Source organism: Alcanivorax nanhaiticus (assembly GCF_000756665.1).
Taxonomy (GTDB): Bacteria; Pseudomonadota; Gammaproteobacteria; order Pseudomonadales; family Alcanivoracaceae; genus Alcanivorax; species Alcanivorax nanhaiticus.
In genome coordinates this window covers 1-52,719 of the sequence record NZ_ARXV01000018.1, presented here as the reverse complement: position 1 = coordinate 52,719, position 52,719 = coordinate 1, and the positions used below count along the sequence as shown (strand labels likewise).

Annotated in this window: 70 protein-coding genes (1 of these 70 only partly in view); 12 read left to right on the top strand and 58 right to left on the bottom strand. The window is 53.1% G+C overall.

Annotated elements, in window-relative coordinates; translation table 11 throughout:
* The 9 genes from Y5S_RS17025 to Y5S_RS16985 form a co-directional block, all read right to left on the bottom strand.
* A protein-coding gene (locus Y5S_RS17025; RefSeq protein ID WP_035234736.1) for a phage head-tail adapter protein crosses the window boundary here: on the bottom strand, window positions 1-259 show its beginning. Its footprint begins 359 nt before the window's first position; only the first 259 of its 618 coding nucleotides appear in the window; it begins with the start codon at window positions 257-259; its stop codon lies off the left edge, out of view.
* A complete protein-coding gene (gene csrA, locus Y5S_RS17020; protein WP_035234734.1) occupies window positions 240-428 on the bottom strand; it encodes a carbon storage regulator CsrA in 189 nt (62 codons plus the stop codon). The genes Y5S_RS17025 and csrA overlap by 20 nt, the downstream gene beginning before the upstream one ends.
* Before the next feature lie 33 nt (window positions 429-461).
* Complete coding sequence (locus tag Y5S_RS17015; RefSeq protein WP_035234733.1) at window positions 462-986, bottom strand: hypothetical protein; 525 nt, start codon at window positions 984-986, stop codon at window positions 462-464.
* 16 nt (window positions 987-1,002) lie between these two features.
* On the bottom strand, window positions 1,003-1,197 hold the full coding sequence (locus tag Y5S_RS17010; RefSeq protein WP_035234813.1) for a hypothetical protein: 195 nt from the start codon (window positions 1,195-1,197) through the stop codon (window positions 1,003-1,005).
* Window positions 1,198-1,209: 12 nt separating this feature from the next.
* Entirely contained in the window at window positions 1,210-2,454 is a 1,245-nt protein-coding gene (locus Y5S_RS17005; protein ID WP_035234731.1) for a site-specific DNA-methyltransferase, read from the bottom strand.
* Window positions 2,447-2,761 carry a hypothetical protein gene (locus tag Y5S_RS17000; RefSeq protein WP_156107838.1) on the bottom strand — a complete coding sequence of 105 codons (315 nt, stop codon included), beginning with the start codon at window positions 2,759-2,761 and terminating at the stop codon, window positions 2,447-2,449. The genes Y5S_RS17005 and Y5S_RS17000 overlap by 8 nt, the downstream gene beginning before the upstream one ends.
* Window positions 2,762-2,842: 81 nt before the next feature.
* On the bottom strand, window positions 2,843-3,052 hold the full coding sequence (locus Y5S_RS16995) for a hypothetical protein (RefSeq protein ID WP_035234727.1): 210 nt from the start codon (window positions 3,050-3,052) through the stop codon (window positions 2,843-2,845).
* Window positions 3,049-3,957: a ParB/RepB/Spo0J family partition protein gene (locus Y5S_RS16990; RefSeq protein ID WP_035234726.1), complete on the bottom strand. Its 909-nt coding sequence runs from the start codon at window positions 3,955-3,957 to the stop codon at window positions 3,049-3,051. The genes Y5S_RS16995 and Y5S_RS16990 overlap by 4 nt, the downstream gene beginning before the upstream one ends.
* A 224-nt stretch (window positions 3,958-4,181) precedes the next feature.
* Complete coding sequence (locus Y5S_RS16985) at window positions 4,182-4,697, bottom strand: ParB/RepB/Spo0J family partition protein (protein WP_035234724.1); 516 nt, start codon at window positions 4,695-4,697, stop codon at window positions 4,182-4,184.
* 465 nt (window positions 4,698-5,162) lie between these two features.
* Here Y5S_RS16985 and Y5S_RS19890 point away from each other — a divergent pair, with 465 nt between their 5' ends.
* Window positions 5,163-5,318 (top strand): hypothetical protein, encoded by a 156-nt coding sequence (locus tag Y5S_RS19890; protein ID WP_197055170.1) that lies wholly within the window; start codon window positions 5,163-5,165, stop codon window positions 5,316-5,318.
* A 58-nt stretch (window positions 5,319-5,376) separates the two neighbouring features.
* The gene (locus Y5S_RS16980; protein WP_052041679.1) at window positions 5,377-6,054 is read left to right on the top strand and encodes a TRM11 family methyltransferase; all 678 of its coding nucleotides are present in this window, start codon (window positions 5,377-5,379) and stop codon (window positions 6,052-6,054) included.
* 64 nt (window positions 6,055-6,118) lie between these two features.
* On the opposite strand, the gene Y5S_RS16975 is transcribed toward Y5S_RS16980, so the two are convergent.
* From Y5S_RS16975 to Y5S_RS16835, 28 genes are all read right to left on the bottom strand, one after another.
* Complete coding sequence (locus tag Y5S_RS16975; RefSeq protein ID WP_035234810.1) at window positions 6,119-6,391, bottom strand: helix-turn-helix domain-containing protein; 273 nt, start codon at window positions 6,389-6,391, stop codon at window positions 6,119-6,121.
* A gap of 53 nt (window positions 6,392-6,444) precedes the next feature.
* Window positions 6,445-7,593 carry a ParB/RepB/Spo0J family partition protein gene (locus Y5S_RS16970; RefSeq protein WP_231552732.1) on the bottom strand — a complete coding sequence of 383 codons (1,149 nt, stop codon included), beginning with the start codon at window positions 7,591-7,593 and terminating at the stop codon, window positions 6,445-6,447.
* 30 nt (window positions 7,594-7,623) lie between these two features.
* On the bottom strand, window positions 7,624-8,409 hold the full coding sequence (locus Y5S_RS16965) for a ParA family protein (protein ID WP_035234721.1): 786 nt from the start codon (window positions 8,407-8,409) through the stop codon (window positions 7,624-7,626).
* 163 nt (window positions 8,410-8,572) lie between these two features.
* Window positions 8,573-9,052, bottom strand: a complete 480-nt coding sequence (locus tag Y5S_RS16960) for a hypothetical protein (protein WP_035234720.1) — start codon at window positions 9,050-9,052, stop codon at window positions 8,573-8,575.
* Window positions 9,053-9,061: 9 nt separating this feature from the next.
* Window positions 9,062-10,006, bottom strand: a complete 945-nt coding sequence (locus Y5S_RS16955; RefSeq protein WP_035234718.1) for an endonuclease — start codon at window positions 10,004-10,006, stop codon at window positions 9,062-9,064.
* 84 nt (window positions 10,007-10,090) lie between these two features.
* Window positions 10,091-11,026, bottom strand: a complete 936-nt coding sequence (locus tag Y5S_RS16950) for a hypothetical protein (RefSeq protein ID WP_052041678.1) — start codon at window positions 11,024-11,026, stop codon at window positions 10,091-10,093.
* A gap of 230 nt (window positions 11,027-11,256) precedes the next feature.
* Window positions 11,257-11,592 carry a hypothetical protein gene (locus Y5S_RS16940; protein WP_035234714.1) on the bottom strand — a complete coding sequence of 112 codons (336 nt, stop codon included), beginning with the start codon at window positions 11,590-11,592 and terminating at the stop codon, window positions 11,257-11,259.
* 193 nt (window positions 11,593-11,785) lie between these two features.
* Window positions 11,786-12,088 (bottom strand): helix-turn-helix domain-containing protein, encoded by a 303-nt coding sequence (locus Y5S_RS16935; protein WP_035234712.1) that lies wholly within the window; start codon window positions 12,086-12,088, stop codon window positions 11,786-11,788.
* A gap of 5 nt (window positions 12,089-12,093) precedes the next feature.
* A complete protein-coding gene (locus Y5S_RS16930) occupies window positions 12,094-12,444 on the bottom strand; it encodes a type II toxin-antitoxin system RelE/ParE family toxin (protein WP_035234710.1) in 351 nt (116 codons plus the stop codon).
* 131 nt (window positions 12,445-12,575) lie between these two features.
* Window positions 12,576-13,106 (bottom strand): hypothetical protein, encoded by a 531-nt coding sequence (locus Y5S_RS16925; RefSeq protein WP_035234709.1) that lies wholly within the window; start codon window positions 13,104-13,106, stop codon window positions 12,576-12,578.
* A 1-nt stretch (window position 13,107) separates the two neighbouring features.
* The gene (locus Y5S_RS16920; protein ID WP_052041677.1) at window positions 13,108-13,347 is read right to left on the bottom strand and encodes a hypothetical protein; all 240 of its coding nucleotides are present in this window, start codon (window positions 13,345-13,347) and stop codon (window positions 13,108-13,110) included.
* A 21-nt stretch (window positions 13,348-13,368) separates the two neighbouring features.
* Window positions 13,369-13,644, bottom strand: coding sequence for a hypothetical protein (locus Y5S_RS16915; RefSeq protein WP_035234805.1), 276 nt, complete (start codon window positions 13,642-13,644; stop codon window positions 13,369-13,371).
* 35 nt (window positions 13,645-13,679) lie between these two features.
* Window positions 13,680-14,009, bottom strand: a complete 330-nt coding sequence (locus tag Y5S_RS16910) for a hypothetical protein (RefSeq protein ID WP_035234708.1) — start codon at window positions 14,007-14,009, stop codon at window positions 13,680-13,682.
* Between the two features lie 136 nt (window positions 14,010-14,145).
* The gene (locus Y5S_RS16905) at window positions 14,146-14,424 is read right to left on the bottom strand and encodes an HU family DNA-binding protein (protein ID WP_035234706.1); all 279 of its coding nucleotides are present in this window, start codon (window positions 14,422-14,424) and stop codon (window positions 14,146-14,148) included.
* Between the two features lie 31 nt (window positions 14,425-14,455).
* Window positions 14,456-15,133: a hypothetical protein gene (locus tag Y5S_RS16900; RefSeq protein WP_035234705.1), complete on the bottom strand. Its 678-nt coding sequence runs from the start codon at window positions 15,131-15,133 to the stop codon at window positions 14,456-14,458.
* A 25-nt stretch (window positions 15,134-15,158) separates the two neighbouring features.
* Entirely contained in the window at window positions 15,159-15,806 is a 648-nt protein-coding gene (locus tag Y5S_RS16895; RefSeq protein WP_052041676.1) for a hypothetical protein, read from the bottom strand.
* Between the two features lie 9 nt (window positions 15,807-15,815).
* Window positions 15,816-16,577: a hypothetical protein gene (locus tag Y5S_RS16890; protein ID WP_035234704.1), complete on the bottom strand. Its 762-nt coding sequence runs from the start codon at window positions 16,575-16,577 to the stop codon at window positions 15,816-15,818.
* Between the two features lie 4 nt (window positions 16,578-16,581).
* Complete coding sequence (locus Y5S_RS16885; protein WP_035234702.1) at window positions 16,582-17,118, bottom strand: hypothetical protein; 537 nt, start codon at window positions 17,116-17,118, stop codon at window positions 16,582-16,584.
* A gap of 11 nt (window positions 17,119-17,129) precedes the next feature.
* Window positions 17,130-17,624, bottom strand: coding sequence for a DUF1643 domain-containing protein (locus tag Y5S_RS16880; RefSeq protein ID WP_035234701.1), 495 nt, complete (start codon window positions 17,622-17,624; stop codon window positions 17,130-17,132).
* Window positions 17,621-18,022, bottom strand: coding sequence for a hypothetical protein (locus Y5S_RS16875; protein ID WP_035234700.1), 402 nt, complete (start codon window positions 18,020-18,022; stop codon window positions 17,621-17,623). The genes Y5S_RS16880 and Y5S_RS16875 overlap by 4 nt, the downstream gene beginning before the upstream one ends.
* Complete coding sequence (locus Y5S_RS16870) at window positions 18,019-18,888, bottom strand: DsbA family protein (protein ID WP_052041675.1); 870 nt, start codon at window positions 18,886-18,888, stop codon at window positions 18,019-18,021. The genes Y5S_RS16875 and Y5S_RS16870 overlap by 4 nt, the downstream gene beginning before the upstream one ends.
* Before the next feature lie 16 nt (window positions 18,889-18,904).
* On the bottom strand, window positions 18,905-19,864 hold the full coding sequence (sppA, locus tag Y5S_RS16865; RefSeq protein ID WP_035234698.1) for a signal peptide peptidase SppA: 960 nt from the start codon (window positions 19,862-19,864) through the stop codon (window positions 18,905-18,907).
* Window positions 19,857-20,549, bottom strand: a complete 693-nt coding sequence (locus Y5S_RS16860; protein ID WP_052041674.1) for a hypothetical protein — start codon at window positions 20,547-20,549, stop codon at window positions 19,857-19,859. The genes sppA and Y5S_RS16860 overlap by 8 nt, the downstream gene beginning before the upstream one ends.
* A 1-nt stretch (window position 20,550) precedes the next feature.
* Window positions 20,551-20,847 (bottom strand): hypothetical protein, encoded by a 297-nt coding sequence (locus tag Y5S_RS16855; protein WP_052041673.1) that lies wholly within the window; start codon window positions 20,845-20,847, stop codon window positions 20,551-20,553.
* Window positions 20,848-20,858: 11 nt separating this feature from the next.
* Window positions 20,859-21,332 carry a hypothetical protein gene (locus tag Y5S_RS19775; RefSeq protein WP_052041672.1) on the bottom strand — a complete coding sequence of 158 codons (474 nt, stop codon included), beginning with the start codon at window positions 21,330-21,332 and terminating at the stop codon, window positions 20,859-20,861.
* Window positions 21,333-21,449: 117 nt separating this feature from the next.
* Window positions 21,450-21,998 (bottom strand): PD-(D/E)XK nuclease family protein, encoded by a 549-nt coding sequence (locus tag Y5S_RS16845; RefSeq protein WP_035234696.1) that lies wholly within the window; start codon window positions 21,996-21,998, stop codon window positions 21,450-21,452.
* A gap of 24 nt (window positions 21,999-22,022) precedes the next feature.
* Complete coding sequence (locus Y5S_RS16840; RefSeq protein ID WP_035234695.1) at window positions 22,023-22,541, bottom strand: hypothetical protein; 519 nt, start codon at window positions 22,539-22,541, stop codon at window positions 22,023-22,025.
* On the bottom strand, window positions 22,528-22,980 hold the full coding sequence (locus Y5S_RS16835) for a hypothetical protein (RefSeq protein WP_035234793.1): 453 nt from the start codon (window positions 22,978-22,980) through the stop codon (window positions 22,528-22,530). Before Y5S_RS16835 ends, Y5S_RS16840 begins: the two co-directional genes overlap by 14 nt.
* Window positions 22,981-23,753: 773 nt before the next feature.
* Between Y5S_RS16835 and Y5S_RS16825 the strand changes: the two genes are divergently transcribed.
* The 3 genes from Y5S_RS16825 (at window position 23,754) to Y5S_RS16815 (ending at window position 26,376) form a co-directional block, all read left to right on the top strand.
* Window positions 23,754-24,707, top strand: a complete 954-nt coding sequence (locus Y5S_RS16825; protein ID WP_156107836.1) for an adenine nucleotide alpha hydrolase family protein — start codon at window positions 23,754-23,756, stop codon at window positions 24,705-24,707.
* A 254-nt stretch (window positions 24,708-24,961) separates the two neighbouring features.
* Window positions 24,962-25,729, top strand: a complete 768-nt coding sequence (locus tag Y5S_RS20185) for a 3'-5' exonuclease (protein ID WP_035234693.1) — start codon at window positions 24,962-24,964, stop codon at window positions 25,727-25,729.
* Between the two features lie 278 nt (window positions 25,730-26,007).
* Window positions 26,008-26,376 (top strand): hypothetical protein, encoded by a 369-nt coding sequence (locus tag Y5S_RS16815; RefSeq protein WP_035234691.1) that lies wholly within the window; start codon window positions 26,008-26,010, stop codon window positions 26,374-26,376.
* Between the two features lie 1,050 nt (window positions 26,377-27,426).
* Here the strand turns inward: Y5S_RS16815 and Y5S_RS16810 are convergent.
* The 3 genes from Y5S_RS16810 to mobI are packed head-to-tail and all read right to left on the bottom strand — an operon-like array spanning window position 27,427 to window position 29,364.
* On the bottom strand, window positions 27,427-28,497 hold the full coding sequence (locus Y5S_RS16810) for a hypothetical protein (RefSeq protein WP_035234689.1): 1,071 nt from the start codon (window positions 28,495-28,497) through the stop codon (window positions 27,427-27,429).
* Window positions 28,498-28,507: 10 nt separating this feature from the next.
* A complete protein-coding gene (locus tag Y5S_RS16805; protein WP_035234688.1) occupies window positions 28,508-28,810 on the bottom strand; it encodes a hypothetical protein in 303 nt (100 codons plus the stop codon).
* Window positions 28,807-29,364: a conjugative transfer protein MobI(A/C) gene (gene mobI / locus Y5S_RS16800; RefSeq protein ID WP_065130343.1), complete on the bottom strand. Its 558-nt coding sequence runs from the start codon at window positions 29,362-29,364 to the stop codon at window positions 28,807-28,809. Before mobI ends, Y5S_RS16805 begins: the two co-directional genes overlap by 4 nt.
* Before the next feature lie 499 nt (window positions 29,365-29,863).
* Here mobI and Y5S_RS20210 point away from each other — a divergent pair, with 499 nt between their 5' ends.
* A complete protein-coding gene (locus Y5S_RS20210; RefSeq protein WP_035234687.1) occupies window positions 29,864-30,844 on the top strand; it encodes a ParM/StbA family protein in 981 nt (326 codons plus the stop codon).
* A gap of 352 nt (window positions 30,845-31,196) precedes the next feature.
* Window positions 31,197-31,664, top strand: a complete 468-nt coding sequence (locus Y5S_RS16785; protein ID WP_052041669.1) for an H-NS histone family protein — start codon at window positions 31,197-31,199, stop codon at window positions 31,662-31,664.
* A gap of 65 nt (window positions 31,665-31,729) precedes the next feature.
* Here Y5S_RS16785 and Y5S_RS16780 read toward each other — a convergent pair whose 3' ends face one another.
* The 4 genes from Y5S_RS16780 to Y5S_RS16765 are packed head-to-tail and all read right to left on the bottom strand — an operon-like array spanning window position 31,730 to window position 33,864.
* Window positions 31,730-32,410, bottom strand: coding sequence for a FlhC family transcriptional regulator (locus Y5S_RS16780; protein WP_065130341.1), 681 nt, complete (start codon window positions 32,408-32,410; stop codon window positions 31,730-31,732).
* A complete protein-coding gene (locus tag Y5S_RS16775) occupies window positions 32,407-33,027 on the bottom strand; it encodes a hypothetical protein (RefSeq protein WP_052041668.1) in 621 nt (206 codons plus the stop codon). Before Y5S_RS16775 ends, Y5S_RS16780 begins: the two co-directional genes overlap by 4 nt.
* Window positions 32,999-33,580 (bottom strand): transglycosylase SLT domain-containing protein, encoded by a 582-nt coding sequence (locus Y5S_RS16770; RefSeq protein WP_035234685.1) that lies wholly within the window; start codon window positions 33,578-33,580, stop codon window positions 32,999-33,001. The genes Y5S_RS16775 and Y5S_RS16770 overlap by 29 nt, the downstream gene beginning before the upstream one ends.
* Window positions 33,577-33,864, bottom strand: a complete 288-nt coding sequence (locus tag Y5S_RS16765; RefSeq protein WP_035234684.1) for a helix-turn-helix domain-containing protein — start codon at window positions 33,862-33,864, stop codon at window positions 33,577-33,579. Before Y5S_RS16765 ends, Y5S_RS16770 begins: the two co-directional genes overlap by 4 nt.
* 695 nt (window positions 33,865-34,559) lie before the next feature.
* Between Y5S_RS16765 and Y5S_RS16755 the strand changes: the two genes are divergently transcribed.
* Entirely contained in the window at window positions 34,560-35,102 is a 543-nt protein-coding gene (locus Y5S_RS16755) for a hypothetical protein (RefSeq protein WP_035234682.1), read from the top strand.
* A 31-nt stretch (window positions 35,103-35,133) separates the two neighbouring features.
* On the opposite strand, the gene Y5S_RS16750 is transcribed toward Y5S_RS16755, so the two are convergent.
* The 11 genes from Y5S_RS16750 to Y5S_RS16700 form a co-directional block, all read right to left on the bottom strand.
* On the bottom strand, window positions 35,134-38,847 hold the full coding sequence (locus Y5S_RS16750) for a conjugal transfer protein TraG N-terminal domain-containing protein (protein WP_035234681.1): 3,714 nt from the start codon (window positions 38,845-38,847) through the stop codon (window positions 35,134-35,136).
* Window positions 38,848-38,851: 4 nt separating this feature from the next.
* The gene (locus Y5S_RS16745; RefSeq protein ID WP_035234680.1) at window positions 38,852-40,285 is read right to left on the bottom strand and encodes a conjugal transfer protein TraH; all 1,434 of its coding nucleotides are present in this window, start codon (window positions 40,283-40,285) and stop codon (window positions 38,852-38,854) included.
* A 1-nt stretch (window position 40,286) separates the two neighbouring features.
* Window positions 40,287-41,312, bottom strand: a complete 1,026-nt coding sequence (traF, locus tag Y5S_RS16740; protein ID WP_035234679.1) for a conjugal transfer protein TraF — start codon at window positions 41,310-41,312, stop codon at window positions 40,287-40,289.
* A gap of 117 nt (window positions 41,313-41,429) precedes the next feature.
* Window positions 41,430-42,932, bottom strand: coding sequence for a UvrD-helicase domain-containing protein (locus Y5S_RS16735; RefSeq protein WP_035234677.1), 1,503 nt, complete (start codon window positions 42,930-42,932; stop codon window positions 41,430-41,432).
* A complete protein-coding gene (locus tag Y5S_RS19770; RefSeq protein ID WP_156107834.1) occupies window positions 42,920-43,090 on the bottom strand; it encodes a hypothetical protein in 171 nt (56 codons plus the stop codon). Before Y5S_RS19770 ends, Y5S_RS16735 begins: the two co-directional genes overlap by 13 nt.
* Window positions 43,091-43,227: 137 nt before the next feature.
* Entirely contained in the window at window positions 43,228-44,223 is a 996-nt protein-coding gene (locus tag Y5S_RS16725; protein WP_035234673.1) for a DNA-binding protein, read from the bottom strand.
* A 252-nt stretch (window positions 44,224-44,475) separates the two neighbouring features.
* Window positions 44,476-45,345 (bottom strand): DNA replication terminus site-binding protein, encoded by an 870-nt coding sequence (locus tag Y5S_RS16720; RefSeq protein ID WP_035234672.1) that lies wholly within the window; start codon window positions 45,343-45,345, stop codon window positions 44,476-44,478.
* Between the two features lie 359 nt (window positions 45,346-45,704).
* Entirely contained in the window at window positions 45,705-45,968 is a 264-nt protein-coding gene (locus Y5S_RS16715) for a hypothetical protein (protein WP_035234670.1), read from the bottom strand.
* A gap of 28 nt (window positions 45,969-45,996) precedes the next feature.
* The gene (locus Y5S_RS16710) at window positions 45,997-46,488 is read right to left on the bottom strand and encodes a hypothetical protein (RefSeq protein ID WP_035234668.1); all 492 of its coding nucleotides are present in this window, start codon (window positions 46,486-46,488) and stop codon (window positions 45,997-45,999) included.
* Window positions 46,489-46,506: 18 nt separating this feature from the next.
* Entirely contained in the window at window positions 46,507-47,505 is a 999-nt protein-coding gene (locus Y5S_RS16705) for a tyrosine-type recombinase/integrase (RefSeq protein ID WP_035234666.1), read from the bottom strand.
* Window positions 47,506-47,510: 5 nt separating this feature from the next.
* Window positions 47,511-48,041, bottom strand: a complete 531-nt coding sequence (locus Y5S_RS16700) for a hypothetical protein (protein ID WP_035234665.1) — start codon at window positions 48,039-48,041, stop codon at window positions 47,511-47,513.
* Between the two features lie 32 nt (window positions 48,042-48,073).
* Here Y5S_RS16700 and Y5S_RS19765 point away from each other — a divergent pair, with 32 nt between their 5' ends.
* The 4 genes from Y5S_RS19765 (at window position 48,074) to Y5S_RS16685 (ending at window position 50,945) form a co-directional block, all read left to right on the top strand.
* Window positions 48,074-48,244, top strand: coding sequence for a hypothetical protein (locus Y5S_RS19765; RefSeq protein ID WP_156107832.1), 171 nt, complete (start codon window positions 48,074-48,076; stop codon window positions 48,242-48,244).
* A gap of 292 nt (window positions 48,245-48,536) precedes the next feature.
* The gene (locus tag Y5S_RS16695) at window positions 48,537-49,742 is read left to right on the top strand and encodes a hypothetical protein (protein WP_035234664.1); all 1,206 of its coding nucleotides are present in this window, start codon (window positions 48,537-48,539) and stop codon (window positions 49,740-49,742) included.
* A 12-nt stretch (window positions 49,743-49,754) separates the two neighbouring features.
* The gene (locus tag Y5S_RS16690) at window positions 49,755-50,165 is read left to right on the top strand and encodes a hypothetical protein (RefSeq protein WP_035234663.1); all 411 of its coding nucleotides are present in this window, start codon (window positions 49,755-49,757) and stop codon (window positions 50,163-50,165) included.
* A gap of 81 nt (window positions 50,166-50,246) precedes the next feature.
* Window positions 50,247-50,945: an LPP20 family lipoprotein gene (locus Y5S_RS16685; protein ID WP_035234662.1), complete on the top strand. Its 699-nt coding sequence runs from the start codon at window positions 50,247-50,249 to the stop codon at window positions 50,943-50,945.
* A gap of 103 nt (window positions 50,946-51,048) precedes the next feature.
* On the opposite strand, the gene Y5S_RS16680 is transcribed toward Y5S_RS16685, so the two are convergent.
* The 3 genes from Y5S_RS16680 to Y5S_RS16670 form a co-directional block, all read right to left on the bottom strand.
* Entirely contained in the window at window positions 51,049-51,510 is a 462-nt protein-coding gene (locus Y5S_RS16680; RefSeq protein WP_035234661.1) for a hypothetical protein, read from the bottom strand.
* A gap of 19 nt (window positions 51,511-51,529) precedes the next feature.
* Window positions 51,530-52,102 (bottom strand): hypothetical protein, encoded by a 573-nt coding sequence (locus Y5S_RS16675; protein ID WP_035234660.1) that lies wholly within the window; start codon window positions 52,100-52,102, stop codon window positions 51,530-51,532.
* 324 nt (window positions 52,103-52,426) lie between these two features.
* Window positions 52,427-52,719 (bottom strand): MafI family immunity protein (locus Y5S_RS16670; RefSeq protein WP_231552731.1); only part of this gene is annotated, 293 nt, incomplete at its 5' end.

Sequence of the window (52,719 nt, the reverse complement as noted above, 5' to 3'; positions counted from 1 at the left end):
TGGATATGTCCGAAATGATGGTTACCGGCTTATTCCGCAGCTCTCGCGGCAGGCGTCCATCCAATCCATGGACGAGGCGACGTGCATACTCATACTCGTAGGGCTTTAGACCCTTCCCGTCCCGGAACATCTCGGTATCCACCAGCAGGTGTCCTTCGAGTCTTGCCCTCGTTCTCGCTCGTTCTGACATGACAGACTTGCCTTTTCCGGAAGTCCCCACGACGAGCGAATGGTATTGCTCATTGTTGTTGGTGAACATTGCTTCTCTCTGCGTTTATTCGCTGGTAAATCTCCTCGCGATGAACCTCTACGTTTTTCGGGGCATCGACGCCGATCCGTACCTGGTTGCCGTTAACCCCGAGAACGGTAACTTTTACATCGTCACCAACCATCAGTGTTTCGCCTATACGGCGTGTCAAAATCAACATGCTATTACTCCTCTTGCTCAATAAAGCGTTTTTTTATTTTGTTTTCCGGGCCTTAGTAATTCGAGTTTTCAACGCCGTTATAACCCGCCTCACTTCGCCCAGTTCTTCTTCACATTCTTGCCGTTCATCAACTGGCAGCTTTTCCTTCAGCTTGTTCTCATACCACTTCACTGACTCCAATTCTGTTGCCAGTGCATACTTCAGAGCGGCCAGCTTTGTTGTGTAGAGCCCCGGTGGCAGGTCTTCGCCTACCTTGAACTGGTCTCTGAATTCTTGAGAAATGGATTTGAGCCAACCTACATCGCCATGCTTGGAAGACCGCTTTCCCCAGGTAATACCTTGTACCCTCTCGGTCACGTTCACGTAGACAGCATCTTCCTGGAGAGATCGAGGCAAGGTCATTCCAAAGCGCGACTTAGCTCCCCGCTTGCGCTGGATAGAGCGAACTATCCATTCGTCCACGTCCACTTTGATCCGCCCGTCATATTCGTAGCCATGGGCTCTGTAGAGGACAGCGCCGACCTTCACTATGGATGCAGGGTATTTCTGTCGCTTCATGACGTTCTCACCCTGCCTAGTGGAGCGTTTGCTCTTCTACGACGACCGCGCCATCCACCAGCTTAATTCTCACAGGGCCAGTGGTGCCGTTTACGTCCGCAGCCACCCCGTTATTGAGAGCTGCATAGAGGCGTCGAGCGCCATCTACGACCTTGATTCCCTTGCTCTCAAGCTGCTGGAGCATCTCTTCATAAGATATTTTCTCGGGCAAAACAGTCATCCTTCAGTTCTTTGCGCTACTGCCGACCATAGCCAGCGCAGGGTTCAACCAGAATCCGGGAAACGAAGTGAACAGCTCCGCCTGCGTCCGGATGTACTCCAGCACCAAATCACAAGCCACCCACCGCCGATTGTTTCTTTCAGCCGCCAGCCCGCTCTTGTTAGAACCGCTGAACGGATCCACTACCAGGTCACCTTCCTCGGTCAAAAAACGGATGGCGAACTCAGGAATGTCCGTAGGGAACATTGCTGGATGTGGAGGCAACCCAAGTTCTTTGGCTACCCGGCGCACTTCAATGGTATCGGCACAACGATGGCCGCGATGAATTACATTTTTCGGGATGCGGCCCTCTGTCACCGCTGAGAAAGCATTACCACGCAACCGGTACGCACCGTCCCCGTAACTGGCGACCCGGCTGTCTCCGCCCTGCCTCATGAGCTGTTGGTGTTTTTCGGTATGAGGCTGAAGGACTCGGCGGTTGTCGGAACGAACTCGCTCAGGATCATTGGTAAACCAGAACACCGGTTCCCATCCAGAACAAAGCTGCTGACGATTCACGCAGGCCCAATGCGTAGGGCTCGGCGGCTTGGAGAGGTTCACCCACGGCCAGCGATCCATCAGGGACAAGCCAAGGCGGTCATGCAGGGCTATCACCATGCGCTCGACATAAAGTGAACGCGACGGGCGCTTGGGCTCAAAAATGTCGTTGCTGATGTTGAGCACGACCGAACCTCCGGGCACCAGGTTCTTGACGATTGGCTCCAATGCCTCGGTGATGAAGTCCACCCACTGCGATTCGGCCACGTTGCCATATCCGCGCTGAATCCTCAGAGGGTATGGTGGAGACGTGACGCAGAGGTGTACCGGCTCGTTCAGATCGGCGAACAGCGTCTTGTTGCTGGACCAAACCGCCAGGCCCAGATTGGTTGAGTAGGCCAGGAGCCGTACCCCACCAAGGGCCTCATGCAACCCCTTCTTGTTCTCTTGTGATAGCTGCCAGACGCCCCGCTCCCCTTCGACACGCTCCAGCAGATTCAATGTTTTCAGTGTTTGCTGATACCAGCGGATTTTCCGCTTGAGCTTACTGCGTTTGACGCGAGCTTTGCCTATCTCGCTTTGTTCGCTCAGTGCAGATTGAGGAATCCCGGCTATTTCAGCCACGGACTCATAAAGTTCTTCATTGGACAGTGGCTTTTGTGCCCGTGAGTAGGCTTCCTGGACATGGAAGAGTTCGAGCTGGCTACTCATCGCGCTCACCGCCGCTGAATAAGGCGTTGAAGGCGGCCACGGACTGTGCGTCGTTTACTTCAACTTCGGAGTAGAACGGCCACCAGGTCAGTCCGCCCCCACTCAGCCACGAGCAACGGAACTCCAGGACATCACCCTGAAGCCTCTTGAATTCGACATGCTGCGGTTCGTCATGTAGGCAGATTGACGGCAACTCCACTCCCAGACGGTCCCTAACTATGGAGTCAGACATAGAGCCATAGCTCATGGCACTGTCATCGTTCACCCACAACATGCGGTTGGCTCCACCCGCCAGGCTTATCACCATGAATGCCAGCAGCAGGAGACTTCCAAAAAATCGAGATACTTGACGAACCATCTTTATCCTTATCGTTTTCACTTTGCACGGTTAGTGCAGTTTCTTGTCATCAGTGCGAAACGCACGGACATGAACCTCGCCCGTGCTATCAGAAAATTGGATCTCCGAAGCGTTTGAGGCTTCAGCAATACTGAGTAACACCCGGCAGAGCAGTTTCCCCGTTTCCTCAGAGCCGTGATTATTCATGAACGCGGCTATCTGATTGGCGATTTTGTGTTTATCCGTCGCGGATCTACTCACAAGCTCAACTCCTGCTGGTTTTCGCTGGCTTGCCCCTCGGGCTCGCCCTCCAGCTCTGCCAGCTTCTCCCGGAGCGCCTGAAGCTCTTCTACGTCATCGCGGGTCAAAGTGAGGGTGAAGGTGTCCCCGTCCTCCTTGATGGTGTCCAGACGCTTGGTGAGGGAGCTGACGCTCTTGTGCATAGCCTCAACGACCTTTTTACCCATTTTGGGCGAACTCTTTTTCTCGACCTTCTTGCGAGTCAGCTTCTTGGGTTTTTCCTCTCCCTCTCCAGCTTTGGCCTCCTTGAGCACCTGAACCGCTGCTTCGCCGTGCTCACGGAACAGTTCCGACGCATAGGTGGCAGCGACCTCGTTGGCCTGGATCATTTGCTTCAGTTCAAGCGGTAGCTCCAGCAGGGCTTTAGCCTGGCGAACATGTTCAGCAGTGCGGCTAACCCGTTCGGCAATTTCCTGATCGCTCCACCCCCAGTTAGCAAGCCGACCGTAAATAACGGCTTTCTCCAGCGGAGTGAGCGGAAGACCATCGTTACTGGTGGCTATCAGTAAGGTCTGCTCTGCCTCGTCGCCCTTGTGTTCCAGAACCTGGATCTTGCGAATATCAGCGCCCTCTGAAATCGCCAGAAGGATGGCGCGGCGACGGCGGTGCCCTTCACGGACAAAGACATTTCCATCGCGAACCTTCACGATGATTGGCGGAACGTAGTCACCCCGCTTGTAGGCGTCCGCCAGCGAGCGAATACCGGCCTTGATGTCCGGGCGCTCGTAGTAGTCTTCGCAGAACGCACCACGGGTGTTGAAGCCTTCCTCTTCCAGCAACAGTTGCGGCGCTACAGAAAACAGATCGCTCTTCGATACATCGGCTGATTCTCGGTTCAGCGACTTCAGTGAGTTTACTTGTGCCATTTTGGCTCGCTCCTCTATGTCCTGGTCAACTTTATAGAATCATATCATGATACTGTAAACTACAAGGCACAAAAAACCCGGTTTTATTCAAGCTGCGTTGGTAAGCTATAGAAGGCAGCTCCCCTTCTGGCTTCACCCTACAGCAACCAGACAAAAACCACGCCTGCCGTTCTGCCCATTTCGGGCATTTACACACCGCTACCAAAAACTTTCACATGTGAAAGTTACTCGTCCCCGATTTTCACGTTCATTCTCTCCATCACGGAATCGAACGCATCCAGCCCGAGGTAGGTAATGACGATCTTTCCTTTGGATGTGTTTGTCTTGTCGGGACGAACTTGTACGGGGTGACCAATGGTGTCTGAAATGTGAGTCGCCAATTGCTCGTAGTAGGAAGCGTCGGGCGTGGGCTCCCGGCCAGCAATGTAGTCTCGAACCCGCTGTTCCAGCTTTCTCACGCTCCACTTCCGGTGCAGCGAATCCCTCAAGATGTCTTCCTGTGCTTTCTGAGGAAGTCTCACAAGGGCGCGGGCATGACCCTCTGACAGATTGTTCCGTTTGATGAGCTTCCTTGCCTCGGGGCAAAGTTTTTTGCTCAACCGGTTGAGGTGTGAAAGCTCATAACGGGTAAGCCCCAGAGCTTCCTTAATCTCAGCGCTGCTTTCGCCCAGGTCTCGGCGCAGCTCCACCTCCTCGATGCGCTTGATAACCGGCAGCGTCTTGAATTCTTGCTGGTCCATGCGGCCCCCTTAGTTGTCACGTCGCAACATTAGAGCATAGCTTCCTGATGCAGCGACCTCATTCTGCCGATGCGCCACTGCTCATCTCTTCCTTCGCAAATTCAGCCAAATTAGCTTGGCGCTGCCTGAGTTCTTCTACATGGCTCGGGCAATTAGAGCAGACACCCAACCCCATTGCCTCATCGACCTCCAACCAGTGACAGGGCTCATTACCGCTGGCGCAAGCGCGAGAGTCTGTGCAGCCGCACCCAATACATTCGTTTTCCATCGTTGTACCACCTTAATCGGTCTCATTTTCTCCGGATCATAATATGACCCGCTGTTATCAACAAGACTTTTCGGAATCTTTTTTTGATCTCTTGATATTACTTTATGATGCTGTAATATCAAAAAAGAAGGCCGCAACGAAGGTGGAAGAGCGGTGCGGCCCTCTGCACATACCACATTACATAGAGGAGGAATGGTATGCGTGTTCAGCATGTTACCAGAAAAAGAATTGCCATTGTCGAGTTCATCCGCTGGCCGCTGAAGAAGCGCCAGCAGTTCGTAGCCCAGGAGATGCCTAACAGCCCCGATTTCATCAAGGCTTCGCTGCTCCGAGAAAGCTACCACGCCCACTAACCACCCGGAGCCCCGCTGAAGCGGGGTTCTTTGTTTCTACAGTACGGAATTCAAGCACATGAACGACAATGCAAGACAACTCACCCGGCAAGCGCTATCGCTGATCGAGACCGCCCGTTACCGAATGGGGGTATCGCGCTTCATCGCCGTCTTTATCGACCACTGGGCCTACCAACAAACGGGGCTCTATTCACCCACGGAGGCATTCCCTGACGACCTTGGAGCCGTCGCCAGCAAGCTGTCACACCTATTGTCATCCGCGATGAAAGCAGACCCCACCAGCGATATTTTGGGGTATATCCTGAGCGAGTCTGGGTTCTATAAGCAGGGGACTCAGTTCTACCCCACCCCTCCGGAAGTTGCCAGGCTAATGGCGCAAATCAACTTGGCAGACACACCCCGTCCGGATGCAGAATTCTATGAGCCTTGCTGCGGGACTGGGATTAACACTATTCACTGGCTGGAAAGGGTTCTGGAGACCCGAGGCGCTGCCGGGATCGAGTCAGCCCACCTGTACCTGGAAGACGTGGACCGCCTCATGGTCAAGGGCTGTATGCTTCAGCTTTTCCATTACTTCGACTCTCGCGGCGTCTCTCCGGCTTCCATGAACATCGTGGCTTTGAACACTATCACCCGGAAACCAATGGGGGTTGCATACTACGCCACCGCCAAACCAGCGGAGCAAAGGCGTCCTTCTGGAAAAAGTTCTCTTGATACAATTGCGGTGGCGTCTTAGGGGGGAGGTTGCAAGGGACAAGGACTGTCCCTCCGCTGAAATAAAAAGCCCCAAAGGACGGGGCTTAAAGCATCATGTAGTGTTTAATGAATTCGTCTCGGTCAATGATCCCCCAGTCGGTCAGCATGTAATAGCCGGTAGCCCCCCTTTCTCCCCCTGTTTCACGAACAAACAAAATTTTCATACCGAACTCGGTACGAATGGCTGCCAACTGGCGCTTGATGGTTGACTCAGGGATTTTCGTTGCTCGATGCAGGTCATGGAGGCTCGGCTTCTCCGTTCTCGACAACACATTGATGAGGTCGAACTTTCGCTTCATATCTTTGGAAATTCTCATGTTCACCTTCTATTCCCGGCCCCTTCACAGGGGCCGGAGGATGAATCCCGTTATCAGGCTTCCATGCTGACGAGTTCGATTTCAGAAGCCAGCACCCGGACTTCCTTCTCTTTCTTCCCGTCTGCAATTTTAACCCACACCTCCTTCGGATCCTTGCAAACCCGGTCGAGCAGGAGGATACCACGCTTTACGTCGCTATCCGTTGCCACATTCACGACGACGATAAGCTCTTTGGGCTCGGTAAACTTCCAATCCTTGTCTTCAGGGATTGGTGACATGGCGTCCTGGTTCTTCGGCTCAGCCTTCTGTTTCGGCTCGGTCTTGTCGCCACCTTTTTCGGGTGAGGAATCCTCCTCCATTTCCTCGTCACCGCCAGCAGCGTCGTCTTCACTGCCAGAGTCACTCTCGCCGGATTCGGGACTGGAATCCTCTTCAGGTGGCGCATAACCACCAGACTCGTCCCCCCCCATCAGGCCAGCGCCATCACCGTCAGATGAACCAGTTTCAGTTCCACTTTCCGCTGGTGGCGAGGTCTTCACTCCAGACTCCATTTCCTCCTTGATACGCTTGGCGTCATTGAGAAGGTCACGGCTCTGTTTACGAGTGATCCCCTCCTCCAATGCGACAGCGCATACTGCGCGGCACCGATCATCATTGAGGTCATAGAGCAAACGCAGGTTGTTCAGGGTTTCTGTGTCGCTGCATACATCTTCGTCGTACAGCTCCTGAACACACTCAGGCAGCTTCAGCAAAGAAAGATGCGTCGATACAAAGATTGCGTTCTTGCCCAGGCGTTTTGCGATGTCCTTTTGCTTCCAGCCTTCATCAACAAACTTCTTGAGAGCGTTTGCTATCTCCAGCGGGGCCAGGTCGTCGCGCTGGATGTTCTCGATCAGCTCCCCGGCAGTCTCGTCCAGGTCTGACTGTTCTTTCTCATTCACAATGATGTCGATGGTTTCAATCCCAGCAACACGCAGAGCCCGCCAGCGGCGCTCCCCTTTCTGAATGACGTACTTCCCGTTTTCATTCTTCGGGTAAACGATGATCGGGCTTTGCTGCCCTTCCACCTTCATTGTCTCCGCCAGTTCTTCGATGTTCTTGAACTTCTTGCGGACCTGCTCTTTCGATTCGACATCATCCAGTGTAACTGTGATGACCTCTTTGCCCTTTCTGCCGGTGGCAGCTTTTGCCAGGTCGGACAACCCCTGCAAATTTCCAATTTTAGCCATGTGTTACCCCACTTTAGCTAACAGTTCTTTCAATACCGCCTCAACCTCTTTGGCTGCTACGTGGCCGTAGCGAAGTTGCCATACCGGGATCCCTTCAGTGATGGCGGAATCCAGAGGTGGGCGGTGCATAATCTTGTGCTTGAACAGCAGCTCCGGAACCGAACCTTCCAGCTCCTTCAGTGAGCGGTCGTGATTCACTGAGCGGTCCATGTCGTTGATGATGATGCCCAGGATGTTCAAATGGTTGTTGTAGCCTTCCCGGATACCCAGAATCGTATTGAGGAGACCTTCCACGCCATCTACGGCGAAACCGGAGAGTTTTACTGGACAGACGACATGGGTGGACATCGCTAATGCGGCCACCAGCTTACGTCCAAGGCTTGGCGGGCAGTCGATCAACACATAATCGTACTGCTCAAACAGCTCAGCAAGGTTCCTTGCAGGGTTCATCGCCTGATCCAGAGGGACCGCTTCCATCTCGAACAGCGCCGGGTCATTTTTCGGCGTGTGTATCAGGTCCATACCAGCCGGGCACTTGATGACTTCGATACTCTCCAATGAATCTTGGAAAAGCTCCGCTGTCTTGGTGCCCGACAAAATGGGCTCAAAGGAGCCATCGTCATCAACCACTCTGGGAGCCAATCGACTGGAGGTGTTCCCCTGCCCATCCATATCCACAACAAGAACTTTTTTCTTTCTCTTGAGGGAAAGATAAAAGGCTGTCTGGATACAAAGAGTGCTCTTGCCTACGCCCCCTTTTTGGTTGGCGTAGCTAATCACTTTTGCCATACATACCTCGTTAATAATTGCAGGGGCGGTCCCCTCCGAGTTTCACATGTGAAAGATTCTACAACCCATTTTATGATACTACAATATCTTTTTATAGTTCTGTTATGACAATCCTGCCACAAAAAAAGCGGCTCAGTAGCCGCTTTGTTCTGTCGTAACGTACTTAGGTGTAGGTCGGTTTCCCGGCTGCCAGCCTCCGGGCAATCGAAAACAGGGCTGCTCGGGCGGCGTCGCCGTCTTCATCATGCGCGAACGGTCCCCAATTGTCGTCCAAATTCTTTGGACCCGGCCACATGTTCCCCTTCGGCATGAGCACCGGGGAGATGCTGCGGCCTATGGCATACAGCAGCCCCCACCCCTGCGGCAATTCCCCTGGTTGTATCATCCCCTCCGGGCAGACATAGAACCGGTAGTGCCCCAACCCGCCTTGCGCTCGCTCAGGCTTTTTAGCGTCGGCAAAGAAGTCTGCCCTACTGACTTTTATCTCAGCCATTGCAGAGCACGACTGCCGACAGGCATATACGTCTGGTTGCTCCCTGTTGCCGTAACTCGCCAGTTCAGTCGCGACAACTGCGAAACCTTGGCGTTTGAACCACCTGGCTGTCATCGAGACCAGCTTGTCATGTTCAGCGCTTGCGGCCATGTCGCCCCCTTACCGGCAATTACCAGCTTTGCGATAACCAGCGGATTGGGCCTCCGATTCGGAGGAGAACTCAATCACATTGCGGGGACTCACCCGGTCGTAGCTGGGGCAACCTTCCGGTAAGTGGTAAATCTTGCTGTTGCGGTTGCCTCGGATCCCACCCCCATGGACTTCAGGAGCATCGAACGAAGCCAGAGTCGCCTCTCCAAAAGACTTGAGCCCTTCAGCAGTATTCTTGTGGCCGAGTGTCCACTGTTGTTCGCCTGTGACGAACGGGTTGTTGTGGCCGACCATCCTTGCGATTCTCGCGTCCCGCTCACGCTCCCAGGTCGTCACGGGGTATTGACGATGCCAAGCCATCATAAGCTGCTGTTGCTGACGGCTCATGCGTAAGTCGTAACGGTCGTGGATGTAGAAGTAGATTCGAGCGATTTGCCCTTTGACAGCATCCCGTGGCTCTACAACACGCTGCTTGAAGTCCACTTCAAGATCACACCGGCCATACGGGGTTGGTTTGTCTGCCAGCACACCATACTCAAAGTTTGAACGGTCAGCATTCGCCTCCCCTACACTCACCACCAGGTTGTGCGGATCCGCTTCCATCACTTGGAAGACGGGATCGGTCGAACGGCAATTTCGCCGACCACCATCCTGCCAGCATTGACGCTGGTGACCCATCACCCAGGCAGGGACAACATGCTCCCACTCTGTTCGCTCAGCACGATTCTCCTGAGCCCGGACTTCATATCCGCAGGACGACGCATCTACCCGGCCACCGGATTCGCCAACCCAGCGCCAGTCACACCCGCAGTAGAATGTCCCTTCTCCACCCCGCGTTTGATCCAGATAGACATGCTCTTTCAGCATGGCCTTGGATTCTCGAAAATTATCAATGTCTGCCAACACTGGTGACGAAGCCACCAGCGCCAGCAGCAGGCACAGTATTTTCTTCATGTTTCCTCCGCTGTTAAAAGCACCTGCTGCTATTCTCCCCTGCTTGTGTCTCAGGGGAGGCACGTCTAGCTGCCCAATTCGGGCTCATAGTTCGATCTTGTGATTTTCTATTACGCGCTGGACTGTTTCATTCGTAGGGAGCTGGAGTCCTCGCTCCTGAAGAGCAAGCAGTGCAGTCTGGAAGACCTCTCGCTTGGCAGAAACAAGAGCATCTTTATCACGGCGGTATTCCTCCGCTGATGCCCTTTCAGCGCTCCTCAGTGGCTCAAGCATTCGCTTCACTTTCCGCTCAGCGTCATCCAGCGCCGAGCTGGCCGAGGAGAGACTCATCAGGGAGAGAACGCTGCCCACGTCGAACCAGCCGGTAACGTCAAATAGATCGAGCCCCAGGTCGATCACCTCAAGCGTCATATCGTGGTTGAGTGCTTCAATCCGTTCCTGGTGCTGCTGCGCTGCTCGCGCAAACTCCTTTACCGCTCTGCGGGCATCATCCATTTCGCTGCTGGCATCCATATTTGACATCGAGGACATGAGGGAAATACCCTTGTTGTCCGTGGCGAGGTCGAACACTTCCATGGTTTGTGCTGAGGACACGGCAGAGTCAGCTTCCCCGATCTCTCGCAGGGCCTTCTCCCCGAGCTGGACAAGTTGCTTGTTGCCCTGGTGGATTTCTTTGACGGCCTGGAATATCCGGGCCAGGTCATGAATTTCGGCTCGCCTTTGACTCCCCGCAATGGACAGGTCAAGTAACTCACGCAGACAACCAACCTGGTTGGTCTTGTGCTCACGCTCTGCCCGTGCAATCGCATTGCGGGCGCGTTTGACCGCTGCCTTTTGTTCATCCACCAGCCGGTTGTAACCCCACATGGACTTCAGTTTGTCCCACCAACCCAGTTGGTTCCGGGCGGTTACCAGCCGATTCAATTCTTCCAGCGCCGCATCTACCTGAGCTTGATGCTCTGCCTGTTTCGCTTGGAGTGTCTGTGCAGACGCCGCATAGTTCTGAATGCTTGTCTCCATATCACCCCCTTACCAGATTCAGCACTGTGCAAGCCGTTTGCTTAACCCCGTTCACTTCCGCCTTGAGACTGGCTGCCAGGCTTGCGCTTTGTGCCGCATAACTTGTTTGTCTGGCGCGAGTGATGCCGTCCTTCCGTCTGGTGAGAAATTGCTGGTGGCACCGGTCTAACCGACGCGACGTTTTGATGGCTTCGTTTATCTCGTCTCGGAGCGCCACCAGTTCTTTGGTCTCAAGCATCGCCACCTCCCACATGAACGGGGTCGGCCTCGCCGTGATAGTTCACGTAAGCCATCCACATCAGGTCATTGATGGCATCCCAGAAACGCCGGGAAATAACCATCGGCCCCGCCCCGCCCTCAAGAAACCCGTGCTTACGCCAGTTGCTGACGATTTCTCGCTCCTCGCTATTGATCCGATTCAGATCCAGTCGTTGGTCGTTCATCATGACGTGCTGGATGTATGGCATCAGCCTCAGTTCGCGCTGGGTGATGGCATACCCAAGCAGCTCCTCGGACTTAGCCTTGATTTCGGGGGTCAACTTGCCCCGGCCACTTTGTTGAACCATGTACTTTCTCCTCCCGTTTATAGAATCGTTTTATGATACGACAATAAACGTGAAAGGGCCAGCAGCTTTCACATGTGAAAGCCCACCAAGCCAGTACCGTGTTGGATTATTCCGGGAGGGGTAAACAAAAATGCCACGGCTGGTCAGCCATGGCATCTGAAGGATTTAAGTTGTCACGTTGCAACAACTATGGCTACAACACAAAGCCGTGATGCTTTCCATCGGGCAGCTCGATGTCGAGCCGTACCTTCCCTCCCCCTGCCTCGATGTATCGCTTCAGGCTGGAGAGCTTCAGGTCTTTGCCAGCCTTCTCCATGCCAGCAACGGTTGGCTGCTTGACGCCGAGGGCTTCAGCCATATCTGTTTGCGTCTTTTCCATCAGGGAGCGGATTTCCCCCAGGTGGATGTTCAGCAGAATTGCTTCTGCCTTGGCCCTGGCGTTTGCCACTACTTCGGGCTTTTCGGTCTCCAGGATCTGATCTAATGTCCTAGCCATGTCACTCACCTCTCATGGAGTGTGTCCAGATGAGCCGAAAACTCTCTATCGGCCACCGGGATCATCTCCTCATAAAAACGCTTTTCCTTTCCGGTTTTCTCACCGGCACAGAGCAGAATGGCTGCCCTGTTTGGGTCAAAGGCAAAAAAGGCCCGTATTGGATTTCCTTTGCTTTGCACCCTGAGTTCTTTCATGTTCTTGTGTGCCGACCCCTTCACCGTATCAGCGTAGGGGCGTGACAGCAGCGGCCCCTTCTGTCGTAACACAATCATAGCCGCAATCACGTTTTCCCGGTCGGTGTCGTCCAGCGCATCGAGCCATTCATCAAACGTGTCAGTAGTTCTTATCTCCCACATGGTTCTTACCTTTCGTTATAGGCTGTATCCTATATAGGTCGCAGGCTATTGTCAAGACGGGTCAGACTGATACGCGGCAAACAGCGGTTAAGCTGGTGCCCCGGTGTTTAAGATACACGCCCCTCATGTTGTCACGTTGCAACACTTTTGCTTTCTATGTGCTGTCCACAGTGGGGGCACAGAGCCTCTCGCTTACCGACGATGAACACCTTCCAAAGAGTTGACCTGATAACCCGTTGGAACGGCATTCTTACGGTTGCCAGAGCCATGGCAAAGCAGGCACCAATCCCGACCGCTGGGTTATCGACTGCGCGAACGTATTCAGCCCCTATAACGTCTACAGCACCCTCAGCAGCCTTCAGCTCCTCAATGATACCCAGATACCACTCGCGATACTCAGCGGCCAGCCACGGTGCGATAGCGAAGATCACCGCTGTTGTGAGTACAGCAATGGCTGCTTCCCGCCGCCGACTCCCCTTCACCTCGTATATCACCGCAACCAGTAGGGACGTGGCGAAAACAAACTTCATTGGAAGGGGGTTCGATAAAGAAGACAGGTAACTGTCCAGACTGGACCAGTAGAACAACAGAAGCCCAAGCAGGCAGGCCGCCAACAATCCATCGCGAACCGGCTGCCCCGCAAAGTTGTCACGTCGCAACATCTCAGGCTTTGCCCTGGTTGGCTTCCCATACTTCTTGGACGCTATCCCACGTCTCCTGGTAGTTGGGCCAGTCGGATTCCACAACAACGCATTCCAGAGGGGGTTTTCCCTGCTGCTCTCGATGGTGCTCAACCTTGTCCATCAGGGCCGATAGCTGGCGCTTGTCATCATCACTCAGGGCGGCCTCAACATCACGCACCTTTGCTACCAGATAGCGGCGCTCTCGCTTAAATTCACTCATAGGTCTCTCCATTGCAAAAATTCAGTTAACCCGCACAGCGAAGACCTCTACCGGGTCCGGGCCAAAATGCGGGTGCGTTATCGTTTGGCGCTCGTACCCTCTCCAGGGGCGGATAAGGGTTCGTGAGCGGTCTCCAGCCTTTGGGTAGCCGAGCTTGATATGAACTTCATCAAACTCCTTCCCCTCGATTCGTTTCCTCCAGTGGTCCGTGACCAGCCGGTATTCAAAGGGCTTCGTACCGGCCTTAATCTGATGGAAGTACACCGCCTTTACTGGCAAGTGAAGAATTCTCGACATGTTCAACCTCTGAGCATGGCTGGTGGACGAAAAGCTCACAGGAACTCACCGAACGGATCGTCACCAGAAAAGATTTCATTGATGCCGCCACGGCCATTAGGAGAGTCATCAAAGACGCTGGTGGACCTGAAAGCGGTTTTGCGAGGCGCTGCGCCAGCACCGGCATAGCTCGCGGTCCATCCGTGAGGCTCTGCGATTGCAGAGGGAGTCACCACTGAGCGAACCATCTGCGCCACCATTGAACCGCCCCAGCACAGGAGGCTGATAACCCACGTCACTGGCACTTCGCTTGCACCGATAAAGAACAGTTCAAGTAGACCAGCGGTCAGAGCGATTACTGCGTAAATTGGGCGGATAGTTTTCATGGCGATTTCCTCAACTCATTTCTTACTCTCAGAATATCACAGCATCAGAAAATGCAACCGAGAGAGAAAAAAGCTAAGGGAATTGCCATGGGTTCAGGCCGGGTTGCCCCGGCCTTTTCTTTCACATGTGAAAGATCTACTTGCCGTTTACGGCATCCTTCAGCCCCTTACCCGCCTTGAAGCTGGGTTGTTTGGCTGCGGCGATCTTAATGGTTTCACCTGTTTGCGGGTTGCGGCCTGAGCGCTCGGCACGTTCCTTCACCTGGAAGACGCCGAAACCTGTCAGCGCTACACTCCCACCGCCAGCCAATTCCTTGGTTACGGCATCGGTCATGGACTTGATGGCACGGTCGGCTTGCGCCAGGCTAAGGTCCGCTTGTTCCGCGACCTTCTCTACGAGTTCTTTTTTGTTCATAGGATTGCTCCAATTCGTTGGGTGTTGTGGATTATTCGGCGTCAGCCGGGGTTTCACGGCGTTTGCGCAGGCTCTCCCAAGCCGCCTCGCCGCTCAAGTTTTCTTTCGCCACCTCATTGGCGAGCTTCAGCTCCCGGAGGTTGTACCGAACCCGCCTCTCGTCATCAGTACACATCGCCACGGCTGCTGAAGGGTACTTGGAGAGTTTGAAGACCGCTTTCAGCACGTCCTCATGGCCCCAGTCCATCCCACTGGTCAGCTTGTCGGTCTTGCCATCTTCCCAGCGAAGATAGGTTCGGATGTGAAGCCCTTTCAGATAGAGCGGGACCAGTAGCGTCGAGACAATCTCATCCGCCCGGATGTCCTTGTATGCGCACCAGTGGGGGACCACGGACACGACACCATTTTCCAATACGATGTCGCAGGCCAGAGTGGCGTCCACGTTGTTGTTGATGTCAGTCCGCGCATAAATCTCGATGTAGCCGACCGATGAGGGAGGAATGCTGTCGATGAACTTCCAGAATGGAGGGTGAGACGTACCGTCCGACAACCTTACCCGTCCGCCGTGCTGAGCCAAGAAGCGATTTAGTTGGCGGACAAAGAAGTCCGGTTCCACCATACCGGCAACATCTTCAATTTTGCGAAGGGAGATGGACGCACCTCCCTCTGTGTAGTATTCCCCAAAGAAAAAGTCGTTTTTTGTAGCCACTCAATAGGTTCCTCTTGGTTGTGGGTTACGAGAAGTTGATTTGTTCTGGTGTAACAACTGCGGTAATCCAGTCACGCGCCAGTTGTAGTTTGTCGTCATCCGCATACCAGGCATCCACCTGATGCTTGATGCCGATATGGGAAATCATTCCATCCTTGACTCCCTTGTGGCGACCTTCAATTACGGCCTCGACAGGGGCGTCCCAGTAGAGCACCTCGCCATCGGCCTCCTGCGTGGCGCAAGTGGCACCCTCCGGCCACTGCTGGCGCTCGCTGACGATTTCCTTCAATGCCATGCACCCTACTGGCGCGTAAGCGTCGCATTCAGGGATAACAATAAGCCCTGGTCCGGTTTCTTCAGGGAGGTAGCGCTCCACTATGGGCATTGTCAGGACAATGGCTCCGTTCATGTGCAGGCTTGTTGGAGCCTGCACGATGCGGTTCATCAACCACGTCCAGGACTGCACGAGTCGGTCTTCCGCTGGCGTATCTGCCTCGATGGCAGCTACGAACTCGTCAAACTGCTCCTGACTATGCTTGAACAAGCCAGTTTCACGGCACTTTGCACCGATGTCGCGGATCATGTCCGCCTGCGCCACCAGCATATCGCGGGTGACAACCTCTACATCCCCAAAGCGGTTGAACAATTCGGTCATCTGATCACGTAGTTTCATCGCGCTACCTCATATCTCTTGTGCGCCGACATAGAACAATGGTTGATACCCTGGAACTCTCACGAGTTGGTGTTCGCTATCTACCTCGAAGCCGCGTTTTTGGAGCCAGGACACCGCCATTTGGTCCGCTGACTCCCTGGCATTCTTAACCGCCCTGTATAGGGCTCTGGTTGTCTCGGTCTGGTGGTAGCGGATAGCTTCAGGTGGCTCTGCCAGAGAGAAACTTTCCGCTGCGTTCGGCGGAAATGCCACGGCCATCACGCGAAGGTATTCCATCGCCAATCGGTTGTAGCGGACGTTAACCATCACCTTATCTTCAACGTCTCCGTCCTCGATGTGGCTGTAATCTTCTACAGCGCCAGCATTACTCTCAGAGTCGTGAAGCTGCTCTCCCAGAGATTGCAGGCACTTTTCGTTCGCAACAAGCCAGTCATTCCAGAGGGCGGATTCTTTTTGTATCCAGGTGCCATCAACCAGCCTGCACATTAGCCAGGCCCTGCCAGAGAGGAGTCCAATAAGAACAGATACGGGAATCCAATCATGCTGCCCTATGGCGAATCCGTTGACTTCCCCAATGTGGTAGAAGTAGAACTGCCCGCGTTTAGCCTTTTCGTAATCGAAATCAGCCTCATGCCGCAGGTGAGCGCGGCTTGGCTGTATTGAGGCACTCTCGGTAGCAACTGAAAGCTCTCCCGGCGTCCCCTCGGGATTACTCCCAGAAGGCATGTACCCCATGAAACGGGCTACGGGGTCAAAAAGTGTTCTAAGCATTTAGTTATCCTTGGTAATTCCTAAGCCAGTAGGCGTAAACGGTTATGACGATGGCCCCGGCGATCAGGACAAAGGCGACTGTGCGCTGGAACCACTTGGCCGCGCCAAGGCGGGAGAGGTGTCTCCCCATGAACTGGAAAGGTGGCGTTCGCCCGATCACCCTGACGAGCCACGAGGCGACCAGTAATGCGACTGCCGTGGATGGGTAAAGCGCCAGCATTTTTATGTCCACGGTATCCATGGCGAGCTGGTATATGGCAGCCGCGCTTACCGCCAGCGCGGTAATGAAAGAAACCACCTTGATGCCGTTCCACCACCCCCACTCTTTCCTCGCATCCCCGGCAAAGTTTGCAATAGCGAGCAAGAACGGCAGGAATGGGAGGTTGTCTGCAAGTGGTTCCTTGGCAATGGTTATATCGAAAATCATGAACATGGCCGTGAACGCCACGTAGAAAATCAGCGCCGGGAGCAGCATATCCCGGAATCGCTTTTCATCAGTGCGGCTCGATAATGCCGCGTTGGATTCAGTGTTTGTTGTCACGTTGCAACTCCTCAACTTCTACTCTCCCACTCGACCAGAGGAGTGTCGTACCCCAGTGTCAGCGGGTGCTTCGGATCGCCTGAGTTCGTCAGGCCAAAGGTCATGACAGGCTTGCCAGACTGGACAAGCTGCTCCATGAGGTTGTCCAGGTGCAGGTGTAGTTGCTTGGGGAGCTTTGTGCGGCTCCCCCAGCAGGGAACCAAAACATCCGCTTCTCGGATTATTTCTTCCAGGTGCAGGGCGTTATCAGGTCCAATGGGGTCCATGGCCGCCGCCAGCTCTCGCACATCGGTAGCGCGATACCCGAACACGTTCCCAACCACAAATCGGCTGCCACCAAATACTTTGGTGAAACCAATCCACTTTCTCACCGTATGGTCGTCTTCAGTGGCAGTAGCGGTTGAACCATTCACGCCAAAGTAGGCATAGACAGGGCCTTGTTGCAGCCCAATGGTCCGCTCCAAGCGATAACGATAAACGCCACATGGGCTGATAACCGCGCTCATGAGTCGCCTTCCTGCGCTTTGTTCGGACGGTGCATTTCTTTCACATGTGAAAGATCCGGCTTGAACCTGGCGGGCAATTCCGGAAGTGCGCAGACACCCAGGATGGATGGACGCGGCCTGACATGGCCGAACCGCGCCCGCAGCTCTTGCATACGCCGCTCATCGCCGCACGGCCACTCGCGGTTAACTAGGTAGTAGAGGCGCATCAGGTAATCGTCTTGAGCAGCCAGATGCCCTACATGCCACTCACGATCATCCAACAGCGAGGTGTGCTCACTGATGGCTTCAACCAGCTCTCGGTGCTCATCCAGTCGTTTGGCGACATTCCGGGCGAAATGGAGCTGATGGGCAGGGACGAACCCAAACCTGCCCAGAAGTGCCTCTACTACCGCTTTCATTCCCCAGAGGCCCCCGCTTCGGCTTGCGCCTCTTCCTGCTCCGCCATCATCTTGCGGATAGCGGCCATAATGGCTTGGGGAGGCTGCGCCCCAGTCAGGAGCTGGGTCTTGCCTGTAGTGTTGTCTACGACGAAGGTGGCAGGTGTGCCATTGATGCCATTATTGGCCGCTTGCTGGGCCTCTTGGTCAATCTTGTCGCTGTAGCGTCCTTCGCTCATGCACTCTTGTACCTGGTCCACATCAGCACCGACCCCTTCTACAAGCGCTGCCAGATTCGGAACACCCTGGCCGTTCCCACGGGAATGCTGGAACACATCGTCAATGAACACCCAGAACGCCTTATTGCCTTTCTGCTCGCGCACACACTCAGCGGCCATAGCCTGGCGCTTGGCTGCCGGGTTGTGGAATCCGAGAGGCAAATGCTTCCACTGCCAGTTCACGTTGCCTTTGCTGTTGTCCACGAGCTGCTTGGGCGTCTCGTGGAATCTTTTACAGAAGGGGCATTCAAGATCAGAGAACTCCACCAGCGTAAAACGGGCGTTGACGTTGCCGTAGATGCTCTTACCCCCAGGCACCTTTTCAGCGGCTTGGTCGTACTGAGCGTACTTAGCTTCCAACTGTTCCTGCTTTTTCTTCTGGGCAAGTTGCTCAAGACTGTCGGCAACCGCCTTCTGAAACTCCTTCGGTGACAGTTGCTCCTGCGCGTTGGCATTGACCTCAGTACGAAGCTCGGTAACTTCGTTCTTCAGGCCAGCGACTGAGCTTGTCATTGAATACATACCGAACCCGGCAATGCCGAGCACCCCCACTAGCGCTGCACCCAGCATGATTGTCGCGGTATTGGTCTTCTTCTGTTCGTTACTCATGGCTTACTTTGTCCCCTTAATACACTCGAATAGATGGTTCATTGACGAAAGTGGAAGCCGCCACCTTCGCCCGCTGGGTCAATTTCTGGAGGATGTCCCGAGAGGGTGTGTAGTCCACCAGGTTGGTTTCCCCTATCACGTCCCGCGCCAGCGAATTCATGCTGCCCAGTCCGTCGATAAGGCCGATGTCCAGGGCCTGCTCACCATTCCAAATAAGCCCCGAGAAAATGCGCGGGTCGTCCTTCAGGCGATCCCCACGGCCTTCTTTCACGCGCCGGATGAACTGCTGGTGGGTTTTATCCAGCACGTCTTCCCAAAACTCGCGAGTGCCCTCATCGAGTGGCGAGAAAGGATCCAGCAGCGCCTTGTTCTCACCCGCTGTGATGGCTCGACGCTCGATGCCGAGCTTGTCCATGAGGCCGGTGAATCCAAAGCCGGAGGAGATGACACCAATGGAGCCAACAAGACTGGCCTGGTCCGCGTAGATTTCGTCAGCAGCCGACGCGATGTAATACCCGCCAGAGGCACCGATGTCGCCAATTACGGCGTACACCTTCTTGTCCGGATGCAGTTCTTTCTGCGCCTGGATCTCTTCATAGATGCGTCCAGACTGGACAGGGCTTCCGCCAGGACTGTCTATACGCAGTACCACGGCTTTAGCAGTGTCGCTCTCGAAAGCCGCCTTGATGGCTGGTATCAGGTGATCGGCGTCGGATACCGAGCCGGTAGCTATCTCGCCCCGGATGTTGATATAAGCGGTATGCGGAGTCTGAGCTGCGCTTCCGCCCCACGGTGCCCCGGTCGAACCCGCACCGAGTTTGAACACAACGACCATGACCAGAATCAGGCCAACCGCACGAAGAACCTTGAGGGCCATCCGCCAGCGGCGGTCTTTCACCTGTTCTTTGTGAAGCATGAACATGTATTCCCGCAGGAGATCTCTCTCCCACGGTATTTCTTTGGTTTCATCAACCATCGGTAGTCTTCCTCATTTCCTTGTTTGCATAGTCAATACACTCTCGCCATTGGTCGTCTGACATCTCGGTTGGAGGTACATCGGATTCGCTAATTTGCCGCCGCAGCCGTTCGTAGCTGACGCCATAGGCACTGGCAATCTGCTTGATCGTCTGGAAGGTCTGGCCGTTAACTCTGAAGCCATTGCTCACTCCCTGACGGTAAGGAGCCCGTGGCTTGAACTTGCCTGGGTCTTGCTGGTCGCGGAACACAGAAGCGTGTTCTGAAGCAACAAACTTGGAGTCCAGTGCCGCCAGCAAATGCTTTGCGCGGGCGATGACTTGATAGAGCGTTTTTTCCAGTAGAAGGGCATCCATCACCCGGACGGGCAGGGCGGTATCACCACACTTCTCCACTCCCAATATCCGCATGTGGTCAGGGGAGGCGGAGAAACGAAAAGCACCTTCGTACTCGAACAGATAGGAGGTCAGGTTCCCCCGGAGCTTACTTTTGAAACGCTGGTTCGCCACCTCCTCCGGGTTCAGCATGAGCTGCTCTTGTGTCAGCCCATGCTGATCGGCGGCCTGAACTACGGCAGCCTTATCGACCCAGTACCCGTGATGGAAGCCAATTTCCTTCAGCTCCTGCTCGGTCAGCCCCGCTTCAAGCAGCCGGGTATATGCGTATGGAGCGCGAATATCTGTCATGTCAGGCCCCAGCAATACCCTTCAGGATGTCTGCGGCATTGAGGCACAGCACACTGAAGACAGGGCTCAGTACGGCAGATGTCAGCGACATGGCTACGGCCATCACTGGAGCCTTTCGAGCGACGGGCACCAACCAGGGCATCAACGCGCACTGGGCGGCAACGATACCGCCAGCCACCCCCAATTCGGGAAAGGCCAGCGTCTGAAGCGCGATGAAGGCGCACTGGGCAAACCCGGCCTGCATCAGCTTCGCGTCATCAATCTGTCCTGACTGAACAGTTTCAGCGGTCTTGTTCATGTTTTCGTTCCTTATGCAGTGTCGGTCTTGCCAAAAAACCTTTCATAGACTTCTGGCTGTTGACCCAGCAGCCCCTTGGCTGCGTCTTCGTTAATGTGGTGGAGCTGCTGTAGCGACACCTTGTTTACTCCCTCTACCTGCATCTCTGTGATGAACCAGGCGTTCGCCTGCGTTCTCGCAAGCACCTGGACCTTCCAGGGAGCAGGGCTCCGGATGTCGGTGAGGTCTTTCACCAGCGCCACTTCGGCTGTACTTCCTTGCCAGCGTTTCCCGAGCCCTACGACATCCAGTGACTCAAAGGCTGCTTTCGCCGCCGTCCTGCGAAGCTGCTCACCTTTGGCAAAGGGATTCAGCCACCCATCGAACGCGAGACACCAAGCCAGTAGACCGAGCACAATACTCAGCCAGGTCATACCGGAGGTCAGGGCAAAAAACGTGGCCGCTATCACTGCTCCGGTAATGGCTTTGCTTGGGTTCACGTTCATAAGCTCCTCCTGTAATCCACACTACAGGAATCTGAAAAAATGCAAGCCCGCCGTTTTGCCCATTTCGGGCGGTTACAGGCGAACGCCTAAAACTTTCACATGTGAAAGATTGTACGGTTAGTGCAAATGCCCATCGCAGGTGCATTTCCCTTTTTTTTCACCGCTTCTCAGGGCGTTGTACCGACGCCACAAAGCGGCTACCTTGCGCTCTGATAGCAGCTCCACCGGCATATATCTGACTGACTCCTCACTCCCTGATTGGATCACGACGCGCACATACCCCCGCCTGCTCACCTTGTATTGCGAGCCGTACTTGGCCTCCAGGATCACTCGGTAGACAGAGAGCTGGATGATGTCCGACTTGAAAATACAGGTCGTGTCCCGCGTCTTGGTGTCCACTGGCACCAGCACCCCTTTAATGGTCTTGAAGACTTGATCGACGCGGCCATGCAAAGCCACAGGCTCGGTGGTTGAGATGTCCTGCTCGTTCAAGAAAAGCGTGGCCCCGCGCAGCTCGCGAGGCATGTTCTCTCTTTCCCACCAGCTTCTGATGGCGTTCATTTCACTGGACCGGAGGAGCTGAATCGATTTGCGCCATAGGTCGGCTTTAGCCACCAGCAATGGAGCTACCACCAGCGCCAGCACCCAAAGAATGGTTTCGGTCATCGTGTCTCCTCCTGCCTCAACTACCTACTCGCGGAACCACTCTGGATGATTGCTCTCATCCATGTGCTTCACCTGGTCAGTCTTCTCCAGCACGGTATCGACACTCAGGACGGGTTCAGGCACTCGGGCCATGAAGGGGCGAACGGATGCCGCCTGCCTGCCGCCGTAAATGTTGATGAATGCGTGGAATCGCTCATGGTGGGCACGAACCCTTTCCCACTGCTGGAATGTCTGGGTTCCCTTGATGTAGCCACCGAGCACCACCCCCAACACCTCCTGCTCTTTGTCGGTCGCGATCTTGTCATAGACCTTCAGCATCAGCTCGCCCAGGGCACTCCCCAGTGTCAGGGGGTCGGCTTCAGGCTTCATTTCCTCCAGGTGCGAAGTCCGGATGGTGAAGACCTGGATGTGGCCGGTGCGATAGTCGCGGATGTAGAACAGGTGGCAATCAAAAGGGTTGGAGTGGTTGAACTGGTCCACACTCCAGCCAGCGGAGGCAAAGTGTGCGCTCGATACATCCTTGTCGAAGTCAAACTCGGACATTACGGTTCTCCTCTACGAATTCGCGTGAAACTTTCACATGTGAAAGACGGCCTTCGGTCATCATGTCCAGGACACGATGATTGATAGTGCTACTGCGGTCCCGATACTCACCGTGAAACTGGAAGGTCTTGTTGGAGGCTGGGTGAAACACGCCATGTGGCACCCTGTCCTCATCGCCCAGCCACATGCGTAGCCTGAAGTCCACGATCCAGCCGTCAGCCAACTCGACCCAAACGTGAGGGGCCACACAGTTGCCTGTGTCTGCATCCTTCACAAATCCCATTGCGCAACGGTGCTTGATACCAGCCTGATGCAGCACGAAGCTCACAGCATGGGTGAGCCCGTCACATTCGAGAGGGGAGTCATCCAGAGCCGCCAGCAGCATCCCCAGCTCTTCATGCCAAGGAGACGTTTCACTCTCCAGGCAAGGCGTTGTCATGATTTCCTTCACGCCGCCCCCTTTCCGTGCTGTGTTGTTGACTCGTGGTTCAGGTTCGCTCCCAGCCATTGCGGCCACTGTGCGCAGGACTGAGCTAGGTCACGCTCTGTGAGAGTTTTCTGGAAGCTCTTAATCCTCCGCGACTCCGCAGGCCAGTATTCACTTTCCAGCATGTGGGACGCAGGCTTCAGCCAGGTATACAACTGCTCAGCGTTGCGGAAGGTCATTCCTCCGCTGTAGCCAAGCGTGTGAGTTAGCTTCACCCCAATCATGTGGAGTCGGTCCCTCGGGCTGTATTTCTCCAGGAGGGTGATCAGTGGCGAGCGCGGCACCACCAGCTTGGGTACTTCCCCAGTCATCAGGTGCCGCATTGTGGCCTTCGGGCAGCGAGTGATAGCGCGAACTTGTTTTGGGTGCATCCGTTTATCTTCCTTCGTCTAGGGACTCCTAAAGCCACCTTTCGAGACCCGCCGCTTTATTTCGCGGCCAACCCCCTCTTTCTTGGGAGGCTTTTTAGAGCCCCTTTGGATGCTTTGCACGGTGGTTCCGCTTGCTCCTCGGTAGCGCCTGAGTCTCTTAAAGCTGTTTTTCGAGTCCCTCTTGATTACCTATTATTACCGTATTATATTTTGATGCTGTAATAAAGCAAGTTTTTTTGAGGTGTTCATGAAGGAGTTGCCGAAGGCGTTAAGAGCGAGTCTGACCAGGTTCGATGGTTGTGCCTGTTTTGGTTGTGTGTCCGTTCGGTACAGAGTGTCGGTTGGGGTGTTTTCGTGAGCGGCCCTAAGCTCACTGTTCTCTCTTTTGGTGCGGGGCAGGACAGTTCGGCGCTTCTTGAGATGTACCTAGATGACAAAGTGTTCCGTGATCGGTATGCACCGAACGATTTCCTGGTGCTGATGAGTGATACCGGTGATGAGTTCGACGCTACCTACAAGCATGTTCGGTCAGTACAAACAAGGTGCGCTGAAGCAGGGGTGGAGTTCGTGTTTCTCACCTCTGACATGGGGTATCACTCGCCCAACTGGAAGTCCCTTCGTCACTTCTACAGGACGCACGACGCCATAGGCTCAAAAGCCTATCCGAAGACTTGCACTGACCAGTTGAAGCTACAGCCGATCTATCGCTTCCTGGAGCATTGGGTCAGCAAGCGCTATGGCGTGTCGCACGGTCGTAAGAGAGGTCTTAGAGAGTTTGCTGCCCTACATGGAAGGATCCACATGATTCTTGGCATTGCCAAAGGTGAGGAACGCCGGGTGTCGGACCCGGAGAAGAATCCTCGAAGATGGTTCCGAGAATCCATACTTCCCGTCTACCCACTGTTGGACCTTGGAATGGATCGAACAGCTTGCCAGGAATACCTCCATAGCAAAGGGCTGTATGTCATCCCGTCGAATTGCAAAGCCTGCCCGTTCTTGTCGCTGGAAGAGCTGGAGTACCTTCGCCGGTTCTGTCCAGACGACTTGAATGACTGGGTAGAGCTGGAAGCCGCGAAGCTGGAGAAGCATCGGGACAAATCGTCCATCCTGGTTACTGATGCGAACGGTCGCCCGAAGAGAAACAAGCAGGGGCAGATCGTAACTGTGAACCGAAACTACGGAGTGTTCGGCGTTACACCTCTGCCAGTGAAAATCCAACAGGCAGCCGAAAAGTTCCGCAATTGGTCTGATGAGCAAATTGCAGAGTACCGATATTCGCATGGGCACTGTGTTGGCACGGCGTATTGAGGATTGTGCTGGAGGTGCAAACTCCGTTTTCTCCAGGAGGGGTTAAATGTCTCTTTGGAACTTGGTCATGCCGTCCACGTACTTATCTGATTTGGGAAATTGGGGGTCGCTTCCACAGCTTTGCTGGTGAAATTCTTGGAGAAAACGATTCGATGTCCGCTATTGATTTGGATAATCCTGATTTCTCAGTCATGGGGAATGTTGTCCAGATTTAGTGGAAGTGAGGGTGGAGTGTTTGTTCTGAGGGGGCATAGATGGGAAATGGGAGAATTCACCTGCGGCCAAGTGAGGCTGCTGAGCACGGATGGCTCAACAAGGGGCAGTTGAAGGCAATAGGGCTGATGCCTGGAGACGAAACGCCTGTTGCCGGGACTGTATGGCAAGGCCAGGGTTGGTACGCGGTCTTCGACCCTGAAGCCTGCGTTCCGTGGCAGCGCCTTCCTGGACCTGCTCAAAAGCGGAGAATGGAATGTGCGGAGAGAGCAAAGAACCTGTTGGCCGGTGATCCGGTTATCTTGGACCTCGAAACCACGGGGCTGGGGCCTTCGGCAGAGATTGTCGAGATTGGTGCTGTCGATGCAAACGGGCGTGTGCTTATGGAGTCTCTAGTTTGTCCCGTGGGTGCAATTGAGGTAGAGGCTACAGAGGTTCACGGCCTTTCTTTGGAGGATGTTCGGACGGCACCAACTTGGGGGGAGCTTGCTTCGGATTTTTCATTGCTCGTTCAGGATCGTCCTGTCGTGGCATATAACGTAGCGTTCGAGTTGCGGCTCCTAAAGCAGACTGCATCCCTGGTAGGTGTTGAATCACCAGTCATTGGCAGCTCTGAATGTGTGATGGCCCTGTTTTCGCGCTGGAATGGCGAGCAGAGGCCATCAGGAGGCTTTCAATGGATCTCGTTGGCCGATGCCGCTGCAATGTGTCGTGTTCGCTCTGAGCGGCCTCACAGAGCCCTCTCTGACTGTCTTGATACGCTAGGGGTCTTAAAGTACATGGCAAAGCGATCACGAGGGCACAGATGATCGCGTACAAAGGCCCTGTAGTGGCCTCTGTTGGCGATTCAGGCTTCACCTGTCCCTTGGGGCTCCTGATGCCAGCAAAAGCTAATGTGAGGCGTTTGAGTGTGTTTCGGCTCAAAGGATCACATGTTGATCGCTTCTGATTACAGGAATGGTATTAAATGTACTGAAATAACAAATGTTGATCTTGGCTTATAGGGGGCGGTGTGGAGATTGTTGCTTTGGTTTTGATGGGGGGGATGATTTCAACTGTCCTGGTGAGACGGTCCTCAAGGCGAGGTATGGGGATTGAGCTTACCTGGTCCCAGGCTGTACGAGTGGTGGCATCCCGAGGCATTGCTGCTGTAACCGCAGGTTTCATTCTGGGAAAGCTGATTGGAATGGGTTTGTCGTCAGGCTGGCTGGACTTTTCTCTGTTGAAGGAGCGGTTCTACGTATTGATCCCGCTGGTGATGGTCTGCGGCATGGCTTCCCTGCTCGCTTTTCAGAAGCTGGCTCAGGTCTTCTCAGGTAAGAAGATCGACATCTGGACAACGATGAAGACGGCTTTCATTGAAGGTTGTTACTACGTGGCGTTCGTGACGATCCTTTCGATCCTAATGCTGATCTTGTTCGCTCTGGTGGAGTTCTGGCCTCGCCTCACATCATAGCTGGTGAATTTCTGTTCGCTTTCTCGTGCGGCCAAAGGATAAATAAATAAATTCTTTTATTTGTATAGGACTAAAGAAGGGCTAAATAAGGGTTAGGCCCCTTCCAATCAGCTTCAAGCCGTTGTTATATCGGTGCTTTTTGATATGTACCGATGCACCAAACCTACCGAAACCGAAGATACCGTCCTATCGGAACCGAAGCAGCGGTCCTATATACACGAAAAGTTGTCCTGATCTTATCCACAGATTTTCCTTTTTTATCCACGATTTAGCGCCCATTTTCGCCAACCGAAGCGCTAAACCTATAGCTGATTCTTACCTGATCTGGGAACCGATGCAGCGAACCTACAGAGTTTGTGCTGACGGTGCGATCATTATCCACAGACCGACGCGCTCAACCTATATGTTTTCCGGGTGTTTTTTGACCGATGCACCATACCTACATAAACCGATGCAGCGAACCTACAGATGATTTTCCCGCTTTCCCCAAGGTTACCCACCGGTTTTGTGAGTAACTATTGAGCACGAACTGATCTCTTTGGCTCATATTTTGAACCTATGACTGCTTGTTCTGATGCGTCAACCTTTGTCCACCTGTGTCAACCTAGCAAAACCGATGCACGTAACCTATATGCACCGGAAAAACCGATGCACGTAACCTACAGTTAAGTATCAATCACTTAGACGCCTTTTTGTGCCCTTACCGCGAATTCCGAGGGCTGACACCGTTTTCCTCCTGCGTTCTACGGGCACTTCAAGAGGGCTTTGGCAAAACCGATGCACTGGACCTATATACGTCAGGCTTGCTTTGCGCGGCCCACATCTTGCGAATACCCTTTAGTTTCAGTGCCTTACGTTGATTGAGGCAGGAAACCGATGCAGCAAACCTATATATAGTTGCTTGTTTTTCAGACACTTGCGGTGTTTTGGAGGCTTTTTCGGGGAAGCCGAGCGTCAGAATGCCGACTGGTTGCACTGGTTTCGGCAGGCGCTGGGCTTTGGGTGACGCTCGAATGGCGGGAGGGTCCAGAGGAGGGCGGTTGCCCCCCTCTATGACTTGTCGTGGATGTCTTTGAACTCGATGTCGTTGCGGAGGGCTCGTGTCTTCAGTGCGTTCTTGCGCTGGTTCGCTCGAATCACCTCCTTCACGAAATCCGGGTGCGGGAAAATGGTGTACCGTGCATCTATCACCTTCTGCTTACCCTTGAGCACCTTCTCTTCATCGAAGCGAGAGATAACCTTGTGTTTCTTGAGGGTGTCCAGGGCGCTTCGCATGGCTCGCAGATTCTCGCCCATCTTGCTGGTGAGGCCCCTTGGGCTTTGTTCCAGGAAGGCTACGAGATTGGGCTGGTACGGATGGCTTTCACTCGCCTGCGTCCAGTATTGGGCCATTCGCTTGTAGAAGAATCTGGCGAGAGGGGAGCGGATGTCCATGCCTATCTGGTAATTGTACTGACGAAACGTCAGATTCATGATTGACTCGTTCACCAGAGGGTTGAACTGAACGTAGCATTTTGCTGATCGCCCCTTTTTCTCCAGGTCTTTTCTCGTGGTGAGCCCCAGAAGGCCGAACAAGCTGGAGTTCATTACCGATTCGCCGTCCTCGGAGTAGCACTCCATTATCGCGCCCCGGCACACGAACAGAGCTTCTTTGACTTCATCGAGGCTGTAGGTGTGTCCCATTCTCTCAAGCTCTTTCATCAGCTCGTAAAGTGTGAAGCTGACTCCCGCCTTGTCCTTTACGTAGACGCCTTGTCCGTTCACGGCAATCTTCCGGAGCGCGTCTTCTACTAACTCCTCGCGCTGCCCCGCGTAGATGAGGACGGTCTTTTCGCCTTTTTCAATGATTGCGGGCTTGAGTTTCACGGTGAGCTTGCGGCCTCGTATGGTGCAGTAACGCACGATGCTCGCGGCTTTCAGATCTTCGTGCTCTCGCGTCTTACCCCAGACGTACTTTGGTATAGCATCGTAGATGTCTACGGTGTTCGAGTAGTCAGGCTGTTGTTTGGTGGGCAGATCGAGGACAGAGAACATGTCCATCTGCTCGCTTTGCTGAATGTTGGCTTCCACGTACAGATCTCTGTCCCCGGTTTGTCCTGTTGTGTCATTGTCTTTCGTCATAACTCTGTTCCTATGTTGCCACTGCGGCCATCAGGGTCAAAAGACCTGCTGCGACAGCGAGTGCCAGAACAAGGTTGGGGAGGATTGTTCTGTGGTTGCAGTCTTGAGACGTGAATTGCTGTGCTTCACGCTCGAACCGGTCGTGCGCCGCATCCCCTCGGTCTATTGCTGCCTGGTTCTTCTTGTTAGCGCCAAAACCTATCACACCTGGCGCTTTCTTGCGCCGTGCAGGCTTTCGAGCTGCCTTGCGCGGGGTGACCATGGCTTCGCATTTTCCGAGCTTAGCCAGCTCGGTGGCGGATACTGATGTCATTCTGGCTTCTCCTGTTCGTTACCGCCTGGCTTGGCTTCGGTGTCTGTACTGTTGTTGCCGGGAAAGCACTCGTTCAGCAACTGCTCATAGTCCCGGAGGTTCTTTCTCATGGAGGACAGTATTGCCGCTCGCCTCCGCAGAAGCTCGTACCGGTCCTCAACCTCCTTGATGGCGTCGCGAGCCCACTTAGGTTCCTTCTTGAACAGGGAGTCGCTATACCGATACCCCTTGCCCTTCTTCAGATGCGTTGAGAAGACCTGCTTCCCTGCGCCTTGATCTGGTCGGGTTCTGTTGCGGAACCACTCCATCTGGAGCGACCCGTTCAAGATCCTGACGCGAGTACCCACAAAGCTAAGCTCCTCCGCTACACCTTCCTCTCGGGCTGATTCGTTGCCCTCCCAGTAGTAGTCGGCCTGCTTTCTTGCATCGACAGCGGAAACCAAAAGCTCGTGCTCTAGCAATGTTCTAGCGGTACGGATGAACTCGCGTGATTCCTCTTCGAGCATCGGTTCCGTAAAGACAAACCGCTCATCTTCAGCATCCCGCTTGAGCATTTGCCGTAGTTCTTCATCTGTTCTGCCCACATCAACCCCCGACGGAGACTATCCAATTACTTTCCAGATAACTATCTATCTGGGAAACGAAAATGGGTTTCCACTATAAGAGACCCGAATACCCTGATCGTAACCCGGTTTGGGAATCTGTCAAGGTCTTCCTTTATTTCTGGGAATCTATCGACCACATGCCGCATACAGCATTCTGGGCATGGGAGAGTTTCCTTATTTACCGTATTTTCTGGGATTCCATCTGCCATTTTCTGATAGCGCGGCTCCATCTGAGCCTGGGTTCAGCGGCGATTTCTGCTTTCCACACAGTTCAATCCTCCATTTCCGGTTGCTGAGAAGCGTTTTTTTCGAGACAGCCTCTTAAAAGTCCCGTTGCGCCCAAAAAGGGCAATTCGGCGTCCGTTGTTTCGAGCTGCGAGCAGGTAACCTTTCGCCTGAGTCTTTTTTGGGGGCTTTTGGAGCCCCTTTGCTATGATGGAGAAAATTTATGTTCGTATTGGGTCTTGATATTGGTTACTCGAACTTGAAGGTGGCGATGGGGCAGAAAGGTGGCGATATGGCTACGCGGATCCTGCCTGCTGGCGCAGGCAGCATTGACCTGATGCCGCGTCAGGTGGGTTCTGGCCTTGGGACTGACTTCCTGCAAGTCCAGATAGGGGGGAACAAATGGGCGGCTGGGGTTGAGCCTGACCGCCTCCAGGGGTGGGAGCGTGAGCTTCACAAGGACTATAAAAGCACTGATGTCTATAAAGCGCTTTTTTATGCAGCGCTGCTTATCTCAGAGCAGAGTGTGATCGACGTGTTGGTGACGGGGCTTCCGGTTGACCAGGCTATGAATGACGGCCAGAGAAAAGAGCTGGCTGAGTTGCTCTCAGGTGAGCATCACATTACGCCCAAGCGAACGGTTACCGTCAAAGAGGTTGTCGTAGTACCACAGCCAGCAGGTGCTTACATGGATATTGTCCATAGCACGACTGATGAAGAGGTGCTAGATGCTATCCAGAACGGGAAGACTGTCGTTATTGACCCCGGCTTCTACAGTGTTGACTGGGTGGCGTTGGTGGAAGGCGAGATCCATTACCGCTCGTCTGGAACCAGCTTGAAGGCCATGTCGCGATTGATTCAGGTTGCTAATGAACTGATCCTCGACGACCATGGGGGCGCTCCGGGTGTCGAGAAGATCGAGAAGGCCATCCGGGGAGGCAAGAACTCAACCTATCTATTCGGGCAAAAGCTGGAGCTGGATGAGTACATGTCCAAAGCATCGAGCACGGTATCTCGTGAAGCGCTCACCTCCATGCGTAAAACGATGCGCGAGGATGGCATGAACGCTGACGTAGTGCTTCTTGCTGGTGGCGGAGCATCTGAATACTCTGATGCAGCCAAGGAGCTTTTCCCGAAGAGCCGCATCATCGAGACTGAAGCATCTGTCCTCTCCAATGCGCGTGGTTTCTGGCACTGCGGCTAGTCATGCACTGCTGGTGGAGGTTGATATGGCAAAAACATGGGACGGAAAGTTCTCGAACCTGAAGATTTCTGAGCAGGCGTTCCCGGAGCTTTTCCGGGAGCTTGAGTCTCTGCATCACAAAGAGCGCAGTGACAGGCTGCGCTCGCTGGCAATGCTAGGTCTTTATTCTTTGCATTTTATGGGCCAAAATAGGGACGGCTCGCCTGCGCTAGTGCCTCAGCCCTCCCCAAAGGAGTCTGAGCCCCATTCTGATACAGGACATACTCCCAGGTTGAAAGAAGCACAGAAAGAATTAAAAGGGCGGCTACTTGGGTCAGTACGATCTGTAGGATAAGAAATATACGAGAATATTATGAATGGTTTAACACCTAACAAAGCCGAGCAGTGCGACGAGTGCATAAGGAATTTAACAGTTGCCCAGCGAAGAGAGCTAGTCCTTTCTGAACTTAAACGCAAAAGTAAAATTCGGATAATCTTCAAAGACTGTCCGGTCTCTGACATGGCCGAAATGCTTGAGCGCTTTAAATCTGTGTTGGACGAACGAATTGCTGAAGAAGAAGAGAAGGCAGCTAAGGATGCGGAGCTAAAGAAAGAGGCTGAGAATATTCTCAGTGAAATGGAACAGAAAGGAATTGATGTTGAGCTGCTGAAGGAACTAAAGCAGCAACAAGGTTCTTCCGGGACTGCGGCCTCAAAAGTTAAATATGTCAAAGATGGTACTACTTGGACAGGGCAAGGACGAAGGCCCGCGCCATTTAAAGGTCTTTCGGACTACGAACTAGAAAAGTATAGAAAGACACCGAAAAGTGAAGACAAATAAAAAAGGCCCCTGTTATTAGGGGCCTTTTATTTGGCTTTAGAACTAAAGTTCGCATATTGGCAACTTTACTTAGCGACCGCGAGCACCTCTTCCTTACTAGATGCAGCAGTAATTTTATTTTCATCGGGGAGCAGCGGCTTAGTTCCTGCCACCGTCACCAAAGTCCTTTTCTCGACATTGTTCAATACCTCAAATGTGCTGTGTTTGCTACGGTTAGGAGCCTCGTAGCAGAACGGACATCCGATACCCGTGCTTTGATGAATGGATGTGAAAAAGTCGCACTGGCAACTTTCGCAAGTCTCAAACATCGCCTCTTCAGACCGAAGTTCCGACGCCAGGCACCACGCATCAGAGATCGTAAAGGTTACGTTCCGGATTGCTGGGTCAATGACGGCCATCTCACACAGAAGAGCCTGGTACATCCGGTAGGCCCGGTCCAGAGCGCTAATGGAAATTGACGTGCCTACAGACTCTCCTCCTACCTGGCGATAGAGCTGCATCAGAAGTGAGGCATGGATTTTGGAAAGCTGGTTGAGTAACAGAGTCGCACCGCTCCTGGTCGTCCTGGTGGTTCTGTTCTTGTCCAGCTTGAACCCTTCGTCCTCCAGGTCGCGATAAAGCCTGCGGACCTGCTTGTCGGTCAGTCCAGTCTCCAGGATGATGATGCGAGTAACGTAGCCCATGAGGGCCATTTGCCTCGCTGTGACCCAGCGTTTCAGCCAGTTTGCTCCTGTGTTTCTACTCATTGTCTACCCCCCAGTTGTGCAACCTGCGACATAGATTGCTGATATTTCCGGAAAAAGAACTGCGCGTTAACCGGTCCTTGCTCAGTCATCAGTAGAGGAGGTAGTAGGCGAGGATCAAAACGCAGCGTGAATGCTGTTACGGTGTTCGTGACCAGATGCCGGAGCTGGTTGTCAGTAGCTTCACTGACCGCCAATGTCAGAGCGGGACTTAGCCCAAACGCTGCGGCGGCAACAAGGTGGTCCTTTTGGGCAACACGCTTCAGCAGCAGCCAGTAGGCTGTATCGAACTCGGACCCTTTTGTATCAGAAAGAGTAATGACAGGGACGTAAGCCTCTTTGAGCTGCGTGAGCACAGTTTCTTCGTCGGTTTGTAGCTTGAAGCCGATCAGTACGCCGGATGCAAGGCGAGCAAGCCGGTCTTCACTCGCCTTGGCAAGAGCCTCGATGCCGTTGACGAGAAGAGAGAACTGCACCTGAGCCTTCTCTGGGGCGTGTTTAGCCAGAGCGGAAAGGAGTGTCCAAAGGGTGAGGTCGAACTCGTAAATGTTTTGATCCGGACGCTGCTCGGTCACTTGGAGCGCGTGCATATCAAGATCGGTTATTGAATTTCGCGGCATAGCGGCTCTCCTGGAGGTTTAGTAGTTGCTGATAAATGGAGAGAACGCGCTTACCGTATGATCGAGAACGAGCTTCATCTTTCCAGTTGTGATAACGCCCAATGCCTAGCTCCAGGTCATCAGGGGATGAACTTATGGTTTCGCTGAGAATTTCAGCGCCAGTATTGAGGTTTGTGATCGGGTCCAGTAGGTCTATGGGGTTCTGGACGCGGTGTCCGTGCCAGAACAGATTGACCTGCATGAAGCCAATATCGACAGAAACCCTTTTACCTTTATGGTCGATGAGCTGCTGCAAGCGCGTAGCTGCTTGTTCACGGCTCATTGCATAGAAGGGTTCATTCAGAGTCCTGAGCGTCCACGGCCAGGGAGAGATGTTGTTGTCACCTCTGCCGGAGGCTGATTCAGCCAGCGCCACTGAATAAAGAAGTACAGGGTCAAGACCGTAGCGAGCGGCAGCGTCTTCAAAGTCAGTCCCTCGAACATCAAAGGCGCTCGCCGAGCATGTCCAAGAGACAGACGCAGCTACGGCTATGGCGGCGATTAGCTTTTTCATACAGCCGCCTCCAGCATCTTCCTGGGTATGGGGATCAGTGTTTCTGGGTCGTAACGCTCAGGCCAGAGCGTATTCGGAGTCGTGTCCAGCGCTTCAGCTATGACGTGCTCCCATCGCGGATTACTCCGCACCAGAGCAGTAGAAACAGCCTGCCGGGAAGCAGAATGCTCCCTCGCCAGTTCGGCGATGCTTAACCCTCTGATTTTAAGTTGGTATTTGATCCACTCGCGGCGCTTCCCAGCGTCTTTAGGGACGCTGAAAGCAATAGTGTTCCCGTTTTTCATCCTGCGTAACTCTCTTTTTTTTCTTACCACAACAGCCAAGAGCCTTGTCGGGTCGGGCTGTATTTGCCCAGAACCTGCAAATGCAAAACTGTGTAAAATTGAAACAGTCTTTTGGCGTTCTTTATAGACACGAAACTGCGTTTCGTCAATACCCTAAACTGCGTATGAAACAAAAACAAACACACACAGCGTCCGCTGGGTGGGCGGGCCTTATAGCGATTTGAACTTAGTTAGAAAGGAAAAATATTTTTTAGGAAAGTGCGTTTTTTAGAAAAACGGAATAGCGTTATGCCGAAGCAAGCGGAGAGATAGCAAGCCAAGCATTGGAAGCGCGCAGAGGCGTTCTGGTATGCCACCAGCGGTGTGGTGGATAAGGGTTTTTTGGAATTCTTCTTGCGGTAAGCAGGAGGGGTGAATGCCGTACAACATTGACCTAGTTACAATGATATTGACGAATGGAGCTTTCGTCAACCCTGTCAATCTTTGTCAACCCACTATTTCACATTTTACGGAATGTAAACTTTCCAGAAAGGGCGTGTTTCAAGGGAGTATGAAATTTGATAACAGGGTATGTAAAACAGCCTTTCTCGGAGAGTGGCACTTTCACATGTGAAAGATTTTATTGTCGCCAGATTTTCTGGGTTGCATTTTTTGGGTCAGTGATATACTGAAAGTAAGAAATCGGGAGAAATGGTATGAAGACATCAAGACTTGGCCTAAAGGGTGTGGTGAAGCTGGCTGCGTTTACTTTGTGTGGACTGATGCTGCTGGCGAGCATATCAGCGTTCCGTGAAAGCTCTTTGCTTGGTTACGCGCTGGTGGCAGTGCCTGCACTTTTTTGTGGGGTGGCAATGTTTAATTCTGTGAGGAAGAGTGCATGGGGGCTCGCATTTCTTGTGCTGGGGCTTGGTACGCTTGAAATCTATTTGGGTACGGCTAAGGGAATGCCGATTTCATGGGTGCTTGGTGGTGCAGGGTTTGTGGTCTTCCTGATTTTACGTTTCGTGAAAGCTGCGGCTGGCGCGTTCCACGCGGCGTTTCCTAAAGGTGACCTGCCTTTCCCGAAGGTGTCTCCGATGACGCATTCGTTTGACTCGGCCTTCGGCAACACTAGAAGGCGCTCAAGTTCAACTCAAACGAACATCAATGGCTCAGGTCTGAATGGAGAGGGGTTCAATGGGCGCGGCGGAGTGGATGAAATAATCAAGGAAGATGATCCGTTCGGGGAGTTCTACTAAAAAGGCAGCCGAAGCTGCCTTTTCTTAGCGTTTAGAGTACGCCGCCACCTCTACCAGTAGAATTGTTGTAGTGGGCAATGCCTGTCATGTAACTACCAGACATTGTGGATCCGGCCCTGGCTGATTCTGTGATGGTGTGAACCATGTGGTCCACAAACTCTTGGTTCTGCTCAGTCAGAACTGGCGCACCACTCTCATCTCGCATCACGTTTCCTTGAGCATCACGTTCCGCGTAGGTGGTAGCCAACTCTTGAATCGCCGCCTGGCGTTCAGGGCTATCACCCATCACATTCATGTCGAAGGACTGCGCGTAGACTTGGGCCTGCTCATGCGTCAACCCTCTCGACATGGCCTCCTCGTAGAATGCTTCTCGGAATTCAGTTCCATGGGTTTGTTCAAACGCCTGCACAGCCGCTTGTCCACCCGTCTCCATTGCATGGCTCAAGGCGGCCTCGTAAACCATGCCTTTTTCCTCGAAGGACATGTTCTTCAAATCATCGAAACCGATCTCACCCTGCGCCAGCTCCATGCCCGCAGCGGCAGCTCCCATAATAGAACGCCCCATGCTTGAAAGACCTGACAGAATCGAGCCGCCGATACCTGAGCTTTCAAGCTCCGCATCACTCATCCGTGCAGCATTGATGACTTCCTGCCTGAGCGCTGGGTCATTCTTCAATTCGTCCAGGCGCTGGTCAAAATTGGCTGAGCCAACCGTCATGCCCTCGTTAGCTGCATTAAAGACACTTTCCCCAAGATTCTCCGCTTCTTGCATTCTGCGACCAACCCAGTCGGAGGCATTTTCTACGCCACCATAGAACTCAGCGGCACTCATGCGGCTGTATTCTGGGCCGTTGTTAAGTAGCTGGCTTCTTGCGCCAGCTTCAGCTTCTGCATTGCGGGTGTTTTGCCAGTCTGCTCCTGTGCCTCGAACAGCATCAGAGTTGGCTGCACCTGCGCTTGCAATAACGCCTGGTGTGCCGCTGGAAGACGCAGGATCAGAGTGTGTTGGATAGCCAGATTGAGGCATCGTAATAGCACCGGCCCCCGCAACAGCAGCTTCTACACCAGCAGTACCGTTTTGCACTTCCGCATTGAGGCCATTGTTACCGACTTGCTGCAACCCGGCATTGCTGTCGTATCCGCCAGCTTGACCGGTCGCAAGACCCATTCCTGTGCCTACAGCATTGAGAGCGGCATTGAAGTTGTTTTGGTATTGCTGATCAGAGGTGCCCGCATGGTTATTGGAATTCTGAAGTGCTTTGATTCGCGCTGCCGCCAGGGCAGCGTTTTTATCCAGCCCGTAACCACCTTCCGTCGAAGGTGCGCTGTAGCGCTCATACAAACGCTGCGCTTCGGCCTTGGTCTCCGCACCAACCCCGCCGGTGTTCCAATAATTGTTTAGATCAGACATCGCCTGACTGTTACCGCCAACCTGAGAACCCACATCACGAAGGCGAAGATTATTTAGATTGCCATACTGTTGATTCATCGAGTTCGCTTGTGAGTACGAATCGCTGGAGCTGACGAGGTTCTGCGCTGATTGAGTAAGCGCTTTGGTCTCTTGCTGTCCAAGCGTTTGGCTTAGCGACTCGGTGTTGCCTGTGGATACGGCCCTAGCCAAATTGTTTGATACCTGTGACTGTTCCTGCTGAGTAAAGCGAAGCGCGTCAGATATAGCAGCGCTCTCGTTCGCACTGGAGCTGCGGGTGTCCGTAGTTTCCTTATTTGCACCTGCTGATAATTTGGCCTCAGCACCAATATCAAGCCCGAGCTTTCCGCTGTTGCTGTTTTGTCGTGCAGCACGTCGTTCAGCTTTCTCCGTCCGATTGGCATTAGCTCCTTCACCAGAGCCATCTCCAGCATCTATTGGCGTTGTGCGGGAGGCTCCGTCACTGGTTACCGCAGTCTCTGCAAGTTGTGAAATCATGCTGGTTCCGACGCTACCTGAAACAGCACCACTGGCAACAGCGGATACTATTCCTTTTACTGCGTCGGCATGTTGGGAACCGATGGAGGTGTTCTCCATTATCTGGTTTGCACGTTCATTCACGATACCTTCAGATCGACCGTACATGGCAGAGTGGGTGCGCCCGAGTGAGGCGGCTTTGTCGTAGGTCTGACCGCTCATGGTCCCGCTAGAAAAACTCGATCCCAGAGAGCTGGAGAACGCTTGCTGAGCAGAAGCCATCCTTTGTTGTGCTGAGGATGTCATACTGCTCAACCCAGAGCCGAACGAGATTGAGCCCATCAATCCAGCGGCTCCTGACGCAGCCATGCCGGTAAGGTCGGTGTACTCATTAGAGGCCGAACTCTGCATCACTGGCCCGTTATCAACCAAGTCTTTGCTTTGGACCTTCTCGTCGATGTGGTCCTTGCCACTGATGCGCCCAGCCAGGCTTGTAAAGGCATAGGTTGAGCCGGTGACTACGAACAGCGAAATAATAGGCGTTGCCGACGCGAGCATACCGCCTGTCGCTATCCAGTGCTGGAGCTGGTCACTAGCGGAGTTCAGCGCGTAGATCGAGGTCAGGTTGCTACCAAGGCTCGCCATCTCATTGCTGGCCGCAGTATGGATGTAGAGGTTGATGATGGACATGACAGGCATCCACAACTGGATCCATAGCAATGTTTGGAAATACCGCCCGGCGAGCCCCATCCCGAAGCTACCCAGTACAATGAGGAAACCCATCAGTGGCGTAATGGCATACACGAATCCTTCAAAGAAGGTCATCATCGGGCGAACAATTGTCATGAACATGGACTGCTCAGCCGCCCATTGCGTGTTCCGTTGCTGGATAGCCTGATTAATCATCGTTGCCGAGGCCATATCCTGGAAGTCCGCGTATCGACCTTGCGCCGCCTCATAATAGATTGGCTCCAGCACGGCTGCGGTGAGGTAGGCGGTTCCTGCTGTGGAGGTAACCCCCAAAGATCCCAGCGCGTTCGTAACATAACCTTGCCCAGATGTCCCGGTGTAGGTGTTGTCCACGCCGAGCACGTTGAGCAAAGCATCAGACATTGGGGCGCTGTTGATTGCGCTGTCAGTGGCATTCACGAGCCGTGGGTATGCTTCAGAACAGGTATAATCCGTCCCGCTGGCGCTGCCGAGGTAAAGCCTGGTTCCGTATAGGCTGGAATCGAACCTCAGCGCCTGCGGCAGCTCCCCACCCATCATGTCGTCCAGGCTTTTCTCACCGAGATCAACCGCAGTGAGTGAACATTCCCGAATATAGTTGTTCCATGACTTTCGCACGTCTGCATCACCGCCGACCGCCAAATTCATGGCTGTATAGACAGGCGTTGAAGCAATGCGCCTACGGGCATCGTTCAGGATCTTGAGTGACTCTGCGAAGTGAGACTCGGTGACATAAGGGACGATAGCTCCATAACCTTGTTCAAAGAGATTGGTGATGTTGTAGCCGACAGAAGAAATTATTCCACCAGCACCACCAATCCCCAATGGGACGTTATCGACAACCCGAACCTGCCCCGTATACGAGTCCTCGATAACGACCGTGACGGTGGGCACAAACAGCATGGCGTAAAGCAGGTAACCCACCAGCACCTGCTGGAAGTTTATTTGCTTCGCCCCCTGAAAGATGCTTTGAACAAAAATCATAATGACGCCGAGCAAAAGGCCCACGCTGACCATCTGCTCGAACGACCCCATGGATGTCACCATAGCGACAGCCATGAGGATTTGCTCTAGGAACGCTGCGTCCCCAACGGAAAATATCTCGAACATACGGTTACTCCTGCGTCCGTTGCGGTGTTGTCAGACTGCTCAGCACGTACCGTTGCTTACGGAGGTTATCCAGCATGTTGTTGTAGTGCTCGATGAGGTCAGCAACATCGCCATACTGGGAGCGCAGTTCCTGATAGTCGTTGCGCACCTTGTCTTGTGATTCACTGATCAGCTCGAAGGCTTCTGATTGGTGAGGGGCCTTTGACTGGCTCACTACCAGATTTACAGCCCTGAAAAGCTCCTCGGTTGTCGTGTAAACCATGGTCAAAGCAATGGTGTTCGAGGCTTTCAGCGCAAAGATTCTGGAAGCATCTTCGGATAGCACCGCCAGGTTACGAACGATGGTCCCTGAGCCAGCAGGTAGGTTTGACATAAAGGCTTGTTCTTGGGCGTTCAGAGTCCCCTGGTTTCTGGCGAACTTGGCAATGATGCCTGGGTTGCTGCCAGTGCCAAGAAGCATGTCTTCCACTTTCTTGCCAAGACCCTCGATATTTACGGTCGCCTCACCCGGATCGAAACACTTGTCGTCGGTGTCGCAGTTGTAAATCTTGACACTTCCACCTTCCAGGATTGCCCTCAGAATGTCAGGCTTGGCTGGCTTGGTCTCAAGGGGAAGGGTTTTGCCAGCATCAGCGGGGTCACCGACATGGTTGGGGTCAATGACTGGCGGCTTACGAATGATGGTCCCGGTAAGGCTCATCATGGTTTCCAAAAGTGCGTCATCTCCGTAGGTGAACCACGCTCTGGCATTTTGCTTCTTCAGTTGCTGCCAAACGATGTTGCCAATCAGTTCGCGACGCAGAAGCTCATCCTCACCAAGCTCCTCTTCAGGCGAGCGCCCGGTTTCGGTCTCTTCTCGTGAGCCGAACACATCTGATACAAGGCCGGTTGTTGTGGCGGCGATAGAAGCATCTGTTTTGCCCTTCAGCTCAAAGGCTGAGGTCGCGTCATTTACGATGCCCTGGGCAAGCTGGCATGAATTGCCGAGATGCTGGTTAAGGGCCTGTATCTTTTTCTGGAATGCTTCAATGTGCTTTGAACAGTCAGGACAGACATTATCCAGAGCGAGCTGGAAGGCGTAGCCTTTGGCGTTCGCTGCCACCTGGCGCAGAAGCTGAACAATCTGTTCTGCTGAAACGAAACTGAAAGACCCATTGAACATGTCGATTCCCCCGCATCCCCCTTTCCACGAGGGCGGAGCAAAGCTAACCAGGTTCTCATCAAAGATTTTGGATTTCGTTGTGTAGCGTCCACCAGAGAAAACACCCCGTCGCTGCGTCTCGAACACTCCGGGTGAGGTGGCGTTGCTCATTTCGCCAAAAAAGCTATCCAGCTCATCTTGAATGTCGGCGTGACTGATGCTGGGCACCGTAAGGGCGGCGAAAGCCAAGGTCACAGCCGCTGTGACCTGTTTAACGCGATGTAATCCATTCTTCATATCAGCGCTCCTGGTGAAGTTTTTGTTTAATGAATTCGCTCAGCTTCTCCGGAGGTATGAAGTTTGTTTCAGAGTCGCTGCTATCTTTTGCCATGGACGAAAGCTCATAGGATTGAGCATCGAGAATGGCCGCAATGTTGTTGTCCAGATTCATGATGGGCTTGGTCTTGTTGAACTCTTCTTCGGTGATCCAACCGCGTCGTCTGGCGACCAAGATAATTCGGTGCTTCAAATCAGCCAGGGAGAGAACGCCTTGAGCAATGGGCTCGACTTCCCTGTCCTCGGAAACGAGGTAGAGAGAGGGGAATACTTCCGCGCCGAGTTTCTCTGCCTGACCCTGATCGGTTCGAAAGTCTGGGAATATCCCATCCGGAAGCGGCTTTCCATCGACCGAGATAGGCAAGATGGTGAACCCGTCGCGAAGCTCCAGCATCTTCAGAATGGGAGCCTGGACGCGGCTAGTATCGGAGTCTGACCGGAAGAAAAAGAAGATCCCGGCCTTCTGAGCGATTTTGTGTGCTAACTGGTCTTTTTCCTGGCCTGCCCACCGGTCGAGCTTCTGAGAGGCGAACGTGGCTGAGGGTCGCCGACTTTCTTCATCGAGGAATGGGTCGCCAACTACTGCCAATTCGGTCGCATCAGCAAACTGCTCGCTACGGTCCATGGCGTACCGCTGGAGGTACATGTAGGTCCGGACGTTCTCTATGGTCGGGTTATTCCAAGCCTCGTCTTTATACTTCGGCAGATTCTCTCTAAACCATGCAGCGGAAAAGACAGCGGGGCCTTGAGGGACCGCTGGCGCGGGAGCTGTAGGCTCCGGCTGCTGTGGTGGTGGGGCGGCAACGACCTGGGGTTCTGGCTTTTCAGGTTCAGGCTCCTCCTCGGGGATTTCCTCCTTATACCAGAACCAGCCTTCGGCCTTGCGGTCGTAAAAGCGGTTGTCAGGATCAGACTCCTGAGCGTAAGCCATCGGCGCGATAAGGGTTACCCCAAGCGCCAGCAAAATTGTTTTGTAGAATCTCAGCATAGGTCCAGGACACAGTTCATGGATGTTAGCTGAGAATGTTACTGGAGCTTACCTTTTCAGTAGGCACGTCGAACCGCCCAAAACGGGCGAATAGAGCCACCTGCCATAAGTTTTTCCCTACTCTGAGTTCGACGCTTCCAAGGCTGCTCGCTTTTTGGCTGCCAGCCCTTTGGCATACCGCAAAATGAGCGCCACTGACTGGTTGATCACAAGCGTTTGCATGGCTCGGGTGCAGGCCACATAGAGGAGGTTTACCTCGTCTTCGCGGTCTTCTGGTTCCAGCTCTGGATCGAATACGTCTGGAAAGTCGTCAGCCAACACTACGCATTGCCACTCAAGCCCCTTACAGCGGTGAGCCGTGGAAACTGTTATGTCGGCGTTGGCCGGGTCAGTGACCGTCTGTTCGAGCATCAGCGCAATCAGACCAGGAATGTCGTCAAAATCGTTCAGTAGTGCGATGGAGCGGAACATCTCTGGATCTTTGGTGGCCTTTGCTATGTCCTCGTAATCCTCGAAATCCCGGTACTCCTTGAGGAGCTTTTGGTTGCGCACTCGGTCGTTTTGTCGTCTGGCGAACCAGAACAGGTCTTCAAGTTCAGCGAGCTGGTAGGCTTCGATGCCACCGACCCAATAGATGCGCTTACCGCTCATGGCCGCTACCAAGGCATTGGTGATTACACCAATGACAGTTCTGGATAGAACGGTAAATCCGCCAGTTCCCTCTGGGAGAGAGGTCACTACCTGGTCTTGAGAACCGCGCCCGATGACAGGTTTGGTTTCCTTCTTGAGCATCAAAAGTGCGTTCGCGACCATTGCAACCTGTGGGCCGAAGCGAAAACTGTGCGTCAGGTACAAAGTATCTGCATTGCTAAGGAATGGCGCTTGAAGTGCGTTACTTGCCCCTCTGAAGCGGTATATCTGCTGGTGGTCGTCCCCAACGTATATCACCTTACACTTTTGCTGAAGAACAATGTGATTGGTCACGGGGTTGGAGTCTTGGGCTTCATCGAAAAGGATGGTCGTGTATTTCCGTGCCAGGTTCGGCAGGCTGAGCTGGTATAGCTTCAGGTACGCATCATGGGTGATGGGGAAGCTATCCTCGATGTCGATCATCCTCTGCCATATCATCTGGGCTCCATCCAGAACTTGCCCCTGATACATGACCTGGTTCCGCGTCTTTCCCTGGACTCGCTCAGAGCGGCAAAAGTGAACATCGAGAATGCGCGGGTCTGCACTGGCAAGGAAAGCGTTCAGGGCTTCTGAAATGTCTTTCGCCAGTGTCCAGTTCGGTGAAGGGAGTGCCTGAGCAATGTCCGTCAGGCGAAGGTTGTTCTTCAGCTTGTGGCCGTACTGGCGACCGATAGCAGAAAAGGCTATCTGATGGGACGTTTTGCAATCCACGTTGGCCGGGAACTTGGATAGCGCCTCATCCCGTATGGCTCGGTTAAACGCCAGGTAGAGGATTCTGTCCCGTGGGTTCATTAGGGCGTACTTCACCAGCGTCGAAGTTTTGCCGGTGCCTGCATAGGCTTTTACGACGAGCCTGGAACCTTTGTATTGGGTTATTCGCGATTGCTCCGGGGTGTCAGGCGGAAGTTTCTCCAGTGTTACGCGGCCCATTGTTCGCCTCGCTTCGGATAGCGCGAGTGCAGCGACTCGATGGTATTCACATACTGGATGACCCGGCTCTCTGCGTTGGGGATGACTGTCAGACAATCCTCCTCGCTCCACCAAGACGGAGCATCGAGGCTGACAATCTCCCGGACCCATTCTCGCATAGGGAGCAGCCACTCCAATGCAGTGCGGCCATACCGTTCGGAGAGTGCTATGGCCGCATTAATGCGCCTCAGTAGAATGCGAGCCCTAGCGATCCAGTGGGCTCTATACTTCGGTTGCCGATGTTGGCGGTGCATGATTACTCCTGTTTAGTAGTGTTGCCGCCAGCCTCCTTTTCTCCATCGCTTTTCTTTTTCGCTTTGGATCGCTGAGCCGCCTTCAGTGCCTCAATATTTTCGGTGGCTTTCTGAAGGCGCTTTTCAAGCTGGGTCATCTGGCGAGAACGCTCTTCCAGTTGGCCCGCAAGGTTAGCGTTCTCTGATGCCAGGCGGGCTTTCTCTGTCGTTGCCTCATCAAGTTCAGAACGCTGCTCTTGCTCTTTTTGCTGGAGCTGGCGCAGTTGTTCTTGCAGTCCCTCATTCTTACTCTTCTCTGCATTAAGCGACGCCTCTGTATTTGCCTGTTTTTGGCTCAAACGCTCGGTTTGCTCTTTTTCTTGCTCAAGGTCTCGGTTTAGGCGTGAAACATCTGTGTTCAGGCGAGAAACGTCTCCATTGAGGGTTGCCACCTCTTCCAGCTTGGCTTCGTACTTGCTCGTGGCCGCTGACAATTTCCCTTCCAGCGACACCAAATCATTTTGTGCGCGGCTAAGCGATGCTTCGGAAAGCGATGCCTGCCGTTCTGCCTCGATACGCGCTTCTTGCTCCTTCTCGTACCGGGCGCTGCTGTTGCGCAGGGCCTCCTCAAGATCATCAATGCGTTCCTGCATATCGTTGGAAGCGTCTACGACCTCCTGGACTTCCTCCTGGAGTTCGGCTTGCTGGCGTTTCAGTTCGTCTCGTTCCCCCTGCAACTGATCGTGCTCGTGCTTGCGGGCCATCACCCATAGCTTCCGGATAAAGAGGTCAGCGTCCTTTCCAATAGAGTCAGGCACAACCTCATCTTCTACCGGAACCTCCACCTGGTCATCACCGGCATTTTCCACTTCCCACTGCTTCAGGTAGTTCCCTATGGTCGTATAGCTGCCCCGGCCTATCATCCGGTGAACGCCTATCGTCGTGGGCGTCTTGCCTGCACGGACCATTTCATCAGCCGCTTCATACACGTCCTCTTGAGATACGAGTTTTCGAGCCATCTTCATCTCCTTTCGTCTATTACCGTAATTATCGTAATTACTGGTGATGATAGCGCATATTCACCTTGATGGCACTGATTTTGTGCAATCGGAACAGAGTTGTGAGATTGGAGTACCCGTCAGGGCAAATGGGGTCACCGCTGGCGCGATACACCGTCTTATGAGCAAGGCTGGATGTTAGAGAGGCGAGCGGTCAGAAGGGCAAGAGAGAGTTATACCGTTGTTTCGAGGGGTGCTGTAAAGCCCTTCCCGTCACGCAGGAAAGGCTTCAATCGTGACGCCGCCAAAGGTTCCCAGTATCTCTGCGGCCACTTTGTCAGAGCGGGTCTTTCTTTGATCTTCAGCACGAAACTCTGCCAGAGCTTTATGCTTAATCGGTTGCTCCTGGATAAAGAGCAACGGCATTGGAGCGGTCACCGTTTTGAGCCCGTCACCTACTCGGATGTTCGCCACCGGCTGGACCCGCACCTGTCGGCGCACCCGAAGTGATGATTCTGGAACTCGGTCTAACCTGGAGAGGAGTTGCTCCAGGGGCAACCTATAGTCTGGACCCGACCGTTCCAGTTCTTCAGAGATACGTCGAACCAGGTCATTCTTCACTGGTTTAGATAGTGAATCCTTCCGTTGCCATGTGAATCGCACCGAAAGGACTTTCTCATGGGTAAAGCATCGGATATGCCGATAGAGGTGCATGGTCATGATCCCAGGGCATTCCGCCCGCAGCGCTTCAAAGCGCTCCTGCCGGGTGCTGAATGTACCGATTACATACTCCTCGATGGCGGTCTTTGCAGCGTTGATTCGCTCCACCAAGTCTGGAATCTCCAGGGCAGATGCGTCCCGAAGAGGGGAGAGCCAGATCGCACCGACCGTCCGCCGAGCGACTTTTTGTGAATAGCTGGGATTGATATGCAGATCCTGGTAGCAGGCTGCGGCCAGCGAAACAGCTTCTTCTCCAGTGTGCTCACGAACAGGGATTGTTTTCACCGGCTCGCTCTCCATGCCTTTGGGAGTATTAGGCAGCGGGTAGGCGAGGGCGGCCATTGGCCGCATTCGCTTCAGGATGTTGTTGAGAGCCCGGATGTCCCGGTGCATTGCGTCGAAATGTTCTGAAATGACAGTCATGGTGCCTCCGTTGGAATTGTTCTGTCGGCGCAAAGAGCGCCTCTTATACAGATATTAGACCATCATGCAGCGAGGGGGAAATCCAATGTGCAGCCTTCGCTTCGCTCCGGCTGAGGGGTGCCTTTCCTGATCGACCGCGCTGAGATTAGATTGAGAAAGAGAGAGAAAGAGAGAGAGAAAAGATAAGGGACAGCCAGTAAGGGGTCGGATAAGAACGCCGAGGGTTCGGGCTGGGATTGCTCTTCCCTCTACCTTGCATGATGGTCTAACTTTGCAAGTAAAGTACATTCCGGTGATAGAGGAGAGGCGTTCCCTCCGCATAAAAAAAGGCCACTCGAACGGTGGCCTTGGGTTTGAATTCAGGTTCCTTTGGGTGGCCCTTCAGGGGGGCCATAATGGGAACGGTAGTGCTGGTGCTCGTCGGATTCAGCTACGAGACCCATCAGCTCCAGTAACTGTCGCTCCCATGCGCCAGGGCGTCGGCTTCCATCAGCCACGCTCGCCAGAACATACGCTACCAGGTCTTCCACGTTATTCTGTGTGTTGGGGGCTCCGTGGCGCTGGTGTAGCTCCACCAGATACTCCAGCTCCTTGAGCACCTCGGGATGAATTGTGACTTGCATGGAATCTCCTGTCTGTCGAGGTTGATTGTTACGGGTTCCGCTCCATCCAGGCCGATTGGCGAAGCAGTGCTATTGCATCTGATGGGGAAACCCTCCAGCCTTCAGCAAGGCGTCTTAATGCGAATACGCCGAGGTCTAGCCTGTCGTCCGGTTGAAGCATGTGATGAAGCTGGCGACCTTTCTCTGATACCGATATGGACGCACCTTTCTGGCCGTTATTGTACGCGGCCACGCCTTTGTTATGCGCGTCACCGTGATATGAGCCTTTCATCTCTGGCCGCAGACCGAAGAGAACGCTACAGAAGGCCGTTAACTCACCCTGCGTCAGTTGCACGATAACCTTGCTCCCCCAGTCAGGCGGGGCTCCGGCTTGCTGAATCTGCACCATCTCAACGCTGAGGGTCTCTCTGCCGCTGCGGCTATAAGTGTATTGGACATTCAACGCTGTCCGCTTACCAGGATCGGGGTGTCGGTCAGCGTAGAACTTCAACGTCTCTCCAAAACCGTCTTGATGTGTCATGGTCACCTCCTCGATGCCTTAGCCAATATCCAGGCGCTTGCTGGCGTCGCGCAGCCGCTCGTTGCCTCGGAAGTCGTATTTCTGGGTTGTCGTGAGGCTCGCATGGCCCATGGCGTCTTTTACTGTGATGAGGTCTTCCCCATTACCCAGCATCGAGGAAGCGAAGGTTCGCCGGAGATCGTGGGGGGCGCACTTTTCAATCCCGGCCTGCACTCTCCGTGTGTTGAGGATGTGGTAAACAGCCTGACTGGAAAGACGGTCATAGGTCAGATCGTCGTACCGGCGCACACGAGTAAATAGCGGCCCAGGGACATCGCCCCGCACCTCTTCTACCCAAACCTCTAGGCGTCGAAACGCTCCGTCTGGCAGAAAGGCGAGCCGCTCCTTGTTGCCTTTACCCAGAACCTTCAGAGAGCGCTCCTTGCGGTCGTATCCGGACAAATCGAGGGCCACAACTTCTGCTCGACGCAGGCCGCAGCCAACCAGTATGGAAAGAATCGCGCCGTCGCGGACCCCAATTGCAGAGGTGTCGCTTTCACATGTGAAAAAAAGCTGCCTGACTTCAGCAGGATCCAGTGCTCGACCTTTTGGAAGACGAGAGCCACGAACTGACTTGACCTGCTTTATATGCTGGTAGGAATCGGTATCAATGAGCTTGAGGGTCCACGCTTCGAGCGCGACGCCCTTGATGGCCGCCAAGTAATTGTTGATGGTAGCTGGCGCTTTCGCGGCGTCACTCAACATCGTCAGGATAGCTTGAACATGGTGTCTGCGAAGCATCCCCCACGGGCAGTTCCGCAGGTTCGCAAACCCCATCATTCTCGCCATATTGTTGAGGAACGACCCCATGGACAACCGGCTCGACTCGGCCTGGAGGCTCATGAGATAGGATATTGCGGGGTTCTTTTCAACGGCACCAACGCTGGTCGCTGCCGCTTCAGCGCTAAGGGCCGCAAATGTCGGCGATGCAGGTAGAAAGGTCGGCTCTTGCCCGCGGCCATTGTTCTGATGGGACATAATTGCTACCTCTTAACGCCCGCTGCAACCAGCACCCAATACCATATCTTGCTGAGCAAGCTCCTCTCCGGGCTTATATCTTGCGTTTCGAGGCTTTGTATCAACGGTTCGTACTTGTCCGGATCAGTCAGCAGCTCGTAGACAGTTCTGTTTGGCTTGCGAATCTCTTTGTTCGGGGTGTAGCCGTGCTTGTCCTGGAGATACTTCGCCACAGCTCCGCTCCTGGACTCGCCAAAATAGCAGTGAACGAAGATTTCCTCGCGACCAGCGGCCACCAGGTCATCAATATGGCTTGCCAGTTTGCGGGCTTGCCCAGAGCAGATGTAGGAGGCGTAGTTGAGCCTGAAGGCTCCCTTCATCGCCTTTATCGTGGACTCTGAGTAACCCCCATCGAAGAACGATTCTCGGTAAACGGACTCCCAGCGGGGAAGGGCGGCCAATGGCTTGTCTGGGTCGGTGATGGAGATGATCGCGCTACCTGGTGTGGGAGTCATGCGCTCCGCTTCCGCCTGACTTAGAAATGTGACCACTTTCATAACGAGACTGTCCCGAGAACGGCACTGAGCTGATGCTGCTGGCCTTCAGTACAAGGGCTAAACCGGACGAAACGACCACCTTCTGTTATCAGCTCATCGAACCGGCCATCAGTATCTCGGTAGTAAACCTTCCTATGACCGATGCCACCTCTGATGCTTTCGTCGAGCTGGCGAACGACGCGCTCTGCATCATTCGTAACTGAGCGACCTTCATCCCGGTCCACAAGGATGATCCGCGTGTCCGTAATCTCGGCCACGCAGTAATTCGATAACTGCTGCTTCGGCAATGCGTCCTCCTCAATTTCTAACGAGCAATACCACCAGTTACCCTACTCTATAATCTCTACTTTTTCAAAGATACATTTTAATAAGTAGACTATTTATGATATTACCGTTATTATCATAATCGTAATTACCGTAATACGGTGTCGGTTGCATTTTTATTTATGCCGGTATTCTTGATAGCGCCAGCATGAGATTGGAGCGAGGTGACGGATGAACAAATTGATTTTTCTATGCGCGGCCATCTTGGTCTCGATGACGAGTAATGCTGCGGCCAAGGTTACGGTACTGGACGACACCCAGTCTTACCTGCTGCTTGAAGTGACGGAGATGTACGTTCTCGGTGACAACGACACACTGATTGATGCGCGAAACATCTCAATAGAGCAATCCAAGAAATCAGCTTCAGACTTTGCTGGGAACTATGTGGAGCAATCACTGGTGGTAAATGACAGAAGCATTAGCGAGCAACATATCCGGGTATTAACGGCTGGTTACCTTGAAGTCCTGGAAACCTCGGAGGAAAAGACGCTGAATGACGAAGGGCATCTAACCCTTATCACCACGTCCACAGTTCGTTTATCCAAGGAATCTATAGAAAAAGGAATTGCTCACCTTCGGAATGGGACCAGAAGCACTGATGAACTCCAGCGCCTGGAAAGCGAAAACCAGCAGCTCCGGTCAGAGCTGGCAAAGGTAGCCGCACTTCTGGAACACGGTTCGGGTAACGATGCTGGCACACGCCCTGCTCTGGCCGAACGTAGAGATACTCTGGTCAAAAAATTGGAACAGCGCCGCTCGATGGTCCGCCACTACTTTGAGCAAGGGGGGTTGCTGGACAAAGCGAGAAGCGATGACCTGGCATTTGAGACAGCTAGGTTCCGCTTTAAATATGAGATCCTGGAGCACTTCAAGCTGAACACGGAAATATCCCTGTCTGAACCAGAGTTTATTGATAATGGCGACGGCACTTATGACATGCGTGTTTTCGTTGGATGGCATACCCCTATACCAAACACCCTGTCCTTCTGGAGCGCCTACTTTAATTATGTTGAACCAGCTCCCGAGAATGAATTCACGCTACTTATGACAAGCCATGAGAACACTCGGAATTCACAAAAGCATTCGTTCTCACATTATCTATACGAGGAAGTAACGAAAACACATTTTTCTATTCGCGTCACAGCCGGAGGGTACTCAGCGGAGCTTCCTATATCGGCAATCGTCGATGTCTTTGGGTATCTGCGGACAGAGAATGGGTACATATACAAACTTCAGTATCAGGCTGACAGAGACACTGTGGACTTCGTGCATCGTGGCATCGAGAACCCAGTGACGATTAGCGGCATACCGTCAGCAGAACTTAGTCAATTAACCAGCCTGTCTGCTGAAGTCGTGATACATCCGGAATCGGATTAAACGGAGACGCTTATGAACAAGATACCTTTATTGGCTGGAATTGCCCTCACTCTGTTTTCATTGATTTGTAGAGCAGAGCGCCCTGCATGGGTGGACGACTCGGATCACCCTTCGTATCAGCATTCTCAGTCGTACTGCGCCCCGATAACCAACCAGGTTTACGATGCAAAACTGATCGCTGGAGCCAAAGTACGTGGTGCAATAGCGCAGGCTCTCGACAGCCATATTACTGCCACCAGCTCCTTAGTGAAACGTAGCACCGAAAGTGAAGCGGATGACATTGTAAGCGAACAGCTTATTGAACAAATAGAGGTAAAAAGTAGCCACACGCTATCAGGATTCACTGTTATTAATCAGGGTGTCTACTCAATAGAAGGACGGAGATATTTTTGTCTTTGGGCGGGAATAGCACCCGATGTTTAAGCGAACTTGCATTTTTCAGCATCCTGTTATTCTCGCATATAGAAATAGAGCTTTACTTAACCACAACGCAAGGGGAAAACCATGAAAAGCAAAATTAGTTTGGCCGTTATGTTCGCTACTGCTGGCATGACACTGGCTGGGTGCTCAAGCACTCCTACAGCCGACGATATTGCAGAACGGGAGGCCGAGGCTCAGGAGATTCGACGGGATGCGGCCATAGAGAAAATGGAGCACGAGCAAGAGCAAATTGAGGAAATGATGGATGCCGTTCCTGACTGGGCCATCACCCCTCCTCAATCAGATTCTGAAGGTGTTTACGCGGTTGGAATGGGGAAAAGCAAAACCCTGGACACTGCGTTGAAAAAGGCCAGCCTGCAAGCGCAGTACGCCTTGGCAAAAGCCTATAAACAGGAACTGTCTGGTAATGAACGCTCTTATGTCCAGGAGAATGCGAACATTGGAGTAACAGAACAATACACCCAGCTTATTGATACGCTGGTTGATAGCGTTCGAGTGGTGGGCTTTCGAGTGATCGAGCAGGAGGTGGTTCCACTTCAAGGCAAGTTCAACGCATACACTCTGGTTAAGCTGCCTTATGAGCAATTCAACACCATGCTTCAGCAGAGCAAGAACGAAACGACCAGCACTGACATTCGGCTTGCCTTCAAAGAGCTTGAGGAGCGCTTGGAGAAGCGCCGGATAAATCGAGAAGCCCAGTCTAATGAAAGCACTTCTGTTGATATTGCAGCGCCAGCAAATGAAACGACGAGCGAATTGTAGAAGTGTTGTCGCTCATCAATGTGAAAGATAAAGCAAAGCTCGACTCAATTAGGTCGAGCTTTTTGCCTTTATGGTAAGTCGAGATACTTGTCAGGTCGAGAACCTACTTGCCAGCCTCAAGAATTGGCAGCCCTGCCTCTGTTGGAATATAAATTCTCTCGCCTTTGCCGTCCTGTAATCCTTTAATCCAAACATACCGGAGGTATTCTTCATTACCTTTGAGCGAGGCTCCAATAATTTGGTTAGCTTCAGCAGCAGCTTTCGCTCGCTCAATGTCAGCGGCACCTTCAGCTTTTGCTTGTTCTATTTTTGCCAAACCCTCTGCCTCTGCTAAGGTGACCCTGGCTTTTGCTTGCATAAGGGCAGCCTGTTCTTTTGCCTTCGCTTCCTCAATCAATATTTGCTTCGACCACTCTGCCTCCTTCAGTGCTGCCCGACCATTAAGTTCCATTTTATATACGTTATATTTCGGCCATACCCAGAGGGCAAAAATGATCAGGGCAATACCGGCGACAACCAGCACCAATAAAGATCCCAGAGCCATCGCTTGTTTGTTTCTATACATACATCTACCTCACATGATCTCAATGAAACTTTGGTGACTCTGTTTGCCGTTGCAGAGCCATGCGTTCATCTCTTTCTTGTTCTGATATAACCCCTTCTGAGGCCAACCAGCGAAGAATGTCTTGCTTTTCTTCAGCACTCCCAGCTACATCCTCGACGCCATTCAAATATCTATCCCGAAGTATTTCGTTTCTCCTCCATCTAATTTCGGAAAGGATCTTGTCGTGATTCTTATCATGCAAGACATAAAGAGAGCCATTTCCCAAGTCAAATACAGAAAACGTAACTGTTCTGTAGTAAGCCCATAAGGCAAGGGCCGCTCCGAACACACCAAAAGGGGTAACCCCTAAATTTGTGCCTGTGATAAGCTGGTATCCTCTCGCAAACATGGCGAGGCAAACCCAAAGAATACCAATATTCATTAACCAGCGATTTCGTTCTGTCTTAGTCGATGATTCAGTTGGCACCGCCGTATAACTGATGTTCACGCTCCCAGAGTTTGAACCATCGCTATACTGCCACTCGAAATGTTCAGGCATGAATGTAAATTTCATCTTGTTCATGCCTTTCTTTTGATTGATTTCAACGGCCATAAAGTTTTCCTTTTGTTAGAAAGACCTTTACCGTACCACGAGGAAGCCCACATGCAGCCACCTGGAACTGACCGTTTTAGGCGATTAAGCAGCTTCCGTTAAGCATACTGGGATAGAGCAGGTGTGGATGCGTAAAGGTACGGACGCAACTTTCACATGTGAAAGAGGGGCAGTACAGGGAGCCGCAGGTTGAAGGTCGGTCCTTGGCTGGTGATACTGGCCCTACCGAACGGGTTGTAGTCCGCCTTCCAAACTACTTGGCCGCTGGCGTCGGTGAGCCACAACCGGCACCAGCGCCATCCCCCTAACCGCCTGAGATAGAAATCATCCCGTCTTCTTCACGTAGCGTGACACTCTTTTTTCAATAGTATTACTATCCATATTCATACATTCCCCTGCTTTTTTTGCCAGCAAAAGCGCTTCTTTGGATATTGACTTTGATTCTTCCTCGATAATATCAATGAGTGTTTGTAGCGCTATACCATACTCGCCCGCATCAATAAATTCTTGCACTTCTATACTTTCACATTCAGAAAACGAATCAGAAAGCGCCATCAGCAAAAGCTCTAGTGTGGATTCAATTTTTCGATATTCATTCTTCATTTTGCCTTCCAAAC

Bases quoted from the DNA above. Each gene is read 5' to 3' on its own strand.
- Y5S_RS16720 (WP_035234672.1), bottom strand. From the start codon at position 45,345: ATGACTGTCATTTCAGAACATTTCGACGCAATGCACCGGGACATCCGG.
- Y5S_RS16980 (WP_052041679.1), top strand. From the start codon at position 5,377: ATGAACGACAATGCAAGACAACTCACCCGGCAAGCGCTATCGCTGATC.
- Y5S_RS16965 (WP_035234721.1), bottom strand. From the start codon at position 8,409: ATGGCAAAAGTGATTAGCTACGCCAACCAAAAAGGGGGCGTAGGCAAG.
- Y5S_RS19770 (WP_156107834.1), bottom strand. From the start codon at position 43,090: ATGCGAGAATGGGTCCGGGAGATTGTCAGCCTCGATGCTCCGTCTTGG.
- Y5S_RS16985 (WP_035234724.1), bottom strand. From the start codon at position 4,697: ATGGACCAGCAAGAATTCAAGACGCTGCCGGTTATCAAGCGCATCGAG.
- Y5S_RS16755 (WP_035234682.1), top strand. From the start codon at position 34,560: ATGAAGACATCAAGACTTGGCCTAAAGGGTGTGGTGAAGCTGGCTGCG.
- Y5S_RS16935 (WP_035234712.1), bottom strand. From the start codon at position 12,088: ATGGCTAGGACATTAGATCAGATCCTGGAGACCGAAAAGCCCGAAGTA.
- Y5S_RS16905 (WP_035234706.1), bottom strand. From the start codon at position 14,424: ATGAACAAAAAAGAACTCGTAGAGAAGGTCGCGGAACAAGCGGACCTT.
- Y5S_RS19890 (WP_197055170.1), top strand. From the start codon at position 5,163: ATGCGTGTTCAGCATGTTACCAGAAAAAGAATTGCCATTGTCGAGTTC.
- Y5S_RS16960 (WP_035234720.1), bottom strand. From the start codon at position 9,052: ATGGCCGCAAGCGCTGAACATGACAAGCTGGTCTCGATGACAGCCAGG.
- Y5S_RS16775 (WP_052041668.1), bottom strand. From the start codon at position 33,027: ATGCCGCGAAATTCAATAACCGATCTTGATATGCACGCGCTCCAAGTG.
- Y5S_RS16855 (WP_052041673.1), bottom strand. From the start codon at position 20,847: ATGAACAAGACCGCTGAAACTGTTCAGTCAGGACAGATTGATGACGCG.
- Y5S_RS16975 (WP_035234810.1), bottom strand. From the start codon at position 6,391: ATGAGAATTTCCAAAGATATGAAGCGAAAGTTCGACCTCATCAATGTG.
- Y5S_RS16880 (WP_035234701.1), bottom strand. From the start codon at position 17,624: ATGAGCGCGGTTATCAGCCCATGTGGCGTTTATCGTTATCGCTTGGAG.
- Y5S_RS20210 (WP_035234687.1), top strand. From the start codon at position 29,864: ATGTTCGTATTGGGTCTTGATATTGGTTACTCGAACTTGAAGGTGGCG.
- Y5S_RS16920 (WP_052041677.1), bottom strand. From the start codon at position 13,347: ATGAGTGAATTTAAGCGAGAGCGCCGCTATCTGGTAGCAAAGGTGCGT.
- Y5S_RS16735 (WP_035234677.1), bottom strand. From the start codon at position 42,932: ATGGGCCGCGTAACACTGGAGAAACTTCCGCCTGACACCCCGGAGCAA.
- Y5S_RS16810 (WP_035234689.1), bottom strand. From the start codon at position 28,497: ATGACGAAAGACAATGACACAACAGGACAAACCGGGGACAGAGATCTG.
- Y5S_RS16765 (WP_035234684.1), bottom strand. From the start codon at position 33,864: ATGAAAAACGGGAACACTATTGCTTTCAGCGTCCCTAAAGACGCTGGG.
- Y5S_RS16815 (WP_035234691.1), top strand. From the start codon at position 26,008: ATGGGGATTGAGCTTACCTGGTCCCAGGCTGTACGAGTGGTGGCATCC.
- csrA (WP_035234734.1), bottom strand. From the start codon at position 428: ATGTTGATTTTGACACGCCGTATAGGCGAAACACTGATGGTTGGTGAC.
- Y5S_RS16695 (WP_035234664.1), top strand. From the start codon at position 48,537: ATGAACAAATTGATTTTTCTATGCGCGGCCATCTTGGTCTCGATGACG.
- Y5S_RS16710 (WP_035234668.1), bottom strand. From the start codon at position 46,488: ATGACACATCAAGACGGTTTTGGAGAGACGTTGAAGTTCTACGCTGAC.
- Y5S_RS16950 (WP_052041678.1), bottom strand. From the start codon at position 11,026: ATGGAGACAAGCATTCAGAACTATGCGGCGTCTGCACAGACACTCCAA.
- Y5S_RS20185 (WP_035234693.1), top strand. From the start codon at position 24,962: ATGGGAAATGGGAGAATTCACCTGCGGCCAAGTGAGGCTGCTGAGCAC.
- mobI (WP_065130343.1), bottom strand. From the start codon at position 29,364: ATGCTCAAGCGGGATGCTGAAGATGAGCGGTTTGTCTTTACGGAACCG.
- Y5S_RS16990 (WP_035234726.1), bottom strand. From the start codon at position 3,957: ATGGCACAAGTAAACTCACTGAAGTCGCTGAACCGAGAATCAGCCGAT.
- Y5S_RS16700 (WP_035234665.1), bottom strand. From the start codon at position 48,041: ATGAAAGTGGTCACATTTCTAAGTCAGGCGGAAGCGGAGCGCATGACT.
- Y5S_RS17005 (WP_035234731.1), bottom strand. From the start codon at position 2,454: ATGAGTAGCCAGCTCGAACTCTTCCATGTCCAGGAAGCCTACTCACGG.
- Y5S_RS16860 (WP_052041674.1), bottom strand. From the start codon at position 20,549: ATGACAGATATTCGCGCTCCATACGCATATACCCGGCTGCTTGAAGCG.
- Y5S_RS16890 (WP_035234704.1), bottom strand. From the start codon at position 16,577: ATGCTTAGAACACTTTTTGACCCCGTAGCCCGTTTCATGGGGTACATG.
- Y5S_RS16845 (WP_035234696.1), bottom strand. From the start codon at position 21,998: ATGACCGAAACCATTCTTTGGGTGCTGGCGCTGGTGGTAGCTCCATTG.
- Y5S_RS16690 (WP_035234663.1), top strand. From the start codon at position 49,755: ATGAACAAGATACCTTTATTGGCTGGAATTGCCCTCACTCTGTTTTCA.
- Y5S_RS17000 (WP_156107838.1), bottom strand. From the start codon at position 2,761: ATGGTGATAAGCCTGGCGGGTGGAGCCAACCGCATGTTGTGGGTGAAC.
- Y5S_RS17015 (WP_035234733.1), bottom strand. From the start codon at position 986: ATGAAGCGACAGAAATACCCTGCATCCATAGTGAAGGTCGGCGCTGTC.
- Y5S_RS16745 (WP_035234680.1), bottom strand. From the start codon at position 40,285: ATGAAGAATGGATTACATCGCGTTAAACAGGTCACAGCGGCTGTGACC.
- Y5S_RS16725 (WP_035234673.1), bottom strand. From the start codon at position 44,223: ATGGCTCGAAAACTCGTATCTCAAGAGGACGTGTATGAAGCGGCTGAT.
- Y5S_RS16955 (WP_035234718.1), bottom strand. From the start codon at position 10,006: ATGAAGAAAATACTGTGCCTGCTGCTGGCGCTGGTGGCTTCGTCACCA.
- Y5S_RS16705 (WP_035234666.1), bottom strand. From the start codon at position 47,505: ATGTCCCATCAGAACAATGGCCGCGGGCAAGAGCCGACCTTTCTACCT.
- Y5S_RS16680 (WP_035234661.1), bottom strand. From the start codon at position 51,510: ATGTATAGAAACAAACAAGCGATGGCTCTGGGATCTTTATTGGTGCTG.
- Y5S_RS16675 (WP_035234660.1), bottom strand. From the start codon at position 52,102: ATGGCCGTTGAAATCAATCAAAAGAAAGGCATGAACAAGATGAAATTT.
- Y5S_RS19765 (WP_156107832.1), top strand. From the start codon at position 48,074: ATGCTGCTGGCCTTCAGTACAAGGGCTAAACCGGACGAAACGACCACC.
- Y5S_RS16930 (WP_035234710.1), bottom strand. From the start codon at position 12,444: ATGTGGGAGATAAGAACTACTGACACGTTTGATGAATGGCTCGATGCG.
- Y5S_RS16770 (WP_035234685.1), bottom strand. From the start codon at position 33,580: ATGAAAAAGCTAATCGCCGCCATAGCCGTAGCTGCGTCTGTCTCTTGG.
- Y5S_RS16910 (WP_035234708.1), bottom strand. From the start codon at position 14,009: ATGAAAACTATCCGCCCAATTTACGCAGTAATCGCTCTGACCGCTGGT.
- Y5S_RS16925 (WP_035234709.1), bottom strand. From the start codon at position 13,106: ATGTTGCGACGTGACAACTTTGCGGGGCAGCCGGTTCGCGATGGATTG.
- Y5S_RS16785 (WP_052041669.1), top strand. From the start codon at position 31,197: ATGAATGGTTTAACACCTAACAAAGCCGAGCAGTGCGACGAGTGCATA.
- Y5S_RS16715 (WP_035234670.1), bottom strand. From the start codon at position 45,968: ATGCAAGTCACAATTCATCCCGAGGTGCTCAAGGAGCTGGAGTATCTG.
- Y5S_RS16835 (WP_035234793.1), bottom strand. From the start codon at position 22,980: ATGACAACGCCTTGCCTGGAGAGTGAAACGTCTCCTTGGCATGAAGAG.
- Y5S_RS16870 (WP_052041675.1), bottom strand. From the start codon at position 18,888: ATGAGTAACGAACAGAAGAAGACCAATACCGCGACAATCATGCTGGGT.
- Y5S_RS16685 (WP_035234662.1), top strand. From the start codon at position 50,247: ATGAAAAGCAAAATTAGTTTGGCCGTTATGTTCGCTACTGCTGGCATG.
- Y5S_RS16840 (WP_035234695.1), bottom strand. From the start codon at position 22,541: ATGTCCGAGTTTGACTTCGACAAGGATGTATCGAGCGCACACTTTGCC.
- traF (WP_035234679.1), bottom strand. From the start codon at position 41,312: ATGCTGAGATTCTACAAAACAATTTTGCTGGCGCTTGGGGTAACCCTT.
- Y5S_RS16915 (WP_035234805.1), bottom strand. From the start codon at position 13,644: ATGTCGAGAATTCTTCACTTGCCAGTAAAGGCGGTGTACTTCCATCAG.
- Y5S_RS16895 (WP_052041676.1), bottom strand. From the start codon at position 15,806: ATGAAACTACGTGATCAGATGACCGAATTGTTCAACCGCTTTGGGGAT.
- Y5S_RS16750 (WP_035234681.1), bottom strand. From the start codon at position 38,847: ATGTTCGAGATATTTTCCGTTGGGGACGCAGCGTTCCTAGAGCAAATC.
- Y5S_RS19775 (WP_052041672.1), bottom strand. From the start codon at position 21,332: ATGAACGTGAACCCAAGCAAAGCCATTACCGGAGCAGTGATAGCGGCC.
- Y5S_RS16940 (WP_035234714.1), bottom strand. From the start codon at position 11,592: ATGGTTCAACAAAGTGGCCGGGGCAAGTTGACCCCCGAAATCAAGGCT.
- Y5S_RS16805 (WP_035234688.1), bottom strand. From the start codon at position 28,810: ATGACATCAGTATCCGCCACCGAGCTGGCTAAGCTCGGAAAATGCGAA.
- Y5S_RS16875 (WP_035234700.1), bottom strand. From the start codon at position 18,022: ATGAAAGCGGTAGTAGAGGCACTTCTGGGCAGGTTTGGGTTCGTCCCT.
- sppA (WP_035234698.1), bottom strand. From the start codon at position 19,864: ATGGTTGATGAAACCAAAGAAATACCGTGGGAGAGAGATCTCCTGCGG.
- Y5S_RS16780 (WP_065130341.1), bottom strand. From the start codon at position 32,410: ATGAGTAGAAACACAGGAGCAAACTGGCTGAAACGCTGGGTCACAGCG.